Source organism: Salinarimonas soli, from assembly GCF_008386575.1.
Taxonomy (GTDB): Bacteria; Pseudomonadota; Alphaproteobacteria; order Rhizobiales; family Beijerinckiaceae; genus Salinarimonas_A; species Salinarimonas_A soli.
Window position 1 is genome coordinate 1 of sequence record NZ_VUOA01000045.1, and the last position, 55318, is coordinate 55318.

General features: G+C 71.1%; 57 protein-coding genes (1 of these 57 cut by a window edge). 30 read left to right on the top strand and 27 right to left on the bottom strand.

Features of this window, described 5'->3' with window-relative positions:
- The 5 genes from F0L46_RS23090 to F0L46_RS23110 form a co-directional block, all read right to left on the bottom strand.
- On the bottom strand, positions 1-988 hold a 988-nt coding region (locus tag F0L46_RS23090; RefSeq protein WP_276315620.1), incomplete at its 3' end, for a DNA translocase FtsK.
- A 130-nt stretch (positions 989-1118) separates the two neighbouring features.
- Positions 1119-2186 (bottom strand): ABC transporter ATP-binding protein, encoded by a 1068-nt coding sequence (locus F0L46_RS23095; protein ID WP_149821976.1) that lies wholly within the window; start codon positions 2184-2186, stop codon positions 1119-1121.
- A 20-nt stretch (positions 2187-2206) separates the two neighbouring features.
- Entirely contained in the window at positions 2207-4375 is a 2169-nt protein-coding gene (locus F0L46_RS23100) for an ABC transporter permease (RefSeq protein WP_149821977.1), read from the bottom strand.
- A 33-nt stretch (positions 4376-4408) separates the two neighbouring features.
- On the bottom strand, positions 4409-5455 hold the full coding sequence (locus tag F0L46_RS23105; RefSeq protein WP_240540124.1) for an ABC transporter substrate-binding protein: 1047 nt from the start codon (positions 5453-5455) through the stop codon (positions 4409-4411).
- Between the two features lie 87 nt (positions 5456-5542).
- A complete protein-coding gene (locus F0L46_RS23110; RefSeq protein WP_149821978.1) occupies positions 5543-6376 on the bottom strand; it encodes an inositol monophosphatase family protein in 834 nt (277 codons plus the stop codon).
- A 74-nt stretch (positions 6377-6450) separates the two neighbouring features.
- Here F0L46_RS23110 and F0L46_RS23115 point away from each other — a divergent pair, with 74 nt between their 5' ends.
- Positions 6451-7350 carry a MurR/RpiR family transcriptional regulator gene (locus F0L46_RS23115; protein WP_149821979.1) on the top strand — a complete coding sequence of 300 codons (900 nt, stop codon included), beginning with the start codon at positions 6451-6453 and terminating at the stop codon, positions 7348-7350.
- Here F0L46_RS23115 and iolG read toward each other — a convergent pair.
- Entirely contained in the window at positions 7347-8342 is a 996-nt protein-coding gene (gene iolG / locus F0L46_RS23120; RefSeq protein ID WP_149821980.1) for an inositol 2-dehydrogenase, read from the bottom strand. The genes F0L46_RS23115 and iolG overlap by 4 nt on opposite strands.
- Before the next feature lie 130 nt (positions 8343-8472).
- Here iolG and F0L46_RS23125 point away from each other — a divergent pair, with 130 nt between their 5' ends.
- From F0L46_RS23125 to F0L46_RS23155, 7 genes are all read left to right on the top strand, one after another.
- Positions 8473-9309, top strand: coding sequence for an SDR family oxidoreductase (locus F0L46_RS23125; protein ID WP_149821981.1), 837 nt, complete (start codon positions 8473-8475; stop codon positions 9307-9309).
- Positions 9306-11222, top strand: a complete 1917-nt coding sequence (locus F0L46_RS23130; RefSeq protein WP_149821982.1) for a bifunctional 5-dehydro-2-deoxygluconokinase/5-dehydro-2-deoxyphosphogluconate aldolase — start codon at positions 9306-9308, stop codon at positions 11220-11222. The genes F0L46_RS23125 and F0L46_RS23130 overlap by 4 nt, the downstream gene beginning before the upstream one ends.
- Before the next feature lie 22 nt (positions 11223-11244).
- Positions 11245-13092 carry a 3D-(3,5/4)-trihydroxycyclohexane-1,2-dione acylhydrolase (decyclizing) gene (gene iolD, locus F0L46_RS23135; RefSeq protein ID WP_149821983.1) on the top strand — a complete coding sequence of 616 codons (1848 nt, stop codon included), beginning with the start codon at positions 11245-11247 and terminating at the stop codon, positions 13090-13092.
- A gap of 4 nt (positions 13093-13096) precedes the next feature.
- Complete coding sequence (gene iolE / locus F0L46_RS23140) at positions 13097-13996, top strand: myo-inosose-2 dehydratase (RefSeq protein WP_149821984.1); 900 nt, start codon at positions 13097-13099, stop codon at positions 13994-13996.
- Positions 13993-14793, top strand: coding sequence for a 5-deoxy-glucuronate isomerase (iolB, locus tag F0L46_RS23145; RefSeq protein WP_149821985.1), 801 nt, complete (start codon positions 13993-13995; stop codon positions 14791-14793). Before iolE ends, iolB begins: the two co-directional genes overlap by 4 nt.
- Positions 14794-14981: 188 nt before the next feature.
- On the top strand, positions 14982-16286 hold the full coding sequence (locus F0L46_RS23150) for an efflux RND transporter periplasmic adaptor subunit (protein ID WP_240540125.1): 1305 nt from the start codon (positions 14982-14984) through the stop codon (positions 16284-16286).
- A complete protein-coding gene (locus tag F0L46_RS23155) occupies positions 16286-19423 on the top strand; it encodes an efflux RND transporter permease subunit (RefSeq protein ID WP_149822047.1) in 3138 nt (1045 codons plus the stop codon). Before F0L46_RS23150 ends, F0L46_RS23155 begins: the two co-directional genes overlap by 1 nt.
- A 199-nt stretch (positions 19424-19622) precedes the next feature.
- On the opposite strand, the gene F0L46_RS23160 is transcribed toward F0L46_RS23155, so the two are convergent.
- Genes F0L46_RS23160 through F0L46_RS23170 form a run of 3 tightly spaced genes read right to left on the bottom strand, consistent with a single transcriptional unit; the run spans position 19623 to position 21852 of the window.
- The gene (locus F0L46_RS23160; protein ID WP_149821987.1) at positions 19623-20456 is read right to left on the bottom strand and encodes an ABC transporter substrate-binding protein; all 834 of its coding nucleotides are present in this window, start codon (positions 20454-20456) and stop codon (positions 19623-19625) included.
- Positions 20429-21160: an ATP-binding cassette domain-containing protein gene (locus tag F0L46_RS23165; protein WP_149821988.1), complete on the bottom strand. Its 732-nt coding sequence runs from the start codon at positions 21158-21160 to the stop codon at positions 20429-20431. The genes F0L46_RS23160 and F0L46_RS23165 overlap by 28 nt, the downstream gene beginning before the upstream one ends.
- Positions 21157-21852: an ABC transporter permease gene (locus F0L46_RS23170; protein ID WP_149821989.1), complete on the bottom strand. Its 696-nt coding sequence runs from the start codon at positions 21850-21852 to the stop codon at positions 21157-21159. The genes F0L46_RS23165 and F0L46_RS23170 overlap by 4 nt, the downstream gene beginning before the upstream one ends.
- A 54-nt stretch (positions 21853-21906) precedes the next feature.
- On the opposite strand from F0L46_RS23170, the gene F0L46_RS23175 reads away from it, so the two are divergent.
- Positions 21907-22962, top strand: a complete 1056-nt coding sequence (locus F0L46_RS23175) for a substrate-binding domain-containing protein (RefSeq protein ID WP_188312108.1) — start codon at positions 21907-21909, stop codon at positions 22960-22962.
- Here the strand turns inward: F0L46_RS23175 and F0L46_RS23180 are convergent.
- The 13 genes from F0L46_RS23180 to F0L46_RS23240 all read right to left on the bottom strand — a co-directional run bounded on the left by F0L46_RS23180 (position 22943) and on the right by F0L46_RS23240 (position 33156).
- Positions 22943-23398 carry a PRC-barrel domain-containing protein gene (locus F0L46_RS23180; protein WP_149821991.1) on the bottom strand — a complete coding sequence of 152 codons (456 nt, stop codon included), beginning with the start codon at positions 23396-23398 and terminating at the stop codon, positions 22943-22945. The genes F0L46_RS23175 and F0L46_RS23180 overlap by 20 nt on opposite strands.
- Positions 23399-23505: 107 nt before the next feature.
- The gene (locus F0L46_RS23185; RefSeq protein WP_149821992.1) at positions 23506-23760 is read right to left on the bottom strand and encodes a hypothetical protein; all 255 of its coding nucleotides are present in this window, start codon (positions 23758-23760) and stop codon (positions 23506-23508) included.
- 129 nt (positions 23761-23889) lie between these two features.
- Positions 23890-24954 carry a fatty acid desaturase gene (locus tag F0L46_RS23190; protein WP_149821993.1) on the bottom strand — a complete coding sequence of 355 codons (1065 nt, stop codon included), beginning with the start codon at positions 24952-24954 and terminating at the stop codon, positions 23890-23892.
- A gap of 10 nt (positions 24955-24964) precedes the next feature.
- The gene (locus F0L46_RS23195) at positions 24965-25321 is read right to left on the bottom strand and encodes a DUF6481 family protein (RefSeq protein ID WP_149821994.1); all 357 of its coding nucleotides are present in this window, start codon (positions 25319-25321) and stop codon (positions 24965-24967) included.
- A gap of 44 nt (positions 25322-25365) precedes the next feature.
- Positions 25366-25557: a hypothetical protein gene (locus tag F0L46_RS23200; protein WP_149821995.1), complete on the bottom strand. Its 192-nt coding sequence runs from the start codon at positions 25555-25557 to the stop codon at positions 25366-25368.
- 148 nt (positions 25558-25705) lie between these two features.
- Complete coding sequence (locus tag F0L46_RS23205) at positions 25706-25915, bottom strand: cold-shock protein (RefSeq protein ID WP_149821996.1); 210 nt, start codon at positions 25913-25915, stop codon at positions 25706-25708.
- A gap of 343 nt (positions 25916-26258) precedes the next feature.
- On the bottom strand, positions 26259-26588 hold the full coding sequence (locus tag F0L46_RS23210) for a hypothetical protein (RefSeq protein ID WP_149821997.1): 330 nt from the start codon (positions 26586-26588) through the stop codon (positions 26259-26261).
- A gap of 79 nt (positions 26589-26667) precedes the next feature.
- Positions 26668-26970: a hypothetical protein gene (locus F0L46_RS23215; RefSeq protein ID WP_149821998.1), complete on the bottom strand. Its 303-nt coding sequence runs from the start codon at positions 26968-26970 to the stop codon at positions 26668-26670.
- Between the two features lie 107 nt (positions 26971-27077).
- Positions 27078-28271: an extracellular catalytic domain type 1 short-chain-length polyhydroxyalkanoate depolymerase gene (locus F0L46_RS23220; RefSeq protein WP_149821999.1), complete on the bottom strand. Its 1194-nt coding sequence runs from the start codon at positions 28269-28271 to the stop codon at positions 27078-27080.
- Positions 28272-28381: 110 nt separating this feature from the next.
- The gene (locus F0L46_RS23225) at positions 28382-29209 is read right to left on the bottom strand and encodes a BLUF domain-containing protein (RefSeq protein ID WP_149822000.1); all 828 of its coding nucleotides are present in this window, start codon (positions 29207-29209) and stop codon (positions 28382-28384) included.
- Between the two features lie 225 nt (positions 29210-29434).
- Entirely contained in the window at positions 29435-30592 is a 1158-nt protein-coding gene (locus tag F0L46_RS23230) for a YbfB/YjiJ family MFS transporter (RefSeq protein ID WP_149822001.1), read from the bottom strand.
- Positions 30593-30636: 44 nt separating this feature from the next.
- Complete coding sequence (murJ, locus tag F0L46_RS23235; protein ID WP_149822002.1) at positions 30637-32160, bottom strand: murein biosynthesis integral membrane protein MurJ; 1524 nt, start codon at positions 32158-32160, stop codon at positions 30637-30639.
- Between the two features lie 3 nt (positions 32161-32163).
- The gene (locus F0L46_RS23240; RefSeq protein ID WP_149822003.1) at positions 32164-33156 is read right to left on the bottom strand and encodes a glycosyltransferase family 2 protein; all 993 of its coding nucleotides are present in this window, start codon (positions 33154-33156) and stop codon (positions 32164-32166) included.
- 90 nt (positions 33157-33246) lie between these two features.
- Between F0L46_RS23240 and F0L46_RS23245 the strand changes: the two genes are divergently transcribed.
- A complete protein-coding gene (locus F0L46_RS23245) occupies positions 33247-34101 on the top strand; it encodes a ChbG/HpnK family deacetylase (protein WP_149822004.1) in 855 nt (284 codons plus the stop codon).
- 34 nt (positions 34102-34135) lie between these two features.
- Here the strand turns inward: F0L46_RS23245 and F0L46_RS23250 are convergent, their stop codons facing one another.
- Both F0L46_RS23250 and F0L46_RS23255 read right to left on the bottom strand, forming a co-directional pair.
- Positions 34136-35287, bottom strand: coding sequence for an acyl-CoA desaturase (locus F0L46_RS23250; RefSeq protein ID WP_438646705.1), 1152 nt, complete (start codon positions 35285-35287; stop codon positions 34136-34138).
- Positions 35288-35483: 196 nt separating this feature from the next.
- The gene (locus F0L46_RS23255; RefSeq protein WP_149822006.1) at positions 35484-36083 is read right to left on the bottom strand and encodes a superoxide dismutase; all 600 of its coding nucleotides are present in this window, start codon (positions 36081-36083) and stop codon (positions 35484-35486) included.
- A gap of 254 nt (positions 36084-36337) precedes the next feature.
- On the opposite strand from F0L46_RS23255, the gene F0L46_RS23260 reads away from it, so the two are divergent.
- Entirely contained in the window at positions 36338-37273 is a 936-nt protein-coding gene (locus F0L46_RS23260) for a hypothetical protein (protein ID WP_149822007.1), read from the top strand.
- 8 nt (positions 37274-37281) lie between these two features.
- On the opposite strand, the gene F0L46_RS23265 is transcribed toward F0L46_RS23260, so the two are convergent.
- Entirely contained in the window at positions 37282-37842 is a 561-nt protein-coding gene (locus F0L46_RS23265; RefSeq protein WP_149822008.1) for an isochorismatase family protein, read from the bottom strand.
- A 127-nt stretch (positions 37843-37969) separates the two neighbouring features.
- Here F0L46_RS23265 and F0L46_RS23270 point away from each other — a divergent pair, with 127 nt between their 5' ends.
- The gene (locus F0L46_RS23270) at positions 37970-39577 is read left to right on the top strand and encodes a sensor histidine kinase (protein ID WP_188312109.1); all 1608 of its coding nucleotides are present in this window, start codon (positions 37970-37972) and stop codon (positions 39575-39577) included.
- A 355-nt stretch (positions 39578-39932) separates the two neighbouring features.
- Here the strand turns inward: F0L46_RS23270 and F0L46_RS23275 are convergent, their stop codons facing one another.
- A complete protein-coding gene (locus F0L46_RS23275) occupies positions 39933-40805 on the bottom strand; it encodes a branched-chain amino acid aminotransferase (protein ID WP_240540126.1) in 873 nt (290 codons plus the stop codon).
- A gap of 337 nt (positions 40806-41142) precedes the next feature.
- Here F0L46_RS23275 and F0L46_RS23280 point away from each other — a divergent pair, with 337 nt between their 5' ends.
- The gene (locus tag F0L46_RS23280; protein ID WP_149822011.1) at positions 41143-41817 is read left to right on the top strand and encodes a haloacid dehalogenase type II; all 675 of its coding nucleotides are present in this window, start codon (positions 41143-41145) and stop codon (positions 41815-41817) included.
- 240 nt (positions 41818-42057) lie between these two features.
- Here the strand turns inward: F0L46_RS23280 and F0L46_RS23285 are convergent, their stop codons facing one another.
- Positions 42058-43443, bottom strand: coding sequence for a M20/M25/M40 family metallo-hydrolase (locus F0L46_RS23285; RefSeq protein ID WP_149822012.1), 1386 nt, complete (start codon positions 43441-43443; stop codon positions 42058-42060).
- A 151-nt stretch (positions 43444-43594) separates the two neighbouring features.
- On the opposite strand from F0L46_RS23285, the gene motA reads away from it, so the two are divergent.
- The 17 genes from motA to F0L46_RS23370 form a co-directional block, all read left to right on the top strand.
- Complete coding sequence (gene motA, locus F0L46_RS23290) at positions 43595-44488, top strand: flagellar motor stator protein MotA (RefSeq protein ID WP_149822013.1); 894 nt, start codon at positions 43595-43597, stop codon at positions 44486-44488.
- A 4-nt stretch (positions 44489-44492) separates the two neighbouring features.
- Positions 44493-45506 (top strand): flagellar motor switch protein FliM, encoded by a 1014-nt coding sequence (locus tag F0L46_RS23295; RefSeq protein WP_149822014.1) that lies wholly within the window; start codon positions 44493-44495, stop codon positions 45504-45506.
- Complete coding sequence (locus tag F0L46_RS23300) at positions 45487-46041, top strand: hypothetical protein (protein WP_149822015.1); 555 nt, start codon at positions 45487-45489, stop codon at positions 46039-46041. Before F0L46_RS23295 ends, F0L46_RS23300 begins: the two co-directional genes overlap by 20 nt.
- A gap of 31 nt (positions 46042-46072) precedes the next feature.
- Entirely contained in the window at positions 46073-46435 is a 363-nt protein-coding gene (gene fliN, locus F0L46_RS23305) for a flagellar motor switch protein FliN (protein WP_240540127.1), read from the top strand.
- Positions 46436-46459: 24 nt separating this feature from the next.
- Positions 46460-47497 (top strand): flagellar motor switch protein FliG, encoded by a 1038-nt coding sequence (locus F0L46_RS23310; protein WP_149822016.1) that lies wholly within the window; start codon positions 46460-46462, stop codon positions 47495-47497.
- A gap of 45 nt (positions 47498-47542) precedes the next feature.
- Positions 47543-48625, top strand: a complete 1083-nt coding sequence (locus F0L46_RS23315) for an EscU/YscU/HrcU family type III secretion system export apparatus switch protein (protein ID WP_149822017.1) — start codon at positions 47543-47545, stop codon at positions 48623-48625.
- A 19-nt stretch (positions 48626-48644) separates the two neighbouring features.
- On the top strand, positions 48645-49082 hold the full coding sequence (locus F0L46_RS23320) for a BspJ family T4SS effector nucleomodulin (protein ID WP_149822018.1): 438 nt from the start codon (positions 48645-48647) through the stop codon (positions 49080-49082).
- Between the two features lie 324 nt (positions 49083-49406).
- Positions 49407-49817 (top strand): hypothetical protein, encoded by a 411-nt coding sequence (locus F0L46_RS23325; protein WP_149822019.1) that lies wholly within the window; start codon positions 49407-49409, stop codon positions 49815-49817.
- 13 nt (positions 49818-49830) lie between these two features.
- Positions 49831-50175 (top strand): hypothetical protein, encoded by a 345-nt coding sequence (locus F0L46_RS23330; protein ID WP_149822020.1) that lies wholly within the window; start codon positions 49831-49833, stop codon positions 50173-50175.
- Positions 50169-50909 (top strand): hypothetical protein, encoded by a 741-nt coding sequence (locus F0L46_RS23335; RefSeq protein WP_149822021.1) that lies wholly within the window; start codon positions 50169-50171, stop codon positions 50907-50909. Before F0L46_RS23330 ends, F0L46_RS23335 begins: the two co-directional genes overlap by 7 nt.
- A 202-nt stretch (positions 50910-51111) precedes the next feature.
- Positions 51112-51489, top strand: coding sequence for a flagellar basal body rod protein FlgB (gene flgB, locus F0L46_RS23340; RefSeq protein ID WP_149822022.1), 378 nt, complete (start codon positions 51112-51114; stop codon positions 51487-51489).
- A gap of 3 nt (positions 51490-51492) precedes the next feature.
- The gene (flgC, locus tag F0L46_RS23345; protein WP_149822023.1) at positions 51493-51912 is read left to right on the top strand and encodes a flagellar basal body rod protein FlgC; all 420 of its coding nucleotides are present in this window, start codon (positions 51493-51495) and stop codon (positions 51910-51912) included.
- Positions 51912-52244: a flagellar hook-basal body complex protein FliE gene (gene fliE, locus F0L46_RS23350; RefSeq protein WP_149822024.1), complete on the top strand. Its 333-nt coding sequence runs from the start codon at positions 51912-51914 to the stop codon at positions 52242-52244. Before flgC ends, fliE begins: the two co-directional genes overlap by 1 nt.
- A gap of 10 nt (positions 52245-52254) precedes the next feature.
- Positions 52255-53043: a flagellar basal-body rod protein FlgG gene (gene flgG, locus F0L46_RS23355; RefSeq protein ID WP_149822025.1), complete on the top strand. Its 789-nt coding sequence runs from the start codon at positions 52255-52257 to the stop codon at positions 53041-53043.
- Between the two features lie 9 nt (positions 53044-53052).
- Positions 53053-53517: a flagellar basal body P-ring formation chaperone FlgA gene (flgA, locus tag F0L46_RS23360; RefSeq protein ID WP_240540128.1), complete on the top strand. Its 465-nt coding sequence runs from the start codon at positions 53053-53055 to the stop codon at positions 53515-53517.
- Positions 53517-54650: a flagellar basal body P-ring protein FlgI gene (gene flgI, locus F0L46_RS23365; protein ID WP_149822027.1), complete on the top strand. Its 1134-nt coding sequence runs from the start codon at positions 53517-53519 to the stop codon at positions 54648-54650. Before flgA ends, flgI begins: the two co-directional genes overlap by 1 nt.
- Positions 54651-54899: 249 nt before the next feature.
- Positions 54900-55318: the beginning of a flagellar hook protein FlgE gene (locus F0L46_RS23370; protein WP_149822028.1), read on the top strand. It continues 787 nt past the right edge of the window; the window shows 419 of its 1206 coding nt (coding positions 1-419); its start codon is at positions 54900-54902; its stop codon lies off the right edge, out of view.

The window sequence follows — 55318 nt, forward strand, 5'->3', positions numbered from 1 at the left end:
CAAGCTCGTACAAGGTCACCACAGGACCAGGGCGGACATGGACCACCTCGCCCTTGACCCCGAAATCGCGCACCACCTTCTCCAGGCGCCCGGCGCCCTCCTCCAGGACGTCGTCGCTCGGCAGCGGTCCGTTCTGCTCGGCGGGCTCGGCGAGATAGTCGAGGCTCGGGAATTCGTAGCCGCCGGGCACCACGGCTCTCGGCGGCCGCGGGGCGGCCCGCACCAGGGCGGGCGCGCGAACCTGGGGAGCGCTGCGCGGCGGCTCCTGCGCTGGGGGCGGGAGCACCGCGACGGGCTCCTCGGGCGTCGCCTCGGCCTCGGCACGGACCTCGGCCCGGGGAGCGTCGAGGTCGGCGTAGAGCGCCAGATAGGCGAGATCCGGCTCGATCGCGGCCTGCGGCTCGGGGGCCGCCGCGGGCACCTCGTCGCTCCAGGCGTCGACGGGCCCGTCGAGCTCACGAATCTCGTCCTCGGCGAGCGGGCTCTCGATCCGGTAGAGCTGCGGGCGCGGCAGGAGGGCGTGGTGGACGCCCATCGGCGCGTGGCGGACCGCGCGGAGCGCCGCGGAGAGGGACGCGGCGATGGGGGCGGGAGCCTCCGCGATCGTCACTTCGTCCATCACGGGCGCCGTCGCCGGCTCGTCGGCGGCCTCCGCCTCGCGCGGGGGCGCCTCGATGGCGCGGCCCCGCCGGTCGCGCCGGACGACGCGGTCGGGAGTGCGCGTGAAGCGCGCGCCGTCGGGGGTCACGAAGGCCTGTTGCCAGCTCGGCTCGGGGATCGATGCCCGCACGGACGGAAACGGCTCACCCGCGGGAGCGGCCGCGCCTGGCGCCGCGAGCGCGCCGGCGAGGTCGGTCTCGGCGCGTGTCCCGAGATCCTTCAGGGTCTGGAGCGCACGCTGGATCGGCGCGACGCGACGATCGTCGTGCGCCTCCGGGCGTGGGTCCTTGAGGGGGGCCGGCGCTTTGAGGGCTTTGTTCATTGTCATGGGGGCTGTGATCGGGACGAGTCTCGGGCTGCTGACCCCCTGCAACGTCGTTCCGAATGGTAAAGACCCCGTTAGCCAGGCGCCTTGCAGCGGCGCAAGATAGGTGAACAGTCCTAGTAGATCGGTCGCGTCACCGCGGCACGACGGTGACGTCCCGGTCGGCGAAGCTGATCCAGACGGGCGCCCCCACGGGCATGGGGGTCCTGTCGGTGCGGTCGACGGCGAACAGCTCGCCCAATGCGCTTCCCACCGTGTACTCGACGTGCCCGCCGAGATACGCGGCCTTGGCGACCTGGGCCTGGATGGCGGGCGAGGACGGCTGCGTGCCGTGGAGGCGGATCGCGTCGGGCCGCACCGCCACCGTCACGGGACCGCGGGAGGCGCCACGGCGCGGCAGGTCGATGGTGAGGGCGCCCACCTGGATCACGGCCCGGTCGCCCTCCTCCCGCAGCAGGTCGCCGGGCAGGAGGTTGGCGTTGCCGATGAAATCGGCCACGAAGACGCTCGCGGGCTCCTCGTAGAGCTCGCGCGGGGTGCCGCTCTGGGCGATGCGGGCGTTCGACATGACGATGATCCGGTCGGAGACGGCGAGCGCCTCCTCCTGGTCGTGGGTCACGTAGGCGACCGTGAGGTTGAGGCGCTGCTGCAGGTCGCGGATGTCGTCGCGCACCCGGCGGCGCAGCTTGGCGTCGAGGTTGGAGAGCGGCTCGTCGAACAGGAGCACCTCCGGCTCGAGGACGAGGGCGCGCGCGACCGCCACGCGCTGCTGCTGGCCGCCCGAGAGCTCGGAGGGCGAGCGGTTGCCCAGCCCGCTCAGGCCCACGAGCTCGAGCTTCTCCAGCGCTAGCGCATGGGCCCGCGCCCGGCCGAGCCCCTGGACCTTGGGTCCGTAGGCGACGTTGTCGAGGACGCTCATGTGCGGGAAGAGCGCATAGGACTGAAAGACCATCGAAACGTTGCGGTCGGCGGCCGCCTGGGTCGTCACGTCGCGTCCGCCGATGAGGATCTCGCCGGCGCTCGCGATCTCAAGGCCGGCGATGAGGCGCAAGGTCGTTGTCTTGCCGCAGCCGGAGGGCCCGAGCAGGGTCACGAGCGTGCCGGGCTCGATCGTGAAGGAGACGTCGTCGACGGCCGTCACGGTGCCGTAGCGCTTGGTGACGGACCGGAACTCGATGGAGGCGGGCGCATGGCGGGGCACGGGCGAACTCGCGGATGGGGTCAGCTGGAGGCCAAAGCCGGGGCGGGCGCGGCGGCGAGGGCGGTCCTTCGCCCGAGGCGCCGCTCGCCGACGAGGAGCTGGATCAGGAGGATGCCGACGAGCATGACGGCGACGAGGGCGGTCGAATAGGCGATGGCGAGGCCGAACTCCCCGGCCTCGACCCGGCCGACGATGTAGGTGGTCGCCATGTTGTACTCGGCCGAGACGAGGAAGATCACGGCGCTCACCGCCGTCATGGCCCGCACGAAGGAATAGACGAGGGCCGCCACGAGGGCCGGCCGCAGCAGCGGCACGATCACCCGCCACACGGTGGTGAAGGACCGCGCGCCGAGCGTGTGGGAGGCCTCGTCGAGGCTCTTGTCGATCTGGCTCAGGCTGGCGATGCCGGAGCGCACCGCCACGGGCATGTTCCGGAACACGAAGCAGATGATCAGGATGAGGCCCGTGCCGGTGATCTCGACCGGCGGCACGTTGAAGGCGAGGATGTAGCTGATGCCCACCACCGTGCCGGGCACCGCGAAGCTGACCATGGTGCCGAACTCGAAGGCGCGCCGGCCCGCGAAGGTCTGGCGGGTCAGGAGATAGGCTGTGAGCAGCCCGATCGCGGCCGTGAACGGTGCCGAGAGCACGGCGACCTTGAGGGTCACGAAGAGCGAGTTCCAGGCGCTGCCGGAGAAGAACAGCCCCTGCGGGGTCTGCTCGATGCGAAAGCCCGTGAGATAGTGCTCGAAGGTGGGGGTGTAGTCGCGGCCCATGGCCTTGACGAAGCTGCCGACCAGGATGATCGCGTAGACGGCGAAGGTGAACAGCGCCCACGGGATCGCCGTCGCGTAGCACAGCCACGCGACCCGGCGGGGGAGCGGCGGGGCGAGGCCGGAATCGCCCTTGCCGGTGACGGTCGTGTAGCTGCGCTTGCCGAGCCAGGCGTGCTGGACCCAGAAGGCGCCGAGCGTGAAGGCGAGCAGGATGGTGGCGAGCACCGCCGCCCTCCCCTGGTCCTGCGAGGCGCCGACGATGGCGAAGAAGATCTTCGTCGATAGCACCTCGTAATTGCCGCCGAGCACCAGCGGGTTGCCGAAATCCGCCATGCTCTCCACGAAGCCGAGGAGGAAGGCGTTGGCGAGGCCGGGCCGCAGCAGGGGGAAGGTGATGGTGGCGAAGGTGACCCAGCCCCGCGCCCGCAGGGTCTGCGACGCCTCCTCGAGGGAGGGGCTGATGCCCTGCACCACCCCGATGAGCACCAGGAAGGCGATGGGCGTGAAGGCGAGGAGCTGCGCGATCAGGATGCCGGGCAGCCCGTAGATCCAGCGGCTGCGCGGCACGCCGAAGACGTCGAACAGGAGCGCCGATACGGCGCCCGAGCGCCCGAACAGGAGGATGAGGGCGAGCCCGATGACGAAGGGCGGGGTGATGATCGGCAGAAGGGAGAGGAGCCGCAGGGCCTTCTTATAGCGGAAGGCCGTACGGGTCGCGATGAGCGCGAAGGCGAGGCCGAGGAGCGTGGTGCCGAGGCCGACCAGGATGGCGAGGAACAGCGTGTTCCAGGCAACCCCGCAGGTCCCGTTGCCCGCGAGGCAGCCCAGCCCCCAGATCGACGGGTCGGCGAGACGCGACACGAAGAGGGCGGGCGACGCGCCCCCGCCGGGCGTCCCCGCCGCGCTCCCGAGGATCGTGAGCACGGGAAAGAGCACGAAGAGCCCGACGAGGGCGACGACGAGGCCGATCGAGGACGTCACGAAGGCGTCGCCGCGGCACCAGCCCAGGCCCGCGAGCCCGGCGCAGAACAGCATGAGAAGCGAGGTCGCGGTCATCGCCGCGCCGAGGCCCATGCCGCCCTGGGCGGGTCCCGGCGCTCCGAGGAGCGACGCGAGCCCCAGGCCCCAGCCGCTCAGCCCGACGGCGAAGCCCTGCAGCCAGAGGACCGCGAGGCCGCCCATGCCCGCCGCGACGAGCCAGCGCGCGGCCCGGGTCCGGTCGAGCCCGCGGGCCAGGGGCCAGGTTGCCGCCACGAGCGCGAGGCCCACCGGCAGGAGCCATGGCGCTCGGGTGAGGCCGAGCCATAGCCCCCCGCCGGAGCCGAGCGCGGAAAGCGGATCGGCGAGATACCAGGGCGCCAGCACGTAGCCGGCCCAGGCCGCGACGAGCCACGCTTTTGCGGCTGGCGCCATGGATGCCTCCCGTCGGATTGTCGGAGCCTCGGCCTATTTCGACAGCGGCTTGACCTCGCGGTCCCACTTGGCGAGGAGGCGCCGGCGCTCGTCCGAGGAGCCGTATTTCGCGAAGTCGTAAGGGATCAACTTGATCTCGGCGAGCTTGGGCGCCTCCGGCGGCGTCGGCGCGGCCTTGTTGGAGGGCACCTGGAAGTTCTTCGTCTTGGCGCCGAACTCCTGGGCCGCCGGGGTCAGGGCCCAGTCGTACCAGCGCTTGGCGCTGTCGAGGTTGCGGGCGCCCTTCACGATCGACATGGAGCCGATCTCGTAGCCCGTGCCCTCGCAGGGCGCGACGGTCTTCACGTCGGGATTGTCCACGGCCACCGAGATCATGTCGTGCATGAAGGTGATGCCGACGGCGGTCTCGCCGAGGCTCACGGCCTTGGCCGGGGCCGACCCCGACTTGGTGTACTGGTTCACGTTCTTGTGCAGGGCCTTCATGTACTCGAAGCCCTTGTCCTCGCCCATGAGCTGGACCACCGTGGCGAGCAGCGTGTAGGCCGTGCCCGACGAGTTCGGGTCCGCGACCTGGACCTCGTCCTTGAACTTCGGATCGAGCAGGTCGGCCCAGCATTTGGGCTCGGGGATCCCGCGGGATTTCAGCACCTTCGCGTTGTAGCCGAAGCCCAGCGCCCCGGAATAGATGCCAACGGTCCGACCCTTGGTCTGCTCCCAGGGGCGCACCGCCCAATCCTGGAGCTCGCCGACCTTGGGCGACTTGTAGTCGGTGGTCAGCCCCTCCTCGGCGGCCTGGAGGTGCGGATCGCCCGTGCCGCCCCACCAGACGTCGGCGCGGGGGTTGGAGGACTCGGCCTTGACCTGGGCGAGGATCTCGCCCGAGCTCTTGCGGGTCATGGCGACCTTGATCCCCGTCTCGCGCTCGAAGGCGGTCGAGGCGGCGCGGCACCAATCCTCGTTCACGCCGCAATAGAGCACGAGGGAGCCCTGGGCCTGCGCGGCCATCGGCAGGAGGCCTGCCGCGGCAAGGGTCAGGGCGCCCAGGGCGGGCATCAGGCGTTGGGCGAACGTGGCGTTCATCGGGGTCCTCCGTGCGTTTCCTCTTGATGGGCGCCCTTCGTTGCGAGGTCTCGCCGGTCCGGCTCGGCACCGGAGGGCGGCCTCGGGTCACCCGTGTCGGTCGTCCGAGCCGATTCCCGTCAGGGCGCAGAGCGCCGCGCGGATCTCCGGCGTGCAGCCCAGCACGGGCGCGCCCTCCGTCAGGCCCGATCCCGCCAGGAAGTCGTTGGTCCAGCCGCCGGCCTCCTCGATGAGGAGGAGGCCCGCGACGGCGTCCCACGAATTGATGTGCAGCTCGCAATAGGCGTCGATCCGCCCGGCCGCCACATAGGCGAGCCCGAGGGCGCCCGAGCCCGCGCGGCGGATGCCGGCGCCCGCCTCTGTGAGGCGCCCCAGCAGCGCGACGTAGCGGGACAGGGGCAGGCGCGTCGACCACCCGGCCTCCACGGTCGCCCGGTCGAGGTCGCCCACGCCGCTCACCCGGATCGGGCGCCCGTCGAGGGTGGCGCCGCCGCCGCGCCGGGCCGCGAAGAGCTCGTCCATGAGCGGGTCGTAGAGGGCGCCGACCTGGACCGCGCCGTCACGGACATAGCCGATGGAGATGCAGAAGCCGGGGAGCCCGCGCACGAAGTTGCCGGTGCCGTCGATCGGGTCCACGACCCAGACCGGCCCCTCGAAGCTGCCGCCGCCCTCCTCGCCGAAGAAGCCGTCCTCGGGGAAGCTCCGCAGCAGGCGGTCGCGGACCAGGAGCTCCACCTCGCGGTCGACCGCCGAGAGGTAGTCCTGGTGCCCCTTGAACACCGCCACCTCGTCGACCGGCCGGTTGCGGAAGCGCAGCCGCGCCAGGGCGCCGGCCTCCCGCACGGCCGCGCAGGCGACCTGGAGGCGCAGGTCCAGGGCCTCGGCCGAGAGGGGCGCGGCGGCTGGCGAGGGGTTGGGCATGAAAAAATCCGACCTTTACAGATCCGGATGAAACATCCATTCCATTTGGGACCGAGTCAAGCCGAGGTTGGCACGTGCCGGAGGCGCCGGACCCCACCCTGCCCAAGCCCCGTAGCTACGACGATCTGTGCGCCCGCATCCGCGAGCGCCGCGAGCGCCTGCCCGCGCGCCTGGCGCAGGTGGCGAACCACATGCTGATGCATCCCGACGAGGTCGCCTTCGGCACCGTCGCGACCGTGGCCGGGGCGGCCGGGGTGCAGCCCTCGGCCCTCGTCCGGTTCGCCAAGGCCCTCGATTTCGACGGATTCTCCGACCTCCAGGCGGTGTTCCGCGACCGCCTGCGCGGGCGCCTGCCGGAGCATCGCGAGCGGCTGCGGCGCATCCAGGAAGCCGAGGGCGAGCACGGGCCGCTTCGCCTGCTGGAGCGCTTCGAGGAGGCGGCGCAGCTCTCCCTCGACCGGCTCGGGGGGAGCGTGGACGAGGCGACGCTCGCCCATGCGGTGGCGCTGCTCGCGCGGGCCGACACGATCTATATCCTCGGCCTGCGGCGCGCCTTCCCGATCGCGGCCTATCTCGCCTACGCCCTGGCGAAGCTCGATCTGCGCAGCGTGCTCGTGGACCATGTCGGCGCCTCGGGGCCCGAGCAGATCGTGGGCGCGCGGGCCGGCGACGTGCTGCTCGCCGTGAGCTTCACGCCCTACACCCCGGCCACGGTCGAGCTCGCCAACGCCTTCGCGCAGGGCGGGCGGCCGGTGGTGGCGATCACCGACTCGCCCTTCTCGCCCCTCGCCCAGGCCGCCGCGGCGCGCTTCGACGTGGCCGAGGCGGACGTGGCGGGCTTCCGCTCGCTCTCGGCCACCTTCTGCCTTGCCGCGGCGCTTGCAGTGGCGACCGCGGAGCGCCGCGCGCGGGACGGGTCGGACCGGCCGGCCGAGGCCTGGGCCCCGGTCCAGGGGCCCGCCGCGCGCGCCTAGCCGAGCCGGATCGTCTGGCCGCTGCGGGCCGATTCCGTCGCCGCGTCCGCGAGCACCTGAGCCCGCAGCCCGTCCTCGCCGGAGGGCGACAGGGACCCGCCGTCGAGGACGCCGCGCACGAAGGTGTCGATCTCGGCCCGGTAGGCGTCGGCGTAGCGCTCGAGGAAGAACGGCAGGGCCGGGTCCTCGGCGTAACCCCGACCGTCGGCGAAGACCACCGTCGTGGCGCGTCGGTTGCCGGCGGCGAGCAGCCCGGCGGACCCGTGCGCCTCGACCCGCTGGTCATAGCCGTAGGTGGCGCGGCGCGAGTTCGAGATCTGCGCGATCCTGCCGGAAGCCGTGGTGAGGAGGACCGCGGCCGTGTCCACGTCGCCGGCCTCGCCGATGCCCGGATCGACGAGGCACGAGCCCACCGCGCTCACCATCACGGGCTCCTCGCCCAGCAGGAAGCGCGCCATGTCGAAGTCGTGGATCATCATGTCGCGAAAGAGCCCGCCCGAGCGGGCGATGTAGTCGAGGGGCGGCGGGCCGGGATCGCGCGACAGGATCGTCACGAGCTCGACCCTGCCGATCTCCCCCGCCTCGATCCGCCGGCGGACATCCGCGAAGCTCGGGTCGAAGCGGCGGTTGAAGCCCACCATGAGCCGCGCGCCCGTGTCGCGGACCACGTCGAGGCAGGCGCGGGTGCGCGCCGCGTCGAGGCTCACGGGCTTCTCGCAGAAGATCGCCTTGCCGGCCCGGGCCGCGCGCTCGATCAGCTCCGCGTGGGTGTCGGTGGGGGTCGCGATCACCACGGCGTCGATATCGGGCGATCCGATGATCGCGTCGGGGTCGCGGACCTCGGCGCCCTGCGCGCCCGCGAGATCCTCCGCCGCCGCGCGGCTCGCATCCGCCACGGCGACGAGGCGCGCCCGGGGATGGGCCGCGACGTTGCCGCCGTGGATCCGGCCGATGCGCCCGGCCCCGAGAAGCCCGAATCTCAAGTCCCCCATCCTGTCCTCCCTGCGTGCAAGGGCCCGAGGGTTACGGGAAGCCCGGGCCCGTGACAAGAACCGACGTTCCATATTGACGCCGGGATAGAACTTGCATTTCATCGGCCGCTCATCGCGACGGGAGGGCGGCGTGGGCCGAGAGGGGAATCGGGCGGATCTGGCCGGCAAGGTCGCCGTGGTGACCGGGGGCACGCAGGGCCTCGGCGAGGCCGTCGCGCGCCTCTTCGCGGCCCGGGGCGCCGCCGGCCTGGTGATCTGCGGGCGCAACGCCGAGCGGGGCGAGCGGGTCGCGGCGGAGATCGGCCGGGAGGGCTGCCGGACGATCTATGTCCGCGCCGATCTCGCCGAGATGGCGGACGTGCGGCGCATCTGCGCCGCGGCCGACGCGCAATTCGGCCGGGTCGACGCCCTCGTGAACGCCGCCGGGATCACCGATCGCGGAACGCTGTTCGACACCTCGCCCGAATTGTTCGACCGCATGTTCGCCGTCAACGTGCGCGCGCCCTTCTTCCTGATGCAGGACGCGGCCGCGATCATGCGGCGCGAGGGGATCGCGGGCGCCATGGTCAACATCCTGTCGATGTCCGCCCATGGCGGGCAGCCCTTCATCACGGCCTATTGCGGGTCGAAGGGCGCGCTCGCGACCCTGACCCGCAACGCGGCCTTCTCCCTGATGCCCTGGCGCATCCGCGTGAACGGGCTCAACATCGGCTGGACGGCGACGCCGGGCGAGGACCGCATCATGCGCCTCAACCACGGCGCCACCGACGGCTGGCTGGAGCGCGCTGCCGCCCACCAGCCCTTCGGCCGCCTCATCGACCCGGACGAGGTGGCGCGCGCCTGCGCCTATCTGTGCAGCGAGGAATCGGGGCTCATGACGGGCGCGCTGATCGACTTCGACCAGTCCGTGCTCGGCTGCTACGAATCCACGCCCCACCCGTCCGCGCCGGCGGAGGGCGCCGCGTGAGACCGGAGCCCACGCTCGACGTCATCGCCATCGGCCGCTCCTCGGTTGATCTCTACGGGCAGCAGATCGGCGGCCGGCTTGAGGACATGGGCACCTTCGCCAAGTCGGTGGGCGGGAGCCCCACCAACACGGCGATCGGCGCGGCGCGGCTGGGCCTGCGGGCGGGTCTGATCACGGCGGTGGGCGACGAGCCCATGGGCCGGTTCATCCGCGAGCAGCTGGAGCGCGAGGGCCTCGATGTGCGCGGCGTGCGCACCGATCCCCGCCGCCTCACCGCCCTCGTGCTCCTCGGCGTCCGCGACGAGCGCAGCTTCCCCCTCGTGTTCTACCGCGAGAACTGCGCCGACATGGGCCTCACCGAGGCCGACATCGACGAGGCCCATATCGCCTCGGCCCGCGCCGTATGCATCTCGGGCACGCACCTCTCTACCGCCTCCACCTACGCCATGACCATGAAGGCCGCCCGCGCGGCGCGCGCCGCCGGCCGGCGGGTCGCCTGGGACATCGACTACCGGCCCAACCTCTGGGGCCTCGCCGGCCATGGGGCGGGCGACGAGCGCTATATCGGCTCGGGCACCGTCACGGCCCATCTCCAGACGGTGGCGCCCCATTGCGACCTCGTCGTCGGCACGGAGGAGGAGTTCCACATCCTGGGCGGCACGCAGGACACGCTCGACGCCCTGCGCGCCGTACGCGCGATCTCGGGCGCGCTCCTGGTGTGCAAGCGCGGGCCGATGGGCTGCGTCGCCTTTCCCGCGGCCATTCCCGACAGCCTCGACGAGGGCGTGGCGGGGCCGGGCTTTCCGGTCGAGGTCTACAACGTGCTCGGCGCGGGCGACGCCTTCATGGCGGGCTTCCTGCGCGGCTGGCTGCGCGACGAGCCGCTGGAGACCGCCTGCACCTACGCTAATGCCTGCGGCGCCTTCGCGGTCTCGCGCCTGCTCTGCTCGCCCGAATACCCGACCTGGCCCGAGCTGCGCCATTTCCTCGATCACGGCGCCGCCGGCCGCGCGCTGCGCCGCGATCCCGCTCTCGCCCATCTCCACCACGCCACCACCCGGCGGCCCGCCCCCTCGAGCCTGCGCGCCTTCGCCATCGACCACCGCCTCCAATTGGAGGCGATCGCGGACGAGATCGGCGTGCCGCGCGAGCGGATCGAGCGCTTCAAGCGGCTCGCGGTCCAGGCGGCGGCGAGTGTCGCCGGCGGGCGCGAGGGCTTCGGCATGCTCCTCGATTCGGATTACGGCCGCCCGGCCATGGCGGACGCCCTGGGGCAGGGCTTGTGGCTCGCGCGCCCCGTGGAGCGGCCCGGCTCGCGCCCGCTCGCCCTCGTGGCGCACGATCTCGGCTCGCACCTCGTCGAATGGCCCGTCACGCAGGTCGTGAAGGTCCTGTGCTTCTACCGGCCCGACGATCCGGCGGAGCTGCGCGAGCGCCAGGACGAGACCCTGCTCGCGGTGCACGAGGCCTGCCGCGCCACGGGACGCGAGCTCCTTCTCGAGATCATCGCGGGCAAGCACGGCCCCCTGCACGACACGACCGTGGCGGACGTCGTGACCCATCTCTACGATCTCGGCATCAAGCCCGATTGGTGGAAGCTGGAGCCGCAGACGAGCCCCGCCGCCTGGCAGGCCATCGCGGCGGCGATCACGGACCGGGATCCCCACTGCCGGGGCATCGTCATGCTGGGGCTGGAGGCGCCCGAGGCGCAGCTGCGGGAAGCCTTCACGGCGGCGGCCGAGGTGCCCCTCGTACGCGGCTTCGCCGTGGGCCGGACGCTGTTCGCCGAGGCCGCGAAGGCATGGCTCTCGGGCCGCATGAGCGACGAGGAGGCGGTGGCCGACATGACGGAGCGCTTCGCCCGCCTCTCGGCCGCCTGGGACGACACCGTCGGCCGGCGCCGCGCCGCATGAACCGCCCCGGGAGGACAGGCCCATGACCACGATCCGCCTCACCATGGCCCAGGCCCTGGTCCGGTATCTCGCGGCGCAGCGCACGGTCGTCGGCGGGCGCGAGGAGGCGCTCTTCGCCGGCTGCTGGGCGATCTTCGGCCACGGCAACGTGGCGGGCATGGGCGAGGCCCTGCACGCGGCGGGGGATTCCCTGCCGACCTGGCGCGCCCACAACGAGCAGGCCATGGCCCATGCGGCCATCGCTTTCGCCAAGGCCTCGGGCCGCCGCCGCATGATGGCCTGCACCACCTCCATCGGTCCTGGCGCCACCAACATGGTGACGGCTGCCGCGGTGGCGCACGTGAACCGCCTGCCGGTGCTGCTCCTCCCCGGCGACGTCTTCGCCAACCGCCTGCCCGACCCGGTCCTCCAGCAAATCGAGGCGTTCCACGACGCCACGATTTCGGCGAACGACTGCTTCCGGCCCGTCTCGCGCTTCTTCGACCGGATCACCCGGCCCGAGCAGCTTCTCGCGAGCCTGCCCCGCGCCCTCCAGGTGCTCACCGACCCGGCCGAGTGCGGCCCCGTCACCCTCGCCCTGTGCCAGGACGTGCAGGCGGAAGCCCACGACTACCCGGAAGGCTTCTTCGCGCCCCGGGTCTGGCGCCACCGCCGCATCCGCCCCGACGAGGACGAGCTGCGCGAGGCCGCCGCCCGCCTCCGCGCCGCCCGCGCGCCCGTCATCGTCGCCGGCGGCGGCGTGCACTATGCCGACGCCACGGATGCGCTGCGGGCCTTCGCCGAGCGCCACGGCATCCCCGTCGCCGAGACGCAAGCCGGCAAGAGCGCCCTGCCCGGCGACCATCCCCTCAACCTGGGCTCCATCGGCGTCACAGGCACCTCGGCCGCCAACGCGCTCGCGGGGGAAGCCGACGTGGTGCTCGCGGTGGGGACGCGGCTCCAGGACTTCACCACGGGCTCCTGGGCGTTGCTTGGGCGGCCGGGGCAGAGCCTCGTCGGCCTCAACGTCCAGCCCTTCGACGCGGCCAAGCATGACGCGCTGCCCCTCGTGGCCGACGCCCAGGCGGGGCTGGAGGCGCTCTCGGCGGCGCTGGGCGATCACCGGACGCAGGCGCCCTTCGCCGCGCGGATCGAGGCCGAGCGGGCGCGCTGGGAGGAGGCCGCCCGCGCGGCCCTGAGCCCCACCAACGCGTCCCTGCCCTCGGACGCCGGGGTGATCGGCGCCGTGCGCCGCGCCACGGGGCCTGATGCGATCGTGGTCTGCGCCGCGGGCGGGCTTCCGGGCGAGCTCCACAAGCTCTGGACCGCCACCGATCCCGGCAGCTACCACCTGGAATACGGCTTCTCCTGCATGGGCTACGAGATCGCGGGCGGGCTCGGGGTCAAGATGGCGCGGCCGGACCGGGAGGTCGTCGTCATGGTCGGCGACGGCTCCTACCTGATGATGAACTCGGAGATCGCCACCTCCGTGATGCTGGGCCTGCGGCTCACGATCGTGGTGCTCGACAACCGGGGCTTCGGCTGCATCAACCGCCTCCAGCGCGCGACAGGGGGCGAAAGCTTCAACAACCTCCTGGAGCACGCCCGCCACGCGACGTTGCCGGCCATCGACTTCGCGGCCCATGCGGCAAGCCTCGGCGCGCGCTCGGAAGCCGTGACGGGCCTTGGCGCCCTGGAGGACGCGGTGCGCCGGGCGCGGGACGCGGACCGCACCACGGTGCTCGTCGTCGACACCGACCCCCTCGCCTCGACGGACGCGGGCGGCCATTGGTGGGACGTGGCGGTGCCGGAGGTCTCGGAGCGTGAAGCCGTGCGCCGGGCGCGCGGGGATTACGACGCGGCGCTGGAGCGCCGGCGTGGGGGAGAATGAGGGCATGAGCGTGAGAATCGGGGCGAACCCTATCGGCTGGTCGAACGACGACCTGCGCGAGCTCGGTGGCGCGACGCCGCTCGAGACCTGCCTGGCCGAGGCCAGGGAGGCGGGCTTCGAGGGCATGGAGCTCGGCCACAAGTTTCCCCGCGGGGCCGGCGCGTTGCGCGCGGTCCTCGACCGCTTCGGCCTCGGCCTCGTCTCGGGCTGGTATTCGATGGCGCTCCTGGAGCGCTCGGCCAGGGACGAGCTCGTCGCCATGCGGCCTCATCTCGATCTCCTGAAAGAGATGGGCTGCGCCGTCATGATCGTCGCCGAGACCTCGAACGCGATCCACGGCGACCGCTCGGTCCCGCTGGCGAACCGCCCCGTCCTCCCCTCCGACGCCTGGGGGCGCTTCGGCGAGCGCCTGACGGAGCTGGCCGAGGCGACGCTCCGGGAGGGCGTGCGCCTCGTCTACCATCACCACATGGGCACCATCGTCGAGAGCGAGGCGGACATCGACGCCATGATGGCCGCGTCGGGCGAGGCGGCGCATCTCCTCCTCGACACGGGCCATGCCACTTTTGCCGGCGCCGATCCCGTGGCCCTCGCCCGCCGGTACCGCGCCCGCATCAGCCATTTCCACGCCAAGGACGTGCGCCGCGACGTGATGGAGCGGGCGCGGGCGGAGCGCCTCTCCTTCCTCGACGCGGTGATCGCGGGGGTCTTCACCGTGCCGGGCGACGGCTGCGTCGATTATCCGGCGGTGCTCGCCGAGCTGAAAGGCTACCGGGGCTGGGCGGTGGTCGAGGCCGAGCAGGACCCCGACAAGGCCCATCCCCTCACCTATGCCCGCCTGGGCGCGCGAAACCTCACCCGCTACCTGCGCGAGGCGGGCCTCGCGGAAGGCGGTACGCCATGAGCGACCTTCTTCTCAAGCCCTCCGCCCGCGAGGGCCGGATCCATCACGTCACGCCGGGGAGCGCCGGCTGGACCTATGTGGGGTTCGACCTCCACGGCCTGCGGCCCGGTGAGGGCATAGAGGGCGAGACGGGCGACCGGGAGGTCTGCCTCGTGCTCGTGACCGGCCGCGCCCGGATCCTTGCGGGCCGCCGCGACTTCGGCGTGATCGGCGAGCGCATGACCCCCTTCTCGGGCAAGCCCTGGTCGGTCTATGTCCCGGCGGGCCACCCCTGGCGGGTCGAGGCGGAGACGGGGGTGGAGCTCGCGGTCTGCTCGGCGCCCGGCGGCGGCACGTTCGAGCCCCGCTTGATCGGCCCCGACGCGGTGGGCGCCGAGACCCGGGGCACCGGCACCAACACGCGCCACGTCGCCAACATCCTGCCCGAGTCCGCGCCCGCCCACAGCCTTCTCGTCGTCGAGGTCGTGACCCCGGGCGGGCACTGGTCGAGCTACCCGCCCCACAAGCACGACCGCGACGCGCTTCCCCACGAATCGCTTCTCGAGGAGGTCTATTACCATCGTATCGAGCCGCCCCAGGGCTACGCGCTCCAGCGGATCTACACGGACGACCGCTCCCTCGACGAGGCCCTCGTGCTTACGGACGGGAGCGTGTCCCTGGTGCCCCGGGGCTATCACCCGGTCGGCGCGGCGCATGGCTACGATCTCTACTACCTCAACGTCATGGCGGGCCCCAAGCGCACCTGGCGCTTCCACAACGATCCCGATCACGAGTGGCTGACGCTCAAAGCCCGCTGACGGCGCCTTGCGGGCCCGTCGCGCCCCGCGCGAACGTGATCCCCCCATGCGCCGCGCGGGGTTGCACCTGCCGCGCTTGGCGCCCATCATCCCTCACCTAACGTCAGGGCGATCCGCGGGGATCGCCCTGACGCGTTCATGCGGTGCGCCGGGCGCCGCGTTCCGATCGGGTGCGAAGGGATCACGTGATGAGGCGCATGCTCCTCTCGCTGATGGCGTTGGCCGCTCTGGCGGCCGGGGCCTACGTCTACCTGTACGGCGCGCCTGCGTCGCCCGCCTGGCTTGCCGGCCTCACCGGACAGCGCGCGCCCGCGGCCACGCCCGCCGCCCCGCCGATGCCGCCCCCGGAGGTCGGCGTCGTGGAGGTGCGGGCCGGCGAGGTGCCGGTCGCCCTCGAATATGCGGGCCGGGTGATCGGCTTTCGCGACGTCGAGGTCCGGCCCCGGGTCGGCGGCCTGCTGCTGCGCCGCGCCTTCGAGGAGGGGACGCGGGTCAAGGAGGGGCAGGACCTCTTCCTCATCGACCCCGCCACCTACCAGGTCGCCCAGACGAGGGCCGAGGCGCAGGTGAGCCAGGCCCAGGCCACCGTGCGCCAGACGGAGGAGAACTTCCGCCGCGCCGACGAGCTCGTGCGCCGGGGCGCCGGCACGGAGCGCCAGCGCGACGACGCGGAGGCCGCCCGCGACCAGGCCCGCGCCACCTTGAGCGTGGCCGAGGCAGAGCTGCAGAACGCCCGCCTCAACCTGAGCTACACGACGGTGAAGGCGCCCGTGAGCGGCATCACGGCCCTCCAGTCGCCTACGATCGGCTCCCTGATCCAGCCGCAGGCGACGCTCCTCACCACCATCACCCAGCTCGACCCGGCCTATGTGAGCTTTTCCTTCACCGACGAGGAGGGCCAGGCCTTCCGCGAGCTGAACCAGCGCCGCGCTAAGCCGATCTCCGAGAAGGACCTCTCCGTCGAGCTCCATTACGGCAGCGGCACGGTCTATCCCCAGATGGGCCGCATCGACAGCGCCGCGCAGCGGGTGGATCCCCAAACCGGCACCATCCAGGCCCGCGCCGTGTTCCCCAATCCCGACGGGGCGCTCCTGCCGGGCCAGTTCGTGCGCATCATGGTGCGCGGCTTCTCGCTACCGGACGCGATCGTCATTCCCGAGCAGGCGGTGAGCCAAGGCCCGCAGGGGCCCTCGGTCTTCGTGGTGGGCGAGAACGGGACGGCCCAGGCCAGGCCCGTGCGGCTCGGCCGCCAGGTGCCGGCGGGCTGGGTCGCGCAGGAGGGGTTGAAGCCGGGCGAGCGGGTGGTGGTGGAAGGGGTGATCCGCGTCCGCCCGGGCGCGCCCGTCCGCCCCGTCCCGGTCGCGTCGCCGCCCCAGCAGGCCGGCCGCCCCGGGGAGCCCCCGGCCGCCCAGCGCGCCGACGCCACCGAGCGCGGGCCGGCGCCCTCGGGCGCGGCGCGCCCCGACGCTCCCGGACGGGAGGCCCGCCCGTGATCTCGCGCTTCTTCATCGACCGCCCGATCTTCGCGACCGTCCTGTCCCTGGTGATCCTGCTTGTCGGGTTCATCGCCATGCGGGCGCTGCCCGTCGAGCAGTACCCGCAGATCGTCCCGCCCGAGGTGGTGATCAACGCCACCTATCCCGGCGCCAACGCCCAGACCATCGCCGAGACGGTCGCGGCGCCCCTAGAGCAGCAGATCAACGGCGTCGAGAACATGATCTACATGCGCTCGACCTCCACCGCGACGGGCGCCCTCAACCTGTCGGTCTATTTCCAGATCGGCACCGACCCGGACCAGGCGACGATCAACGTCAACAACCGGGTCCAGCGCGCCACCGCCACCCTGCCCGAGGAGGTGCGCCGCCAGGGCGTCACCGTGTCGAAGCGGTCGAGCTCGATCCTGCAGGTGCTCACCATGTCGTCGCCCGACCGGCGGTTCGACACGATCTACATCTCGAACTACGCGCTCATCAACGTCATCGACGAATTGCGCCGCACGCCGGGCGTGGGCGACGCCTCGCTGTTCGGCGCCTCCGACTATTCCATGCGCATCTGGCTCAGGCCCGACAAGGTCGCGCAGTACAACCTCACCCCCTCCGACATCGCCGCCTCGATCCGCGAGCAGAACGCCCAGTTCGCCGCCGGCCGCTTCGGCGAGGAGCCCATGAGCGGAGCGCAGGCCTTCACCTATTCGGTCACCACGCCCGGGCGCCTCGCGGATCCGAAGGAGTTCGAGGACATCATCCTGCGCTCGGACCCGAACGGGGCGGCGCTGCGCCTCAAGGACGTAGCGCGCGTCGAGCTCGGCTCGCAGAACTATTCCACGGTCGCCACCCTCAACGGCGCGCCCGCCGTACCCATAGGCGTCTATCTCCAACCCGGCGCCAACGCGCTCGAGGTCGCGTCCAACGTGCGGGCCACCATGGACCGGCTGGCCCAGCGCTTCCCCGACGGCCTGCGCTACGACGTGCCCTTCAACACCACCCGCTTCATCGAGGTCTCCGTCGAGGAGGTGATCAAGACCTTCCTGGAAGCCGTGGTCCTCGTGGTGCTCGTGGTCTTCTTCTTCCTGCAGAACGTGCGGGCGACGATCATCCCCGTCCTCGCCGTGCCGGTCTCGATCGTCGGCACCTTCGCGGGGATGTACCTGCTCGGCTTCTCGATCAACCTCTTCACCCTGTTCGGGCTCATCCTCGCCATCGGCATCGTGGTCGACGACGCCATCGTGGTGCTGGAGAACGTGGAGCGGATCATGGCGAGCGAGGGCAAGAGTCCTCGCGACGCGGCGATCCAGGCCATGGAGGAGGTGAGCGGCCCCGTCATCGCCATCGTCCTCGTGCTCTGCGCCGTGTTCCTGCCCGTCTCCTTCCTCGGCGGGCTCGCGGGCGAGCTCTACCGGCAGTTCGCCGTCACCATCGCGGTGTCGGTGGTGATCTCCGGCATCGTGGCGCTGACCCTCACGCCCGCGCTCTGCGCCATCCTCCTGAAACCCGGGCACCGCGAGCCCTGGCTCCCCTTCCGCCTCTTCAACCGCGCCTTCGAGGCGATCACCCGGGGCTATGTGGGAGGCGTCGGCTTCTTCATGCGCCACGTCGTGGTGAGCCTCATCCTCATCGGCGCCATGCTCGGCGCGACCTGGTGGCTCTACCAGCGGGTGCCGGGCGGGCTCGTGCCCCAGGAGGACCAGGGCTACGTCTTCCTCGTCACGGCCCTTCCCCCCGCCGCCGCCCTCGACCGAACCCTCGACATCACGGCGAAGGTGACGCAGGGCGCGCTCAAGAACCCCGCCGTGGCGAGCGTCGTGACGCTTGCGGGCTTCGACTTCCTGTCCGGCGCCCAGAAGACGAACTCGGGCGTCTCCTTCGTCTCGCTGAAGGACTGGGCCGAGCGCACCGACCCGCGCCAGGACGCCCGCCAGCTCGCCCCGGCCTTCGCGGCGCTGAACGCGGGCTTTCGCGACGGGATCGCCATCGGCTTCAACCCGCCCCCGATCCAAGGCATCTCGACCACGGGCGGCTTCGAGTTCTACCTCCAGGACCGCTCGGGCGGCTCCCTCGACAGCCTGTCCCAAGCGACCCAGCGCGTGATCCAGGCCGCGAACCAGCGCCCGGAGCTGCGCGGCGTCTCCACCACGTTCTCGACGGGCGTGCCGCAATACCGCATCCAGGTCGACCGCGAGAAGGCGAAGGCCATCGGCGTGCCTATCGCGACGATCTTCGAGACGATGCAGAGCACGTTCGGCAACCTCTACGTCAACGACTTCACCCTGTTCGGCCGTACCTACCGGGTGAGCCTGTCCTCGGAGGGCGAGTTCCGCCAGACGCCGGACGACCTGCGCCACGTCTTCGTGCGCTCGACGAGCGGGACCATGGTGCCCCTCAACACCCTTGTCTCGGTGTCTCGCGTCACGGGTCCCGACGTGGTCGACCGCTTCAACGTCTTCCCGGCGGCCCGCGTCCAGGGCAACCCGGCGCCGGGCTATTCCTCGGGCCAGGCGATCGCGGCCATGCAGCAGGTCGTGGCCCAGACCCTGTCCTCCGACTACACGATCGGCTGGACGGGCTCGGCCTACCAGGAGATCCAGACGGCGGGCTCGGGCAACCAGGGCTTCGTGCTCGCCCTCGTCATGGTCTTCCTCATCCTCGCGGCGCAGTACGAGCGCTGGTCGCTGCCGCTCGCCGTCATCACAGCCGTCCCCTTCGCGGTGTTCGGGGCGATCCTCGCGATCTGGCTGAGAGGCATCGAGAACGACGTTTACTTCCAGGTCGGCCTCGTGACCCTGATCGGCCTCGCCGCGAAGAACGCCATCCTCATCGTCGAGTTCGCGGCCGAGCGGCACCGGCATGGGGTGCCGGTCTTCGACGCCGCGCTGGAGGCGGCGCGGCTGCGCTTCCGGCCGATCGTTATGACCTCGCTCGCCTTCATCCTCGGCGTGGTGCCCCTCGCCATCGCGTCCGGCGCGGGCTCCGCGAGCCGCCATTCGGTGGGCACGGGCGTGATCGGCGGCATGCTCGCCGCCACCTTCCTCGCCGTGTTCTTCGTGCCGATGTTCTTCCGCCTCGCCACCCGCACGCGCCCGAAGGCCCCGGCCGCCGAGCCGGCCCCGGAGACCCCGCCCCGGCCCGCGTGAGCGCCAGGGGTCGGGGCTGTCCAAAGGTGAGCCCCCACCCTCCCACCTCGTCCCGAGGTGCCCTGCGGAGCAGGGCCTTGAAGGGCGGTCCAGGGATGTCCCTCCGGCTCACGCGCGTGCTGCGTGCTTCGAGACGCCCGCTGACGCGGGCTCCTCAGCATGAGGGGGTTTAGACGGCGAGCCGTTCCGGGTCAGGCTCTCAGGAGCGTTCGGCCCGGGCATTCGGGAAGAAGAGCTGCTGCCCCTCGATCGTGTAGCCCGCGACGGTGCCCTGCCCCGCGGGCGAGACGAGCCAGTCGATGAAGGCCTGGCCCTCCGCCGCCTTCACGTGCGGGTGCCGCGCCGGGCTCACGAGCATGATGCCGTACTGGTTGAACAGGCGCCGGTCGCCCTCGACCAGGATCGCGAGCTCGCCCCGGTTCTTGAAGGACAGCCAGGTGCCGCGGTCGGCGAGCAGGTAGGCGTTCTGGACGGAGGCCGTGTTCAGCGCGGGCCCCATACCCTGCCCGATCTCGCGATACCACGCGCCCTGCCCCGAGGCCGGGTCGACGCCGGCGTCCCGCCAATAGCGCAGCTCCGCCGCGTGCGTGCCCGACTTGTCGCCCCGCGACACGAACAGCGCCCGGGCGGCCGCGATCCGACGCAGAGCCTCCCGGATATCGGCGCCCGCCGCCCCCGCCGGATCGCCTTTCGGGCCGACGATGACGAAATCGTTGTACATCACGTCCTGCCGCCGTGCCGCGAAGCCCTCCGTGACGAAGCGCTCCTCGGCAGCCTTGTCGTGCACGAGGACCACGTCGGCGTCGCCGCGCCGGCCTATGTCGAGGGCCTGCCCCGTCCCCACCGCCACCACGCGCACGGCGATCCCGGTCGCCTTGGTGAAGGCGGGCAGGAGCCGGCCGAACAGGCCCGACTGCTCCGTCGATGTCGTCGAGGCGACGGTGATGGAGCGCTCCTGCGCACGGGCGGCGCCCGGGATCGCCACGAGCACGGCGGCCGCGAGCGCTAGGAGGCGGCGGCGAAACGGGTCCATGGGAGCTCTCCGTTGAGATAAGCCCGCGCCTCGGGCGTGCGCGGCGAGGTGAGAACCGACCGGGCCGGGCCGTGCTCGACCGCCCGTCCGCCCGCGAGCACGAGCACGTCGCCGGCAAGGCGCGCCACCTGCCCGAGATTGTGCGAGACGAGGATCACCTTCACGCCGGCCTGCGCGAGCCCCGCGACGATTCCCTCGATGACGTCGGTCGCGCCGGGGTCGAGGTTCGCGGTCGGCTCGTCGAGGAGGATGAGCTCGGGCTCGGTCACCAGCGCCCGGGCGAGCGCGAGGCGCTGCTGCTCGCCGCCAGACAGCCGACGGGCGGCCTCGCGGCTGCGGCGCGCGAGCCCCACCCGCTCCAGGGCCGCCCCGACCCGCGCCGCCGCCTCGCGGCGCGCCAGCCCCTCGGCTGCCAGCGCGAGCGCCACGTTGTCGTGCACGCTCGCTCGGATGAGGGCCGGACGCTGGAACACCATGGCCCGGCGCACATCCGCCGCCTGCCGCGTCCCGAACCGGATCGAGCCCCCGTCGGGCACCAGCAGCCCGTCGAGGAGGCGCAGGGTCACGCTCTTGCCGGCCCCGTTCGGCCCGACGATCGCCGTGATCCCCGGGGTCGCGATGGTGGCGGACAGGCCGTCGATCACGGCGGCTCCGCAGGGGCGGAACGCGAGGGCCTCGATGACGATCGGAAGGAGCGCGCTCATCCGTAGGCCCGCATGGCGTGCCCCCGCACGAGACCGGCGGCGAGGTTGACCGCGAGCACGAGGGTCATGAGGACGAGGCCGAGGGCGAGCGCGAGGGGCAGGTCGCCCTTCTGGGTCTCCAGCGAGATCGCGGTGGTCATGGTGCGGGTGGAGCCCGCGATGTTGCCGCCCACGACGAGGACCGCGCCCACCTCCGACACCGCCCGCCCGAAGGCGGCGAGCACCGCGACGACGAGGGAGAAGCGCGCGTCGAAGAGCAGCGTCCGGGCCCGGTGCCAGGGGGAGAGGCGCAGCGAGCGCAGCTGCTCGCCGAGCTCGCGCTCCGAATCCTCCAGGATCCCGCGGGCGAGCGCCGCGATGAGAGGCGTCACGAGCACCGTCTGGGCGAGGATCATCGCGGCGGGCGTGAACAGGAGGCCGAGCGGCCCGAGGATCCCCGACCGCGACAGCAGCAGGTAGATCACGAGCCCCACCACGACCGGCGGCAGGCCCATCAGGGCGTTGAGCGCCGCCACGACGGCATCCCGGCCGGGAAAGCGGGCGATGGCGAGGAGCGCGCCGGCGGGCAGGCCGACGAGGCAGCCGAGCGCCACGGCCGCGAGGCTGACGCGCAGCGACAGGCCGACGATCGAGAGCACGTCCCGGTCGAGGGCGCCGATCATGGCGAACGCGTCGGCGAGAGCCTGCAGCATGCGCATCGATATGGTATGAAGCGACGGTTCGGATCAATAGGAAGCGCGGTTCATATGCGGGTGATGCTACGCCTCGACGGCACGATCACGGTCGGGGAGCGCGGCATGTCCCTGACGCGCATCTTCGCCCTTCTCGACGGGATCGCGCGGGAGGGCTCGGTGAGCGGCGCGGCGCAGGGATTGGGCGTGTCCTATCGCTCGGCCTGGCAGGGCCTGCGCGATCTGGAGGCGGCGCTCGGGCGCCCTATCGCCGTCAAGACCAAGGGGCACGGGACGGCGCTGACGGCCTTCGGCGCCGGCTTGCGCGACGCCCTCGCCGACGCCACGACGGCGATGGAGGGCGTCTTGGCCGAGACCCGGGACAGCCTCGAGCGGCGCCTCGACCGCCTTCTCGATGAACCGGCGCCGACCTTGCGCGTCGCCCTGAGCCACGACCCGCTGCTTCTCGACATCCTGGGCGCGATCCCGGGCGTGAGCCCCCGCGTCCTGGGCAGCGACGACGCGGTCGCGCTGCTCCTCAAGGGGGAGATCGATGCGGCGGGGTTCCACGCGCACGACGCGCCCAGAGCAGAGGCGGGTCCTCTCGGGCAAGCGTTGGCGGGGGGCGATGTGACCGTCCTGGCTCTGTTCCGGCGCGAGCAGGGCTTCATCGTCGCGCCAGGCAACCCCCTCGGCATCCGCGGCGCTGCCGATATCTCCCGTACGCGGGCGCGCTACGTGAACCGTCAACGGGGTTCGGGCACCCGCCGGTGGTTCGATCGGCTGCTCGGCGAGGCCGGCCTGGCGCCCGCCGCCATCGAGGGCTACGGCACGGAGGAATTCACCCACCAGGCCGTGGCCGCCCTCATCGCCGCGGGCGCGGCCCAGGCCGGGATGGGCCTGGCCTGGGTGGCGGAGCGCTTCGGCCTGGGCTTCGTGCCGGTGGGCTGGGAGACGTTTCACCTCGCCGGGACGCCGGAGGCCATGGCCCGGCTCGCGGGCCCGATCCTGCGCGAAGTGGAGCGGCGCCTCCCGAATAGCGCCGGCTATGCGCCCCCGGCCGGAGCCGCGTCCCCGGCAGCCGGCTCCGGCCGCCGGGGCGGCGCGCCCGCTATTGCTGCGGGACGTTGATCTGCTGCTCGTCGTCGAGCTCGCGATAGGCCTTGTTCTCGTTCTTGTAGGTGGGCATCGCGTCGAGCGCCGCGAGGTCCATGTTGCGCAGCATCACACGGTCGCCCTGCACGACGAGGTTCTCGAGGGGGATCGCGATGGTCTTGGCGCCGAAGCCGAGCACGCCGCCGCGCTCGACGAGGGCGAAGCGGGCGCCGCCGTTGGCGCTCTCCACAACGCCCTCGATCTCGCCGATCTCCTTCCCGTCGAGGCCGACGAGGTCCATGTCGGTGAGGGTGTCGATCGTCATCTGGCGCAGGTTCGCGGCAGCGCCCGCGCCGGCGGTCACGGTTCCGGTGGTGATATCGGCCGGGGGGCTGGCGGGGGCGGGCGTCTGGGCGGCGGCGGCGGTCGCGACGGCGAGGCCGGCCGCGAGCACGAGGGCTGTAGCCTTCATGGGGCTCTCCATTGGGGGTGTCGGATCCCCGGTCAACGCATCAGCGGGCGCGTCGTTTCCAAAGGAGCACGAAGGAGAGCGCACCGAACCCGGCGCCGGGGTGCCGGCTAGGCGCTGCGCCGGAGCATGGAGACCACGGAGGGCCCGAGCACCTTCATGGTTGCGACGAGGCGGTCCTCGGCGGCCTTGGCGCGGGCCTCGGCGGCGCGCACGGCGGTGTCGAGGGCAGAGTACCGGGCCTGGAGGGCGTCGTAGCGCTCCTCCAGCTCCCGCGCCCGGGTGTCGGCGGCCAGGATCTGGTCGTCGGCCTTGCGCAGGAGATCGCGCGCCACCGGATCGCTTACGCCGCTCGCCTGCGTCATGGATGGGCACTCCGGGTCCGTCGCGGCGCCCCCTGCGCGAGGGCGCGGGCGGGGCGTGGACGGAACGTAAGGAGGCAACCGTTTCGATATGGTGAGCGGAGTCCCGGAATTACGCGCGCAAAGCGCGTTTCATTTAGCGATCTGCGGGCGAGCATCGAATTCCGCGAAGCTCACGAGGCGCCGCTCGTCCTCGTCCCAGAGCGCCAGCCCGATGCAGCTCATGCTCTCGCGCCAGGTCAGCCGGGAGATCGTGGCGAGCACGGGGTCGGCGTCGAGGCACTCCTGCAGCCGGTAGTTGGGGATGCGGCTGTTCAGGTGATGGATATGGTGCAGGCCGATATTGCCCGTAAACCATTGCAGGAGCGGTGGCAGGACGTAATGCGAGCTCCCCTCCAGGGCCGAGGCCTGCATGTTCCAGCTCTCGGCGTGGTCCCAGTGGGTGTGCTCGAACTGGTGCTGCACGAAGAACAGCCAGGCGCCGGCCCACGAGGTGAGGCAGGCCACGGGCAGGAGGGCTAACGCGACGGTGCCGGCGCCTAGGGCCCAGATCAGGCCGCCATAGAAGACGAGGAGCGCGAGGTTCAGCCCCATGATGCTGGCCCAGGCCTCGCGGGCCGGCAGGGCCTGGCCCCAGGGCGAGCGCTGGAGAAGGATGAAATAGATCGGCGGGCCGATGAGATGCAGGATCAGGGGGTTGCGATAAGCCCGGTAGACCAGGCGCTCGCGGCGGGAGAGGGCCTCGTATTCGCGCACCGTCAGGGTGTCCACGTCCCCCACGCCGCGCCGGCTGAGGTCGCCCGCGCTCGAATGATGCAGGGCGTGCGTGCGGCGCCAATAGCCGTAGGGCGTCAGCGTCAGGATGCTGAGGCTCACGCCGACGGCGTTGTTGGCCAGCCGCGAGCTGAAGAACGAGCCGTGACCGCAATCGTGCTGGATCGTGAAGATCCGCACGAGCAGCCCGCCGGCCGGGATCGCGAGCAGGAGCAGGAGATATTGGCCCGTCGCGGCGCCCCAGAGCAGGAGGCCGCACAGCACCAGGAAGGGGGGCAGCGTGGTGGCGACCTGCCACAGGGCGCGCCCGTTGCGGGCGTCGCGGAACGCCAGGCAATGGCGGGTGAGCCGGCGCAAGGTGTCGCGGTCGAGCGGCGTGCCGGGGGGAGCCGCCACAGGCGGGGTGCTGGCGTGGAAGGTCATCCGGAACCTGCTACTTGCGAGCCTTGCGCGCGGCGTAGCGCGCATCGCGGGCGGCCTTCTGCTCGAGCGCCAGACGGGCCTCGCGCTCCACGCGCTCGACCTCGTCCTGGGCGGCCTGCGCCGCCTGCGACGCGGCCTGCGCCTCCTGGTCGGCGGCCGCGCGCTCGGCTTCGGCCTGCTTGAGCGCCTTGCGCTCGGCGAGGCGGGCGTCGCGGGCGTCGCTCAGGGCCTTGCGCTCGGCCCGGCGCTCCGCGGCGGCAGGGTCGTCGACGGACTGGCGCGCCTTGAACCGATCGAGCATCGCCTGCTTGGCGCTCGCCGCCTTCTGCAGGCGCTCCCCGAAACCCTTCCGCTCGTCGCTCGCCATATCGCCTTCCGTTCCGTATGCGTGATTCGGGCCTGCGCTGGAGATCAGCGCACGCGCTTGATGCCACAGATCGTGCCGTCCGGCAGGACCCCTTGCTGCTGGCGTTCGCGCGCGATGGTCCCGACGCGGTGGTCGTCGCCCTTGCCGTGGTCGTCGAGCCACATATAGGCCGTGCGCCCGTCGTCGTAGGTCACCACGAACATGACCGAACGTGCCGACCCGGATTTCCTGAACATGACCATCGACTGACCTTTCGGTTCCTGCTTGTTGGATCTCAGGGCCGCCCTGAAGGGGAAACCGGTCCTGAAACGAGAAGGGCCGCCCGGTGGGAGCGGCCCTGGAGATCGCGACCGGCCGAACGCAGGGCGCTCGACGACGGGGCCGTCACGCGGCCTGGATGTTGTTCACGGCGACCTTGCCGGTACGGCGGTCCTCGGCCGTGTCGAACGAGACCTTCTGGCCTTCCACGAGGCCGCGCATGCCGGCGCGCTCGAGAGCGGTCGCGTGGACGAACACGTCCTTGCCGCCGTCGTCCGGCTGGATGAAGCCGTAGCCCTTGGTCTCGTTGTAGAACTTCACGGTGCCCGTGTTCATGCGGGGTATCCTTACGTCAAGATCGTCATAGATGAACGCGACGGCGCGGGGCACCGTTCGACGCTCGGTTTCTCGAAACCTGGAGAGAGAGTCCGAAACGCGCGCCCGGCCCTTGGCCCTGGCGGAACGGCCCGATTGTCCGGCCAAATATCGATGTCCCCAAGGTGGCCCCAGACGATGGCTTTTACAAGGCCCTGGCGTGTGATTCCGCAACGGAACCCCGGGGCGGGCCGGAATGCCGCGCCTCCCGCCCCCGTCCTCCGCCTTCGCGAGGGCAGGCGCCGAGGCGCCCGGCTCACCGAGCGCCCGGGTGCGACGCGAACCCGCCCGGCAGGCCGCCTCGTCACGAGGGCGCCCGCGATCCCGGCAGGCGCTGCTTCACCGCCACCCACCGGTTCATCGCCCACAGGGTGAAGCGGGCCATGGGCATGCGCAGGACCGGCACGTCGGAGGCAATCAGGAGGAGGCCCAGGGGCAGCATCCAGATCCCGAGCACCGGCAGGAACGAGAAGATCCCGCCGAGGACGAGGAGCAGGGCCACGGGGATGCGGATCCAGATCGCCCGGGGATGGCGCAGGTTGCGGATCCAGTAGCCCGCGCGCTCGGGCACCTCCTGCTCGAGGCGCTTGAAGGCCTTCCTGAGTGTCGCCTTGCCGTCGTTCGTGGCTTGCATGCTAGGGGAAGCCTCTCGTCGGGGGCAGGTTCCCTGGCGCGCCCGGCGGGGCACGCCGCCGCGCCCGCCGCCCGGATCCTCAACTCTGGAGCCGCTCGACGCGCAGGAGCGCGATGTCGGCCTTGTCCTCCAGGCTCGCGCGATAGCCGTGGCGGCGGAACGCCTCGATCGCGAGCGCCGGCGGCTCCAGCGCCGTGGCGCGCGCGAGCGCGTCGATGGTCCCGTGGACGGCGGCCATGAGCTCGCGCGGCAGGGCGCCATGGGGGGCGAAGGCCTCGCCCGCCATCATCTTGGCGATCCACGCCGCCCTCTCCTCGGGGGGCATGTCGTCCATCATGCGCCTGAACTGCGCCTTCGCCTCGGCCAGGAACTTGTCGCTCATGCTGCTCGCTCCAGACGATGGGAGGGAGATAGAGCCCGCTCGGCCGAGGAACATGGCCGCGAGGGCGCGAGGCGCGATTTTCTCGCGCCCCTCGCCAAGCGCCCGGGTCACGGCTTGATGAGCCCCGCGGCCCTGAGCGCCTTGTTGATCACCGCCTCGACGTCGATGGGCAGGGTCCGCCCGCCGGGGCCGGGGCCGGGCCGCGGCTCCTCGCGGCGGGGAGCCGTGAAGGCCGCCAGCTCGCGCTGAGGGGGCACGGGCCGCTCCGGCGCCGCGCGCGGGGCAGGCGGGATGATCACGGCCTCGGCGGGCCGCGTCTCGGCGCGGCCGTCGAGGAGCCCGAAGAAGCGGGCGATGTGGTGGGTCGACGAGATGCCGGCCTCCAGGAGGAAGGGGCCCGCCCGGCCGCAGCATGCCTCGCCCGGCCCCGTGTCGAGGGGGGTGCCATGGGCGAGCCCCGGGATGCTGAACGACTCGACCGCGACCGCGCCCGACCGGTCGCGCCAGACGGCGCGCTCGGCCGTCCCCTCGCGCGTCCTCTCGGCCGCCCCGGGGTTCAGGCCGTGCACGTCGGTCCATTGCTTCACGATCTCGTCGGCATTGGCCGGCACCACGGTGGTGTCGGCGCTCCCGTGCCAGACCGAGACCCGGGGCCAGGGCCCGCGATGGGGCGAGGCCTCGCGCACGAGGTCGCCCCAGGCCCGCGCCGCGCGGGGGCGCGCCGTGAACATGCCCTCGAAGGCCTCCTGCATGGTCTGCGCCGAGCCGTAGGGCAGACCCGCCACGATCGCGCCGGCGGCGAAGACCTCCGGGTAGGTGGCCAGCATGACGGCGGTCATGGCCCCGCCCGCCGAAAGCCCCGTGACGAAGATCCGCTCCTCGTCGACGCCGTGCTCCCGCACCATCCAGGCCACCATGGCGCGGATCGACGCCGCCTCGCCGGCGCCGCGCCGGGTGTCGCCGGGCTCGAACCAGGAGAAGCAATTGTTCGGGTTGTTGGCGGGGCGCTGCTCGGGGACAAGCAGGAGGAAGCCATGGCGATCGGCGAGATCCGACCAGCCCGTGCCCTGATCGTAGCCGCCCGCGTTCTGCTTGCAGCCATGGAGCACCACCACGAGGCCCGGTCGCGGCCCGACCTGCGCCGGAACATGGGCGAGCATGCGCAGGTTGCCGGGATTGGCCCCGAAATCGCTCACCTCGACGAGCCGGCCGGGCTCCGCCGCCCCGGCCGTCGCTGCCATCGATTCCATGGCCTTCGCGTAGCGCGCCAGGTTCGCGATCGTCCGTCCGAGCTTCGCCATGGCGAGCCCCCTCTCATGTGATGTCTCGTCACCAACAGATGGGGACCCGTTTCATTGCTGCAATGCACAATTTTCCGGACCGGGTCCGCCGACGGCCCGGAACGCCGGGTTCAGGCGGCCTTGCGCACCGACTGCGTCAGGGCCTCGATGAGGAGCTCGGCCGCCCGCGGTCCCGGGTGGCGGAAGCCCTCCACGCAGCGCCAGAGCAGCTCCGGCTCCACGGCCTCGACCCGGCCGACATGCATGGCCCACCCCCCGAACATCCGCCCGCTCGCGGGGGTGAGCTCGAAGATGCGCAGGTCCTCGTGCCGGGCATCGCGGTTGATGCGGTCGAGGGCGCCGAGCACGGCGGTGCTCTCGCCTTCCAGCACCTGGATGAACCATTCCTCGCCGACGAGCAGCGCCCCGGTGAGGCCCGAGAGCCGGTTGAGCGCCTGGCATTGCTGCGCGAGCCGGGTCATGGCCTGGACGGCGCTCGGCTCGCGGCCGCTTGCGGTCGGGCGGCTCATATAGGTGAGCCGCATGAGCGGAACGCCGGTCTCGGGCGCGGCCGGCTGCGGCGCGGGCTCCCTGAGACCCGCACCCAGCACCAGGCGGAGCGCTCCGCTGATCTGGGAGGGGCGATAGGGCTTGGGGAAGAACAGGCTGTTGCTGAGGCGGCGATGCTCGCCTGGGGCGTAGCCGCTGGCATAGATCACCGGGCGCTCGGGGTGGCTGGCGCGGAAGGCCGCCGCGACGTCCCAGCCGTCGGGCCCGTGGCCGAGGCGGATGTCCGTGAAAAGGGCGTCGAGCCCGTCGTCGGCGTGCAGGAGGCGGAGCGCCTCGTGCCCCGACGAGGCCTCGACCACCTCGAAACCGGCGTCCACCAGCTCCTGCGCCGCCACGTTGCGGACCAGATCCTCGTCCTCGACGAGGAAGATGCGGAAGAGGCGCTGCATCGGGATGTCCTCCAATGCGGACCGGGCGGCTGCGGTCCGTGCCGGGCTCGTTCCACCGACTAGATCGACCTTCACCGCCGCAAGTCAAGCGTTCATAGTCGGCTCTATGCACTTCCCGAACGTCAGTCGCGGGTGACCGAACGTCAGCAGACGGCCGCATTGCCGAAAGATGAGGCAGAACAACCCGGCCCTGCGAAAGCTTGACGATATCTTGACGATTCGTGCTCACCCCCGCGACGGCGGGCGTGCGGCAAGCGAAAGGGCGGCCGCGGCGACGAGCGCGCCGGCCGCCAGGAGGGTCGGCGGCGTGAAGCTGCCGCTGCGGTCGACCATGATCCCTGCCAGGACGGGCCCGACGATCTGCCCCGCGCCGAAGGCGGCGGTCATGAGCGCGATCACCTGGCGCGGATCGGAGGGGGAGAGCGCCCGCGCGCCCACGAAGCCCAGCGCCGTGATCGCCATGAAGGTGCCCCCGAGGAACGCCGCCGCGAGGAGCGCTCCCGCGGCGCCGGTCGCGAGCACGCTCAATGCGACGCCGAGCGCCTCCACGAGGCAGGCGAGCGCGAAGGCGGGCACCACCCCGACCCGCCGGGCCGCAAGGTTCCACGCCGCGACGGACGGCGCGGCCGCGAGCCCCACGGCGAGCCAGATCACGGGCTCGATGGGCCGCAAGCCCGGCGCGTCGCGCACGATGGCGACGAGGAAGGTCGCGGTGACGACATAGCCGAAGCCGAACAGACCATAGGCCGCGATGAGGGCGAGCAGCGGGCGGCCCATGGCCAGGGGCGCCGTGGCGGCGGCCGAGCGGGCGGAGCCTTTGTCCGGCGGGACGAAGCGCGCGACGATCGGCACGGCCGCGAGGCCGACGGCGCCGGAGGCGAGCCACAGCCACCGCCAGTCCGCGCCGGCAAGCGCCCCGACGATGAGCGCCGAGGCCGCGATGCCGGCCCCTACCCCCGCGAAATGCACCGCCCCGAGCCCCGGGCGCCCTGCTTGGGCAAGCCGCTCCAGGACGAGGCTGGAGGCAAACACCATGACGAAGGCGCTGGCGACGCCGCCGGCGAAACGGATGACGAGGAAAGCCGGGAGGGCGCTCACGGCGCCCATCAGGCCCGTCGTGAGGGCGCTCGCGGCAAGGCCGCCGACGAGCCAGGACCGCCGCGAGCCCGGCAGGCGCGGGGTCGAGGCGGCTAGCGCGCCCAAGAGGTATCCCAGGAAGTTCGCCGACGCGATCAGGCCGGCCTGCGCGGTCGACAGCTTGAGGCCCGCCGCCATGACGGGGAGGATCGGCGTGTAGACGAAACGCCCGATCCCCATGGCGACGGCGAGGGCGAGAAGCCCCCCGACGGCGAGCCGCCAGGGCTGAGGCGATTCGGGCTGCATGGCGTCAGACTAGACGGTTTTCGCCCGGCATGGGCGAGGCCCGCTCAGCGCCTCGCGAGCCGCACCCCGAGCAGCCGCGCGCCGGCCGCGAGGGCACCCCCGTAAGTCAGGGCGCCTAGCGCCGCGAGGGCCGCGAGCAGGATCTCGTCGCGCCAGCGCGGCAGCGCCTCCAGGAGCCCCGTCAGCGGGCCGCGGGCCCCCAGCGTCACCAGGGCGAGGACCAAGGAGGCGAGCACGACGGCGAGCGCCGTGCGGGCGAGCGTCGGGCCGGGCGCGGTCCAGCCGCGCCGGTAGGCGAGACCCGCCAGGAGAAGGATGTTGACCCATGCGCCCGCCGAGGTCGCGAAGGCGAGCCCTGCCGCCCCGAAGGGCCCCATGAGGGCGATCTTCAGGAGGACGTTGACGCCCACCGCCGTGAGCGAGGCATAGAGCGGGGTCGCGGTGTCGGCGCGCGCATGGAAGCTCGCCAGCATCGAGCGGATCAGCACCACCGCGGGCAGGCCGATCGCATAGGCCGCGAGCACGGCGCCCGCGGCGCGGGCGTCCGCCTCCGTGAAGGCGCCGCGGGCGAACAGCGCCTTCATGATGAGATCGGGCACCGCCACGAAGGCGACCGCGCAGGGCAGCGCGAGGGCGAGGGTGAACCCCACCGCCCGGTTTTGCGCCGCGTGCGCGCCCGCCGGGTCGCCCGCCGCGATCCGCCGCGCCATCTCGGGCAGGAGCACCGTGCCGGCCGCGATGCCGACGACGCCCACAGGCAATTGGTTGAGCCGGTCGGCGTAATAGAGCGCGGAGACCGCGCCCCGGGGCAGGAACGAGGCGATGATCGTGTCGGCGAAGAGCGCGATCTGCACCCCCGCCGAGCCGATCACGGCGGGACCCAAGGTGCGGAAGAAGCCCCGCATCGCCGGATCGAGCCGCGGGCGCGCCAGGGCCGGCATGATCCCGGCGCGCCGGGCGGCGATCCACACCAGGGCGAGTTCGAGCACGCCTGCCGCGAACACGCCCCACGCGGCCGCGTGGCCCGCTCCCGGAAAGAGGAAGCCAACCGCGAGGGCCGCGATGATGGCGAGGTTGAGGAGCACCGGGGCGGCCGCGGCCGCCGCGAAGCGGTCATGGGCGTTGAGGAGCGCCGAGAGGATCGTGACGAGGGTGATGAAGAACAGGTAGGGGAAGGTGATCCGGGTCAGCGTCACCGCGAGGTCGAACCGCGCCGGATCCTCCGCGAAGCCCGGCGCGAGCGCCCGTACGATCGCCGGCATGAAGACGAGGGCCGCAGCGAGGAGCGCGACCTGGATCACCACCATGAGGGTCCAGATCCGCGACGCGAACAGCCCCGCGCCGCCCTCGTCCCGGGCCCGCGTGCGGGTATAGGTGGGCACGAAGGCGGCGTTGAACGCCCCCTCGCCGAAGATCGCCCGAAAGTGGTTCGGCAGCCGTTGCGCCACCGCGAAGGCGTCCATGATCGGCCCCGCGCCGATCACGGCGGCGAGCACCACGTCGCGGACGAAGCCGCTGACCCGGGAGAGGAGCGTCCAGCCCCCGACGGAGAGGATCTTGCGCAGCATCGGTCAGAGATGCGCCACGCGGGGCGCGTCGCGGGTGAGCGTGTCGCCCGTCTGCGCGGCCCCGCCGATGCGCTCGGCCACCACGTAGAGGGGCCGGCGCTTCACCTCGGCGAAGATGCGGCCGATATATTCGCCGATCACCCCGAGCGAGATGAGCTGGATGCCTGAGAAGAACATGATCGACACGATGAGGGAGGGGTAGCCCGGCACGTCCGAGCCGAAGGCGACGGTGCGGATGGCGAAGAACAGGGCCGCCGCGAAGGCCATCAGCGAGACGACGCCGCCCACATAGGTCCAGACACGCAACGGAATCGTCGAGAACGAGGTGATGCCGTCGAAGGCGAAGCGGAACAGCTTGCGGAAGCTGAACTTCGTGGTGCCGTGCTCGCGCTTGGCCACGGCATAGGGCACGCCCAATTGCCGGAAGCCGACCCAGGCATAGAGGCCCTTGGAGAAGCGGGCCCGCTCGCCCAGCACCCGCAGCACCTCCACGCCTTTCCGGTCGATGAGCCGGAAGTCGCCCGCGCCCTCGGGCAGGCTCGTCTCGCCGAAGCGCTCGAACAGGCGGTAGAAGATCTGGGCGAAGCCGCGCTTCACCGCGCTCTCGCCCTCCCGGTCCGTGCGCTGGCCGTAGACCATCACGTAGCCCTCGCGCCAGTGCCGCACGAAGGTCTCGATCAGCTCCGGCGGATGCTGGAGGTCGGCGTCCATGATCACCACGGCGCGGCCCCGGGCATGGTCGAGGCCCGCCGCGATGGCGATCTCCTTGCCGAAGTTGCGGCTGAAGGAGACGGCGCCGATGCGGGGCTCCTCGGCATGGACGGCCGCGATCGCGGCGAGCGTGCCGTCGGCGCTGCCGTCGTCGACGAACACGATCTCCCAGGCCCCCGTGATCCGGTCCAGGATCGGGCGCACCCGCTCGCAGAGCGGCCCGATGTTCGGGCCCTCGTTGAACACGGGGATGACGACGCTGAGCTCGATGTCGGAGGGATGCACGCGGGTGACCTTTTCGTCGTGGGCATCTCAAGCCGAGTTTTCACCCGGGCTCAAGAGCGTTAATCCTGCGATCCTCGGGGAGGAGCTTTCGTGGCGGCGGCTTTTGGGCACCGTGTGGTGCTGTGTGCGGACGATTTCGGGCTGACGGAGGGCGTCAGCCTCGGCATTGTGGACCTTCTCGACATGGGGCGCCTGTCGGCCACGAGCGCCATGACCACGCACCGCTGGTGGCCCCGGCTCGGCCCCATCCTGCGGGAGGCGGGCCCCGAGATCGGGGTGGGGCTCCACCTCAACTTCACCTCCGGCGCGCCGCTCGGCCCCCTGCCCTGCCTCGCGCCGGACGGACGGCTGCCCTCGCTCGGCCGGCTCATCGGGCTCTCGCTGCGGGGCGGCCTCGACGAGGCGGAGGTGGGGCCCGAGATCGAGCGCCAGCTCGACGCCTTCATGGCGGTGCTCGACCGGCCGCCGGACTTCGTCGACGGGCACCAGCACGTCCACGTGCTGCCGGGGATCAGGCGGGAGCTGCTGCGAGCCTTGAGCCGGCGGGGGCTGCAGGGCCGGCTGTGGCTGCGCGACCCCTCCGACGACCTGCGGCCCATCGTGCGCCGCCGCGGCGCCATGGCGAAGGCCGCGACCCTGAAGGCCTTCGCCCTGGGCTTTCGCCGGGCGGCCCGGGCGGCGGGCTTCGAGACCAACGAGGGTTTTTCCGGCTTCTCCGCCTTCGATCCCGCCCGGTCCTTCGAGCGCGAGATGCACCGCTTCGTGGTGCGGCTCGGCCGCAAGCCCGTGGTGATGTGCCATCCGGGCTACGTGGACGACGAGCTGCGCGCCATCGATCCCGTGGTGGAGACCCGCTCGCAGGAGCTCATGTACCTGTCGTCCCGGCGCTTCGAGGAGCTCCTGGAAGCGCTGGGCCTGGACCTCGTGCCCTGGCCCTCGGCCTGAGCCCGCCGCCCGGGAGCGGCGGGCCTCACGGCCGTCACGCCGTGGCGAGCCGGGCCCCGATGGTCTCCAGCACCATGCGGTGGGCGCGGTCGACGATGTCGTCCATGTTGCGGTTCTTCACGAACATCTCGGCCGCCCGCGCCCGGATCTCGTCGCGGCTCGGCAGATGCGGCAGGTGGATGTCGGCGAGCACGTCGGCCGCGCGATGCTGGGCCTGGGAGAGCCGCTCGCGCACCTCGGCGAGGCCGGGGGAGGTCGCGATCGCCTGGCGCAGGGACGCCGCGAGGCGGTCGGGGTTGAAGCTCGCCGCGAGGTCGGCGGCCGCGCGCTCGATGACCCGCGAGCCCAGCCGCTGCTCGCCCTTGAGCACGGCCTCGGGCGGCGACTTCAGGTCCCACACGATCCCGAGCCAGGAGAGGACCTTGAGGATGTAGAAGGTCGGGTCGACCTCCCACCAGCGGAAGCCCTGGCGCACGCTCGCCTGGTAGGCGTGGTGGTTGTTGTGCCAGCCCTCGCCCATGGTGGCGAGCGCGAGCAGCCAGTTGTTGCGGGAGTCGTCACCCGTCACGTAGCGCTTGCGCCCGTGCACGTGGGCGAGCGAGTTGATGCAGAACGTGCCGTGGTACACCGCCACCGTCGACCAGAAGAAACCGACGACGAGGCCCGGCCAGCCGCCCAGCATGAGGCAGATCAGCGCCAGCACGACGGCCGGCACGAGCTCGTACTTGTGCAGCCACATCAGCTCGGGGTAGCGCGCGAAATCGTCGATCTTCACGAGATCGGTGTCGCCGTGCTTGGAATCGAAGATCCAGCCAACATGCGAGTAGAAGAAGCCCTTCTGGCGCGGCGAGTGCACGTCGTGGGGCGTGTCCGAGTGGAGGTGGTGGTGGCGGTGCTTGGCGGCCCACCACAGCACGCTTTTTTGCGCCGTCGACTGCGCCAGCACGGCGAGGATGAACTGGAACACCCGGCCGGTCGAATAGGCACGGTGCGAGAAGTAGCGGTGATAGCCCGCCCCGATCGCGAACATCCGCAGCCAGTAGAGCGACACCGCGATGGCCACCGCCTGCCAGGTCACGCCGGTCCAGATCGCGGCGAAGCACGCCACGTGGGCGAGCAGGAACGGGATGGCGGAGGGATAGATGATGTCGTCGTGATCGTCGTGGTGGGGGGCAGTCGTCATCAGGTCCATCGAGTCCAGAGGGTGGGACGCGGCGCGCCGCGGCGACGCATCGTCTCCGCTATAGGCCGCATTCGCCATCCCGTGTGAACCCGTAATGTGGCCATATCGTCTCGCCTTGGCCGTGGGATTCGTCGCCCGCGCCCTGCGGCATGAGGGCTCCTCGAACGAAAACGGGGCCCGAAGGCCCCGTCCGCAGGCGTCACGCGCCGGCCTTCTGGAACATCTCGTCGACGTGGTCCCAGTTGACGAGGTTCTCCAGGAAGGCCTTGAGGTAGTCGGGCCGGCGGTTGCGGTAGTCGATGTAGTAGGAGTGCTCCCACACGTCGCAGCCGAGGATCGGCTGGGCGCCGTGGACGAGCGGGTTCTCGCCGTTCGGCGTCTTCATGATCGCGAGCTTGCCGTCCTTGACCGCGAGCCAGCACCAACCCGAGCCGAACTGGGTCACGCCCGCCTGGACGAAGTCCTCCTTGAACTTGTCGACGGACCCTAGGTCCTCGACGATCTTCTTCTCGAGCCGGCCCGGGATCGCGCCGCCGCCGTTGGGCTTCATCCACATCCAGAAATGGATGTGGTTGTAGTGCTGGCCGGCATTGTTGAAGAGCGGCTGGTTGACGCCGTAGGAGCCCTTCACGACCTCCTCGACGCCCTTGCCCTCGAGCTCGGAGCCCTTGAGGAGGTTGTTGCCCGCCGTCACGTAGGCCTGGTGATGCTTGTCGTGGTGAAACTCCAGGGTCTCCCGCGACATGTAGGGCTGCAGGGCATCGTGCGGATAGGGAAGGTCAGGAAGCTCGAATGCCATCGTCGTCTCCTCGGGTCCTGCTGGAGGTGAGCGGGCGCCCGCCGGGAGGAGAGGCGCCGCCCGTTCCACTTAAGCCCCAGCTTTCCGAACGGCAACCGGCCCGGCGGACGAGCGCGGGGCGGCGATCGGGCCCGGGGCTCCGCCGCGATAACCTTGACGGGACGTTTAAGTCGTCGCCCGCCCGGCGGAGTTGTTGCAAAACAGAATCTTAGCCTTAGTGTGCGCCGCTGACGCAGGGTTCGAGGCGCGGGATCATGGTGTTTGCGTTGTACGCCCTCTCGGCGGCGATGGTCGCGGGGGGCGGTTATCTGGTCGTTCAAGGCTTCGAGCTCGTGGTGCTCGAGCGCGGCTGGACCATGGTGATCGGCGGGTCCGTGCTCGGCACGGGCGGCGTCCTCCTGTTCGGCATCGCCCGCGCCATCGCGGCCCTGCACCGCATCGAGGCGGCGGTCCAGCGCGGCATCGAGCGGCTGGCGCGCGCCAACCCGCCCGACGCCCCGCCCCCGCGCCCGAACCTCTCCGGGCTCGCCGGCATCCCCGAGCTCGCGGCGGGTCCCTCGGCCGGGTTCGGCGCGCCGGGGCTCGGCGCCGTGCCCGCCCTCCAGGCGTCGCCGGGCGAGGACGCCGCCGGGACGGAGCCGCACCGGGCCCGGATCGCCACCCCGCCGCTGCCCGAGCCCCCGGTCGTGGCGCCCCCGGTGGTCGCTCCTCCGGTGATCGCGCCCTCGATGGCCGCGCCCTCGGCGCCTCCTCCCGTCGAGCTGTCCGGCACCGACACGCGGGGCGACAAGCCGGCGGGCGCCGACGAGTTCGGCTTCGGCGGCCTCCTGCGGGGCACGCAGGGAGCCGAGCCGTCTCCCGCGGAAGCCCCCTCCGCCGCCGAGAAGCCGCCGGCCGCCTCCGGCGACGAGCCCGCCTCGCCTGCGGACGAGTCGAAGGACGGCGGGGAACCCGCGGCCGAGGGCGCCGACCGGGGCGCGCCTGGAGACGCCGAGGGGGAGGCGAAGGCCGACGAGGAACTCGTGGTGATCGGCACCTACAGCTCGGGCGGCAACAATTACGTGATGTATGCCGACGGCTCGATCCAGGCCGACACGCCCACGGGGCGCTACAAGTTCGCCTCCCTGGAGGAGCTCAAGGAGTTCATCGCGGCGGGCGGCGAGGACCAGATCGGCGGCGGCCGCGCCTGAGCGCCCGCTCAGTCCCCCTTGATCAGGGGCAGCAGGGCGCGGAAATCCTCCGTGCCCGCCCGCTCAAGCCATTCGAAGAGCACCATCTCCGTGGTCACCCATTGGCATCCGGCGTGGAGGAGCCGCGCGGTCGCCGCGGAGAGGCTGTGGGCCGCGCGGCTCGACACCGCGTCGGCCACCACCGCCACCTCGTATCCCAGCGCGCGAAAGCCGAGCGCGGTCTGGAGCACGCAGACATGGGCCTCGATGCCCGCCACCACGAGCTGGTCGCGTCCGCCCGCGCGCAAGGCCTCCGCCGCCTGCGCGACGGCGGGCTCGCGCGCGCCCGAGAAAGCGAGCTTCTCCACCACGCGCGCGCCCTCCGGCAGCGCCTCGCGCAGGGGCCCGACGGTGTGGCCGATGCCGCGCGGATATTGCTCCGTCACGAGGACCGGAACCTGCAGCCGCCCCGCGCCGGCGAGCAGCATCGCCGTCGAGCGCACCACCCGCTCGGGTTCCTGCATCACGGGCAGGAGCCGCTCCTGGATGTCCACCACCACGAGGATGGAGCGTCGGGCGTCGAGGAGCATGATCTCGTCCTTGTCGGGCGTCGGCTCCCCCGATATGGCGGCATCCCGACGCGATGCAGGCTATATCAGAACGCGAATCGCCGGAATGCGTTGACCCATGAGACCTGGAGCCGATCACGGACACGCCATGACCATGAGCGCGCAGCCCCAGGGCGGTGACGGGGCTGAGCCCCTGGCGGAACGCCTCGCGCGGCTCGAGCGCGAGAACGCGGACCTGCGCCGCCGTCTCGGGGCCGCCGAGGCGCGGGGAAGCCACGAGAGCGACCGGGCCATAGCGGCCGAGGAATCCTTCGCGGCGCTCCACCGCGTCAATGCCGACCAGGCCGGCCAGTCCGAGACCCTGCGGGCGAACGGCGAGCAGCTGCGGCTCCTCGCGGACGCGATCCCGCTCTTCGTCGCCTTCGTGGACCTGGAGCAGCGCTACGGCCTCGTGAACCGCGCCTACGAGGCGTTCTTCGGCCGCCCGCGCGAGGCGATCCAGGGCCGGACGGTGCGCCAGGTGCTGGGCGACGCGCTCTACGAGCAGCGACGCCCGCACATCGAGCGCGCGTTACGCGGCGAGGCGGTGCGCTACGAGGCTCCGATGGTCGCCGCCGACGGCTCGGTGCGCGAGACGGAGATCGAGTACAGCCCTCGCCGCGACGCCTCCGGCCGGGTGGACGGGTTCTATGCGGTGGTGGCCGACGTCACGGAGCGGCGCAGGGCCGAGCGGACCCTGCGGCAGTCGGAGGCGCGTCTGCGCCTGTCGATCGATGCCGGGCGCATGGCGATCTGGGAGGTCGACATCGCCCAGGACCGCCTCACCGTCACGCCGGAGCTCAACCGGCTCCTCGGCTTTCCCGAGGACGCCACGCCCACGGTGGAGGACGTGCGGGCCCGCTATGCGCCGGGCGAGCGCGAGCGGCTGCGCAGGACCTTCATGCAGACCGTCGAAGCGGGGCAGCGCTACGGCGAGATCGAGCTGCGCTATCTGTGGCCCGACGGCTCGACCCGATGGCTCATGATGCGGGCCGAGATCGTTCCGGGGCCCGACGGCGAGCCGAAGCGCGTGCTCGGCGTGCTCATGGACGTCACCGAGCGCAAGCGCGGCGAGGAGCGCCAGCATCTCCTCCTGCACGAGATCGCGCACCGCGTGAAGAACACCCTCGCGACCGTCCTGGCGCTCGCGACCCTCACGGCCCGCACCACCACCGACGTGGCGAGCTACCGCGACAAGCTCATCGACCGCGTCCAGGGCATGGCGAAGACCCACGACATCCTGACGGCGAACAACTGGGAGGGCGCGTCCCTGCGCGACGTGATCGCCAACGAGGTGGAGCTCTACGACGACGAGAGCCACCGCCGGGTGACGATCGAGGGGCCCGTGGTCGACCTCTCGCCCCGGGCGGCCGTGGCGGTGGGCATGATGGCGCACGAGCTCACGACGAACGCCGCCAAGTACGGCTCCCTGTCGACGAGCACGGGCCGCCTCGACGTCCGCTGGTCGATCGACGAGACGGGCGCGGTGCCCCGCGTCGAGCTGGCCTGGACCGAGCGCGGCGGTCCCGCCGTGGTGCGCCCGACGGCCTCGGGCTTCGGCTCGACCCTGATCCAGCGGGGGCTCGCCCGCGAGCTCGAGGCGGAGGTCGCGTTCGTTTACGCTCCCGAGGGCCTGGTCTTCAGCCTGTCCATGCCGCTGCCGCCGCGCGAGGCGGGGCTCGGCCTCGATCCATGGTCGCCGCGCACGCGCGGCTGACGGGTCTCGGCGCCCGCCTCATGCGCGAAGGGCGGCGCGCCCGCTGGCGCACCGCCCCCATCGCTAGAAACCCAATCGCCAGAGCGGCGCCGCAATCACGGCCATGATGGCCGCGAAGGACAAGGACGCCACGGCCACGTTCATGTAGAAATCGCTTCCGCTTCGCTGTCTCATCGCCCTCATCCGCGCATCGTTGCGGGATGCACGTCAACGCGAGGCCCACGGCGAAAGTTCATTTCTGCAATCGTCGCGCGATTACGAGCGCCTCTTCTGTCGAGGTTGGCAATCCGTCTTGCACCGCGGCGACGGCAACGCTGAGTTAACTGCCACGCCGCGGCTCAAGCCTTGCCGTTCCTCACGCCGCGCGGGCGGCCTTGTCGTGCGCGAAGGCCCAGTAGAGCTCGCGGGCCTTGCGGTAGAACGGCCCCGCCTGGAGGTCGCGGCTGTCGATGCGCAGGACCGGCATGACCTTCGAGTAATTGCCCGAGATGAAGATCTCGTCGGCGGCGGCGAAGTCCTCGTAGGTGAGGGTCGACTCGGCGACGGTCACCCCGGCGTCGCGCAGGAGCGAGACCACGCGCTGGCGGGTGATCCCGTTGAGGAAGGTGCCGTTGGCGGCCGGCGTGTGGACGACGCCGTCGCGGGCCATGAACACGTTGGACGTGCCCGTCTCGGCGACGTTGCCGAGCGCGTCGCAGACCAGCGCGTTGTCGAAGCCCCGCGCCTTGGCCTCCCGCATGACCCGGGCGTTGTTCGGGTAGAGGCAGCCCGCCTTGGTGTCGGTGGGCATCGATTCCAGGGTTGGGCGGCGGAACGGGGACTTGCTGATGGACAGCCCGCCCGGCACCGGCATCGGCGCCTCGAACAGGCACAGGGCGAAGCGGGTGGAATCCGGATCGGCCGTGATGGTGGCGATGCCGTCCGCCTCGGCCCAGTACATCGGCTTTACGTAGAGCGCCGCGTCGGGGGAGAAGCGCTTCGCGCCCTCCAGGGCGAGCGCCACGATCTGCTCCGGCGCCATGGTGGGCTTGAGGCCCAGGCCCAGGGCCGAGCGGTTCACCCGGGCCGCGTGCCGGTCGAGGTCCGGGGCGACGCCCTCGAAAATCCGCGCGCCGTCGAACACGGTGGAGCCGAGCCAGGAGGCATGGGTACGCGGGCCCATGAGAGGCGGGTTGCCCTCATGCCAAGCGCCGTCGACCCAGGTCCATGTTTGCGAATACCAAGCCAAAGCATCCTCCGTCGGATCAGCGTTTCGCCCACAAGAGCGCGCCGGCCGCCCCCGCGTCAATGGCGGGCTCATGACAAGCTGTGATCGATCGCCTCACGGGCCGTGATGCGTGGCGTCCGGCGGCGGCGGGCTGCGCAAGGTCGACCCCGGACAGGTCACGTCCGCGCGTGCGCTGCGCGAGGCGGCCTGAAAGGGAAGGGTGCGCCGCCGATGTGGACGACGATCTCGGCAGGCGGCGACGTCGTCACCATGGCTCCCCCGGAGGCCTAGGTCTCATGGCTTGCGCGCGCCTTGGCGAACTCCTTGCGCCGGGGCCGCGAGGGCGCCAGCATGGCCCATGATCGCAGCCCTGCCCCGCCCGCCCCGTGCCGCCGTCTTCGACGCCTACGGCACCCTGTTCGACGTCCACTCGGCCGTGTCGCGCCATGCCGCGCAGGTCGGCCCGGACGCGGCGCGGCTGTCGGAGCTGTGGCGGGGCAAGCAGCTCGAATATTCCTGGGTGCTCTCGCTCGCGGGCCGCTACGAGCCGTTCTGGACCCTGACCGAGCGGGCGCTCGATCATGCCCTCGCCCGCTGCCCCGGGGTCGACCGCGCCGTCCGCCCCCTCCTGCTCGAGGCCTATCGGGCGCTCGACGCCTACCCGGAGGTTCCTGACGCTCTGGCGGGGCTCAGGTCGCGGGGCCTCGCCACGGGCATCCTCTCCAACGGCGACCCCGGGATGCTCGGCGCGGCGACGGCCTCGGCGGGGCTCACGGGATCCTTGGATCATGTGATCTCGGTGGAGGCCGCGGGCGTGTTCAAGACCGACCCGCGCGCCTATGCCCTGGTGCCCGCAGCCCTCGGCGTCGCCCCCGAGGATACACTCTTCGTCTCCTCGAACCGCTGGGACATCGCGGGCGCCGCGGCCTTCGGGTTCATGCCCGTCTGGGTGAACCGGGCGGGCCTGCCGGACGAGTATCCGGGGCTGGAGCCGGTGGCGACGGTGGCGGATCTGCGAGCGCTGATCGGGTGAGCCCGCCGCCGGCCTGCCGGCGCAGGCATGAGGCTCCGCTTCGCGGCATCTGACCCCTGGGTCCCAGATCGGCGCTGCGCTTCGCGCAGCTTGTCCGGGAAAGTGAGCGTGGAGGTTCTGGAGACATCTGGACCATTCTCCACCACTTTCCCGGACAGATCCCGCGCCAGCGGGACGCAGATCCGGGATCCGGCGCAAGAAGCCGCGCCGAAAGCACTTACCTAGTGGGGTTGTCCGCCCTCACCCCGCCAGCGCCGCGAGGATCCGCGCCCAGGAGCGGGTGCCCTTGTGGAAGCTCGTGAGGTCGTACTTCTCGTTGGGCGAGTGGACCCGGTCGTCGTCGAGGCCGAAGCCCACGAGGAGGGTGTCGAGGTTCAAGGTGCGCTTGAAGTCGCCGACGATGGGGATCGAGCCGCCCGAGCCGATCACCACGGGCGCCGTCTCCCATTCCTGGCCGAGGGCGTCGCGGGCCGCGGTGAGCTGGGGCATGTCGAAGGGCAGCGCGATCGCGCGCGAGCCCTTGTAGCGGATGATCTCGTAGGAGCAGTCCGCCGGGATGCGGGCCTTGACGTGCGCCTCGATCGCCCGGGAGACCGCCTCCGGGTCCTGCTCGCCGACGAGGCGGCACGAGACCTTGCACCGCGCCTCCGCCGCGATGACGGTCTTCGTGCCCTCGCCCGTATAGCCGCCGATGATGCCGTTCGCGTCGCAGGTCGGGCGGGACTGGATCTGCTCGATGAGCATGCGACCGCGCTCGCCCGCGCTCTCCTTCAGGCCCACCTGGCCCAGGAAGTCCTCCGGCGTGAGGTTGAGCTGGCGCCAGCGCGCCTTCACCTCCTCCGGCGGCTCGGAGACCCCGTCGTAGAAGCCCTCCAGCGCCACCCGGCCGTCCGCGTCGTGCAGGTCGGCGACGATGCGCGACAGCACGTGGATGGGGTTGCGCGCCGCGCCCCCGAACAGGCCCGAATGCAGGTCCCGGTCGGCGCAGCGCACCACGATCTCCTCGTAGACGAGGCCGCGAAGCGAGGCCGTGATGGCGGGGGTGCGGGGATCCCACATCCCTGTGTCGCATACGAGCGCCACGTCGGCCTTGAGCTCGTCCCGGATGCTCGCCACGAACTCCGGGAGCCCCCGCGAGCCGTTCTCCTCCTCGCCCTCGATGAGGAAGGTGATGCCCACCGGCAGCGAGCCCGTGACCGCGTTCCAGGCCCGGCAGGCCTCGACGAAGGTCATCACCTGGCCCTTGTCGTCGCAGGCACCGCGCGCCACGATCACCTTGCGCCCGTCGGGCAGGGTCGCGATCCGGGGCTCGAAGGGCGGCGTCTCCCACAGGTTCAGCGGGTCGACGGGCTGGACGTCGTAGTGCCCGTAGAACAGCACGTGGGGACCGGACGGGCCTTCGACGCGGCCCATGACCGCCGGGTGGGCGCCGGGCACCTCCCGCACCTCGGCCCGCACCCCGAGACCCTCCAGATCCCGCCTGAGCCAGTCTGCTGCCCGCCGGCACTCCGCCGCATAGGCTGGGTCGGTGGAGATCGAGGGGATGGCGAGCCAGGCGAACAGACGCTCCAGCGAGGCGTCGAGGTTGCGGTCGATATGGTCGAGGACGGCGGGAAGGGGAGACATGGGTTGGCCTTGTGTCGTGCGGCGCTTGCGGTCGGAAGGGTCCACAAGCCTGCCGCCGGGTCAAGGCCCCGCGAGCGGCCCCCCTCACAGCCTCGCGCAAGCTTTCACGCCTAATCCTGATCTCCCGGAAGACTGAGAGGGAGCGCGGGCCTTGGCTATCATCATCGGCCTGATCATCACGATCGGGTCGCTGCTCGGCGGCTTCGTCGCCATGGGCGGCCACGTCATGGTCATCTGGCAGCCCTGGGAGTACCTCATCATCGGGGGCTCGGCGCTGGGCACCTTCATCATCGCCAACCCGCTCAAGGTCGTGCGCGACACGGGCAAGGCGTCGCTGGAGGCGGTGTTCGGGCGCGTTCCCAAGCAGCGCGATTACCTCGACCTGCTGGGCCTGCTCTACAACCTCATGCGCGAGCTGCGCAGCAAGGGCCGCAACGAGGTCGAGCCGCATATCGACAACCCGAACGGCTCGGAGATCTTCGCCCGCTTCCCCAGCGTGCTGGCCCAGCCCGAGCTCACCCAGTTCGTCTGCGACTATGTCCGCCTCATGCTCATCGGCAACGCCCGGCCGCACGAGATCGAGAGCCTCATGGACGAGGAGCTCATGACCATGAAGCGGGAGAAGCTGAAGCCCTATATCGCCCTCACCAGCGTGGCCGAGGCCCTGCCGGCGCTCGGCATCGTGGCCGCCGTGCTCGGCGTCATCAAGGCGATGGGGGCCCTCGACCAGTCGCCGGCGCTGCTCGGCGGCCTCATCGGCGCCGCGCTGGTGGGCACCTTCGCGGGCATCTTCCTCTCCTACGGCGTGATCGGGCCGCTCGGCCAGAAGATCAAGGCGGTCCGCGAGCAGCAGATGCGCCTCTACGTGATCGCGAAGCAGACCCTGCTCGCCTATATGGGCGGCGCCCTCCCCCAGATCGCCCTCGAGCACGGCCGCAAGACGATCGCGCTCGCCGAGCGCCCGAGCATCGACGACGTCGAGGCCGAGACCGTGTCGGGCGGCCGCGCCGCCAACGACCGCATCGCCGTGCAGGGAGCCGCGTGATCCCATGAAGGACATCGACATCGACGCCCTGTTCGCCGACGACGCCCCCGAGGCCGTCGAGGCCGAGATCCCCGCAGCCGTCGCGGCCGCCGCGGCGTCCGCGGTCCCCGGCGGGATCTCCGACCGCCTCCTCGACGCCGCCGGGATCACCATCGATCGGCTGCCGATGCTCCACGTGGTCTTCGACCGCGTGGCCACCTACTGCGCCGACGGCCTGCGCCGCCTCTCGGCCTCGCCCTCCTACTTCTCGGTGAGCAACATCGAGGGCGGGCGCATGGGCGACGTGCTGGAGGCCTACGAGTCCAACGCCGTCGCCGGCATGTACCATGCGGTCGACTGGGACACGCGCATCCTGGTGGGCTTCGACCGCGACTTCATCTTCACCATGGTGGAGGTCCTGTTCGGCTCCGACGGCTCCGAGCCGCCGGTGAACGAGGAGCGGGCCTTCTCCAACATCGAGATGCGGGTGGCCCAGAGCCTGTTCGAGGAGGCCGGCAAGGCGCTCCAGGCCGCCTTCGCCCCCGTCTCGCGCACGAGCCTGAAGCTGGAGCGGGTCGAGACCCGCATGGACTTCGCCATCATCGGCCGGCGCAACAACCAGGCCGTGGTCGCCAAGATCCTCATCATGGCGCTCGGCCGCGGCGGCGAGATGTTCGTGATCATCCCGCAATCGGCGCTGAGCCCCATGCGCCGCAGCCTCGCCCACGTGGTGTCGAGCGACGTCGGCCCGACCGATCCGCGCTGGTCGAAGCAGATGCAGAGCGAGGTGCAGCGCACCAGCGTCACGCTCCGCGCCGTTCTGGAGGAGCAGCTCATCGATCTGGGCGAGGTGGCGGATTTTCATGTCGGCCAGGTGATCGAGCTCCAGGCGACGCCGATGACGCCCGTGCGCCTGGAGTGCAACGGGCAGCCCCTCTTCCAGTGCCAGCTCGGCCAGAGCGCCGGCGCCTATACGCTCCGCGTCGACGATGTCGTCGACCCCGACCAGGAGTTCATCAATGATCTACACGGCGCTTGACGTCGGCCTCGTCGCGATGCTGGCCCTGGTGACGGTCTATGCCGCGGTCCTCCACCGCGAGCTGCGCCGGTTCCGCGGGGCCAACGCGGAATATATCGCGGTGCTGGCCCAGACGAGCCGCGCCGTGGAGAGCGTCGAGGGCGCCGTGCGGGGCATCCAGGACGACGCGGGCTCCGTGCTCGTGGCCCTGGGCGAGCAGATCGACCGGGCCAACATGCTGCTCGGCGCCCTGAAGGACGAGCACCGCGCTCGCGCCGCGGCGCCCGCTCCCGAGGCCCGGACGGACACCCGGAGCGCGCCGAGGCCCGAGCCGAAACCCGAGGTCAAGGCCGCCGCCCGCGTCGCGGCCGCGCTCCCGAAGGCCGCCCCCCTGCCCGAGCCGGCTCCGGCCCGCAAGGTCACCGCCTGGACGCCTGAGCGGGCCGCCCCCGCGGCAGCCCGCGAGCCCGAGCCCGCGCCGGCCGCTCCGGTCCGGGCCGCCAAAGCCCATCAATGGCCGACCGTACGCCTTGCGTCCGGCGCCACCCCCGCCTGATCCGCCCTACCGTCGATAGGAAGCCGACCCCATGAAGAAGAGCACCGCCCGCCCCGCCCCCGAGGCCGCCGAGATCCCCGCTGAGCCCGTCGCGTTCTCGGCCGACGAGGGCGGCGAGGGCCGCGGGCCGCGCAACCTCGACGCCATCATGCGCATCCCCGTGTCCCTCCAGGTGGTGCTGGGCTCGGCCACGATGCCCGTCGCCAACCTCATGAAGCTCGGCCGCGGCGCCGTCGTCCCCCTCGATCACCGGGTCGGCGAGCCCGTGGACGTGGTCGTGAACGGCCGGGTCGTGGCCCGCGGCGAGGTGGTGGTGGTCGAGGACGACAGCTCCCGCTTCGGCGTCTCCCTCACCGAGATCGTTGGCGCCCCCGCGCCCGGCCCCGCCCTCTAAGCACACGATCCAGGAGAGGAGCCCATGGGCATGTCCGCCCCCGTCAAGCTCGAAGGCCCGCCGCCCCGCGTCCTGCAGGGGCCCGACAAGGTCGCGGCCCTGCTTCTCGCGGTGGGCAAGGACCTCGCGGGCCGGCTGCTCGGCCGGTTCGAGCCCGAGGAGCTCAAGCGCATCTCGCGCTCGGCCGCGGATCTCGGCCCCATCTCGGCTCCCGAGCTGGAACGGATCGTGGAGGAGTTCACCCACGAGTTCTCCCACGGCACGAGCCTCTACGGCACGGCCAAGGAGCTGGAGCGCCTGCTGACGGGCGTCCTGCCCGGCGACCAGGTCGCCGAGATCATGTCGGACGTGCTCGGCAACACCAACCGCTCCATCTGGGAGCGGATCTCCGGCGTCTCCGAGAGCATCCTCGCGGCCTACCTCATGAAGGAGCACCCGCAGACCGCGGCCCTGATCCTGTCCAAGGTGAAGCCCGCCTGCGCCGCGAAGGTCATGGGCCTCCTGCCCCAGGCGCTGCGCAACGACCTCATGCGGCGCATGCTGAGCTTCAAGCCCGTGGTCGAGGAGACCATGCGCATCGTCGAGAAGACGCTGCACGAGGACTTCATGCTCAACTTCGCCCGCAACATGGGCGTCGACACCCACGCCCGCATGGCCGACATCATCAACAAGATGGAGCGCGACCAGATGGAGGACGTGCTGGAGAGCCTCGCCCAGGCCCGGCCGAAGACGGCCGAGGTGCTGAAGGGCCTGCTCTTCACCTTCGAGGACCTCATCAAGCTCGCGCCACGCGCCCGCATGACGATCCTCGACCTCGTCCCCAACGAGCGCATCGTCGTCGCCCTGAAAGGCACCGACCCGGCCTTCCGCGACGCCCTGCTCTCGGCCATGGGCTCGCGGGCCCGGCGCATGGTGGAGGCCGAGCTCGAAACCGGCGAGCCCGTGCCCCAGCGCGACGTCGCCGAGGCCCGCCGCTTCATCACGGATCTCGCCCTCGAGATGGCGGGGCGCGGCGAGATCGAGCTCAATCCCGACGGCGAGGAGGCCCCGGTCTACCGCTAGGCATCGTCGCGCCCGCCGCGGCGCTCATAAGGGCAGGACACGGGCATGTCCGAGGGCGCCGACAAGGAGAGCCAAACCGAGGACGCAACGGAGAAGAAGATCTCCGATGCGATCGAGAAGGGCAACGTGCCCGCGTCCAAGGAGGCCGGCACCTTCGCGGCGATGCTCGCGACCCTACTCTACTTCTCGTTTCTCGTCGGCGACTCCCTGCATGGCATCATCGGCCTGCTCGGCCGGTTCCTGGACGACCCGGGAGGATTCACGCTTCGCGATGGCACAGATGCGACCAAGCTCCTCGAAGTCCTCTCCCTTGAGACGGGTCGCGCGCTCGCTCCCTTCCTCGGCATGCTCGCGGTCTTCGGGATCGCCGCGTCGTTCTTCCAGAACTCTCCCCGCTTCGTGGCCGACCGCATCGAGCCGAAGCTCTCGCGGCTCTCGATCCTGTCGGGCTGGGGCCGCATCATGGGCGCGAAGGGCTGGGCCGAGTTCGGCAAGGCCGTCTTCAAGATCAGCATGGTCACCGGCGTCGTGGCGGGCCTCGCCCGCACCGATTCCTGGCGGCTGGTGAACGCCATGTTCACCGATCCCGTCCAGCTGCCCGAGCTCACCCTCGCCCTCACCGTGCGCCTGCTCACCGCCGTGTGCATCGTCACCGTGATCCTCGTGGTGGCCGACCTGATGCTCGTGCGCTTCCAGTGGCGCAAGGACCTCAGGATGTCGAAGCAGGAGATCAAGGACGAGCACAAGCAGGCGGAGGGCGATCCCCTCGTGAAGAGCCGCATGCGCTCGCTCGCCCGCGACCGGGCCCGCCGTCGCATGATCGCCGACGTGCCCCGCGCCACGATCGTGCTCGCCAACCCGACCCACTACGCCATCGCGCTGCGCTACGTGCGCGAGGAGGGTGGCGCGCCGGTCGTCGTGGCCAAGGGGCAGGACCTCATCGCGTTGAAGATTCGCGAGATCGCCGAATCCCATGGGATTCCGGTGGTCGAGGACAAACCTTTGGTAAGGTCGATGTACGACAGCGTCGAAATCGACCAACAAATACCCCCAGAATTTTACAGGGTTGTTGCGGAGCTTTTGTACGTCTTCTATAGTGACAATAGAAAAATGGCCGGGAAGGTTTGATTAACCAATGGGCGACGTCATGGATGCCACGATCGGCGAACGCGAGAAGCTCCTGGCGGAGGCGGTCCAGCACGTCGCGGCGGAGCTGCGCCTGGTCGACGTCTCGATCCTGGCCCGCTACATCGCCCAGGAGAAGCACGGCAACATCGACGATCTCGTGGCCTCCTCGGCCGAGCTCTTCTTCAAGCCCGGCACCCTGCGCTACGGCCTGCGCGCCGAGATCGACCTGCGCTGGGGCGGCTCGCCCGCCGTCGCCTTCGATCTCGAGTTCTGCCACGAGGATGTGACGGTGTTCTTCTGCCTCACGCTTGCGGCCCTCAAGGCGAGCGTCGCCATCCACGCGGTCACGATCGCCTCACCCGCCGCTAGCCCGCCGGAGAACACCGAGCGCCTGCGCCACGCCCTCCAGGACGCCCGCCTGCTCAAGCACCGCGCCGGCGGCGCCGACGTCGGGTAGCGCTGGGCTCCTCCGCATCGTCTGACGGGCGCCTCTCGACACCCGGCGCCACGACCCGCCGCTCCGCCGTATCTGGCGGGCCGCGCGCGGACCCACCTGGCGTGCCCGCTGACGAGGCGGGGCAGGACGGCCCACCCGCGAAAGCCGAGCAGGAGTTGCGTCCGCCGATCCGCAAGGCTCTCCATGCGCGCGAACCACGCCACGATGGAAGCTTGACCGTAATGCAACGGCACGTTTACGATAAAACCCAAAGTTGGGTGTCGTTGTCCGTTTCTCAACAACCCTCATGCCAAAATTCCTAGGTCAAGAGAGAAGGGTTGTGGAATGAAGTCCGGACTTTGCATCATCGCCGCTGCGGCGATCTTCGTCAGCTCCACCACCGCCGGCCACGCGCAGGATTTCGGCGCGATGCTGGGCGGCGCGATCGGAGCGGCCGCTGGCAGTCGCGGCGGCGCCGGCGGGGCCATGGTGGGCGGCATCATCGGCGTCGCGATGGGCACCATCCTCCAGCAGCTGAGCCAGGCTGAGCAGCAGAAGCGGCAGAGCGCCCTCCAGAGCGCAGCTCGCGGCAAGTCCGCGAACTGGTCCTCGGGAAAGCAAGGGGCGAAGGCCACCTACAAGAACAAGGGCAAGGTCGCCAGCGCCGACGGCCGGAAGTGCTCGAAGGTCGAGGAGACGATCACGCTTCCGGACGGCAAGCGCGGTACGTCCGTCGAGACCGTCTGCTTCAGCTGAAGGACATCCTCCGATGGGCGGCTTCGTGAAATGGGCCGCCGTGCTGGGCACGGCGGCGGTGGTGACGGCGGCGGATGCGACGGCGCAGCAGTTCGTGCTCGAGGGCTTTTATGACTGCGCGCGCGCCACGAACAATCGCACCTATTGCCGCCAGCGGGGGAAGCAGAGCTTCGTCCCCGTGTCGGAGGAGTTCTTCGCCCGCTTCCAGGCGATCCGCAGCGGCGCTCCCGTCGGGGGTGACACGGTGGTGAACCAGGAGGTCGTGGTGCAGCAGCAGGTCAGCAACACGACCGTCAACGTGGTGGTCCAGGGTCTGGGCACGGAATATGCGACCTGGACGGCCAGATCGTCGTGCTGAGCAGCCTGATCGAGGAGCAGCGGCTCCTGCGGGGCTCCGGCAAGGAGCCAGTCCAAGCCATCGATCAGACGATCGTGGCCATTGAAGCGCGGCTGGGCGAGTTGCGCAAGTCAAAGGGCGACAAGCTGCGGGAAGCCTCGAAATACCAGACGTCCATCCGCCCGAACGACTTCGACCAGTACATCTCGGCCCGCAAGCTGTCCGAGATCTACCCTAAGGTTCCTTACTACATACCGGGTACCAAGGAATCCGGCGAGTTCTGGATCGAGCCGGACGTGAAGGAGGACGGACGTCTCGTCTTCCGCTTTCGCTTCATCGATCCGGAGGCCCGCAACGACCGGACCCGAGCCGTGATCGAGATGCGCCCCGAAGAACTCGACCGTACCCGTCGGGCTCTGCTTAAGCTGCACGATTGGTCCGTCACGGCTCACGAGCGCAAGCTTCGGCGGCGCTACGAGAAGCGCGTGGACTGCTTGCCCACCGAGAACTGCCCTCCGGAGGGGCAGAAGGTCGACGGCAAGGCCTCGACCGAGGTCGTCTTCACCGTCAATGACGATGGGGCGACGGGGGGTAAGTTCCAGCGCAACAAGGGCCGGTTCGAGGAGAACTACGGTATCTCGGTGGAGAGCGGCCTGCTGCTCCAGGCGTATATGCGGCACGTCCTTCGCGAGGGAAGACGCGAGTACGAGGCCGGAACGCAGACCAAGGAAGATCTCGACAAGATGTTCGAGTAGCGGGCATCCCGCGAGGGGACGAGCCTCGCGCGCAACCGCCCAAGATCGACCCCGCCACGGCCGCGCCGTCGGCGGGGTCGAGCGCATTCAGGCCGACCCGAACCCTCCCGGCCAGGGAGCCGGCCAGATCGCCTCTCGCTCCACAAGCCTGACGCAAGCCGCGCCATTTAGGGTGCATCGTCCGGTTCGTCGGGAGCTCGCCTTGGAAGCCGTCCACCTGTTCGATCTCGCCTCGCGGAAGACGAAGTGGCTGTCCGTGCGCCAGTCGGCGATCGCGGAGAACATCGCCAACGTCGACACGCCCCGCTACCGGGCGCGCGACGTCCAGCCGTTCTCCGACGTGATGGACAAGACCCGCCTCACCATGACGGCGACCCAGTCCGGCCATCTCGACAGCGCGCGCCAGCCCAAGGCCGACGCGCTCAAGCCCTCCGACAGCTGGAAGACCACGGTGTCCGGCAACTCCGTCAGCACCGAGCAGGAGCTGATGAAGGCCGGCGATGTCAGCCGCGACTACGCGCTGACCACCTCCATCGTGAAGTCCTTCCACCGCATGATCCTCCAGAGCATCAAGGGATAAGCGATGATCGATCCGTTGACCGCGTCCCTCACCATCGCGGGATCGGGCCTCAAGGCCCAGTCCTCGCGCATGCAGGTGATCTCCGAGAACCTCGCCAACGCGAACTCCACGGGCAACGCGCCGGGCGCCGACCCGTATCGGCGCAAGACCCTCACCTTCACGGGCGAGTTCGACCGGATGGTGGGCGCCAAGCTCGTCGACGTGAAGTCGGTGGGCGTCGACCGGGCGCCGTTCCGGGTCGAGCACGATCCGTCCCATCCGGCAGCCGACGAGCGCGGCTACGTGAAGCTGCCCAACGTCAACATGCTCATCGAGATGGCCGACATGCGGGAGACCTCGCGCTCCTACGAGGCCAACCTCCAGGTCGTGAAGCAGGCCCGCTCCATGATCTCGATGACCATCGACCTCCTGAGGAACTCGTGATGATCGACGCCGTGTCCTCCCTCGCATCGAGCGTCGGCCCCGCCGGCGCGTCAACGGCTGCGACCAAGACCGCCGCGATCGCCTTCGCGCCGCCCGGTGGCGGCGCGGTCAACCCCGCGACCTTCGGCGACGTGATGTCGGAGATCGCCGCCAAGGGCGTCCAGAGCCTGAAGTCCGCCGAGGCGACGTCGATCATGGGCATGCAGGGCAAGGCGTCCGTGCAGCAGGTGGTCGAGGCCGTGATGAATGCCGAGCAGTCGCTCCAGACCGCCATGGCGGTCCGCGACAAGGTGGTCTCGGCCTACCAAGAAATCAGCCGTATGGCGATTTGAGGAGATTCCGATGCGTGCTCTCGCCATCGCGGCCACCGGCATGAACGCTCAGCAGCTCAATGTCGAAGTGATCGCCAACAACATCGCCAACATCAACACCACCGCCTTCAAGCGCGCCCGCGCCGAGTTCACGGACCTGCTCTACCAGACCGAGCGGCTCCACGGCGTGCCGACGCGGGCCGGCGAGGCGGCCGTGCCCGAGGGCGCCAATCTGGGCCTCGGCGTGCGCACCACCGCGATCCGCAACCTGCATTCGCAGGGCGCGCTCACCCAGACCACGAACAAGCTCGACCTCGCCCTCGACGGGCGCGGCTGGTTCCAGGTGCAGGGCCCCGAGAACGAGACGCTCTACACCCGGGCCGGCGCGTTCAACACCAATGCCGAGGGCCAGATCGTCACGGCCGAAGGCTACGTGGTGCAGCCCGTCATGACGGTGCCGCAGAACACGGTGGAGATCGTGGTCAACCAGTCGGGCCAGGTCTATGCCCGCATCGACGGGCAGGCGCAGCTGCGCGAGCTCGGCCAGCTCCAGATCTCGAACTTCGCCAACGAGGCGGGCCTGACCCCGCTCGGCGGCAACCTCTACCGCGAGAGCACGGCCTCGGGCGCCGCGGTGACGGGCGTGGCCGGGGAGCCCGGCTTCGGCAAGGTCCACCAGGGCTATCTCGAGTCCGCCAACGTCGACCCCGTGAAGGAGATCACGCAGCTCATCTCGGCGCAGCGCGCCTACGAGATGAACTCGAAGATCATCCAGGCCGCGGACGAGATGGCCGCGACGGTCTCGAAGGGCATGCGCTGAGCGATGTCGATGCCCGCACGCGTTCTGCGTTCCCTCGCCACGCTCGCGGCGCTCCTCGCGGGCCCGGCCTTGCCGGCGCTCGCCGACGGGCGGCCGTGGCCCGTGCCCACGGTCACGATCTATCCCGGCGAGACCATCCGGGACTCGATCATCGAGGACCGCGAGTTCCCGGGCATGGCCGACCGGCCGCAGGCCGTCGACAGCCGGCGCGTGCTCGTGGGCAAGGTCGCCCGCCGCACCCTCGCGCCGGGCCAGCTGATCCCCATCAACGCGGTGGAGGACCCCAAGCTCGTGGTGCGCGGCACCCCGGTCCAGGTGGTATTCGCCCAGGACGGCCTCGTCATCAGCGCGCTCGCCTCGCCCCTCCAGTCGGGCAGCGTCGGCGAGATGGTGCGGGCCCGCAACATCGACAGCGGCCTCGTCGTGGTCGGCACGGTGCAGGCGGACGGCACCCTCAGGGTCGGGAGCCGGTGATGCGCCTGCGCGCCGGGCTCGCCCTCGCCCTCCTCCTCGCCCTCCTCCCCCTCTCGGCGCCGCGCGCGGACGACGGCGGCCGGGGCGAGGGCATCACCCGGATCAAGGACATCACGAAGCTCAAAGGAGCTCGCGAGAACCAGCTCGTGGGCTACGGCCTCGTGATCGGCCTACCGAATTCCGGCGACAGCATGCGCAACTCGCCCTTCACGGAGCAGTCCCTGCGCTCGATGCTCGACCGGATGGGCGTCAACGTGCAGCGCTCGACGCTGCGCGCCCGCAACGTCGCGGCCGTGGTCGTCACCGCCGAGCTCCCGCCCTTCGCCGGTCGCGGCTCGCGCATCGACGTCACGGTCTCGGCGCTCGGCGACGCGCGCTCGCTTCTGGGCGGCACCCTCGTCATCACGCCGCTCGTGGGCGCCGACGGGGAGGTCTACGCCGTGGCGCAGGGACCCGTCGCGGTCACGGGCTTCAACGCCGCGGGCGACGCCGAAAGCCTGACGCGCGGCGTGCCCACCGCCGGCCGCGTGCCCAACGGCGCCCTCGTCGAGCGCGAGCTGCCCGACAATTTCGGCACCCTGCGCTCCCTCGTGCTGGAGCTGCGCAACCCCGACTACCGCACCGCTGTGCGCGTGGCGGACGCGATCAACCAGCATATGACCCGCCGCTTCGGCGCGCGGGGCGCCTACGAGCGCGACTATCGCTCGATCCTCCTCGTCAACCCGGCCGGGGTGAACCCGGTGCGCTTCCTCGCCGAGGTGGGCGATCTCGTGGTCCAGCCCGACGCCCCCGCCCGCGTCGTCATCGACGAGCGCACGGGCACGGTGGTGATCGGCAAGGACGTGCAGGTCTCCACCGTGGCGGTCACCCACGGCAACCTCACGGTCCGGATCACCGAGACCCCCGTCGCCTCGCAGCCCAACATGCTCTCGAACGGCGACACGGTCGTTTTGCCCACCACCCGCGTCGAGGCCGAGGAGAAGCCGGGCCAGCTCGCGATCCTCAACGGATCGAGCCTCCAGACCCTGGTGGGCGGCCTCAACCAGATCGGCCTCAAGCCCACGGGCATCATCGCCATCCTCCAGGCGATCAAGACGGCGGGCGCCCTCCAGGCCGACCTCGTGGTGCAGTAGAGATCCACGACACGACCGATGCGGCCGGCCATGCGCGAGCGTGGTCGGCTTTTTTTCGTTCGCCCACCAAAGCAAAGCGAATGATTTGCATTCGTTAACAAAACGTATTCGCGTCGAGTTTTCCTCTTTTTTCTTGATCAATTTCCTGCCAATGTGTAAAAGCGATCCGCGAAAGTCAGCGGCGCGTCAGCCACGCGCAAGATTGTTGGCGTTCAATCCGTCCCAGCACGATCCGACAGGAGAGTTGGGATGAGCCTTTATGGGGTGATGCGGACCGGCGTGTCCGGCATGTCGGCACAGTCGACGAAGCTCGCGACCGTCGCGGACAACATCGCGAACGCCAATACGAACGGCTACAAGCGCGCGGAGACGCAGTTCTCCTCGATGATCCTGGACTCGGAAGCCGGGAGCTACACCTCGGGCGGCGTGACGCCCAACGTGCGCTACGCCATCAGCCAGCAGGGCGCCCTGCAGTTCACCACCTCCTCCACGGACCTCGCCGTTCAGGGCAACGGCTTCTTCGTGGTGAGCGACGGGACCGGCACCCCCTTCCTGACCCGCGCCGGCTCCTTCGTGAAGAACTCCGACGGCGAGCTCGTCAACGCGGGCGGCTTCAAGCTCATGGGCGCGCCGATCACCGACGGCGTCATGGCCCCGCTGCCCGCCAA

Coding starts and splice junctions, on each gene's coding strand:
- F0L46_RS23100 (WP_149821977.1), bottom strand. CDS start 4,375: ATGGCGCCAGCCGCAAAAGCGTGGCTCGTCGCGGCCTGGGCCGGCTAC.
- iolD (WP_149821983.1), top strand. CDS start 11,245: ATGACCACGATCCGCCTCACCATGGCCCAGGCCCTGGTCCGGTATCTC.
- F0L46_RS23160 (WP_149821987.1), bottom strand. CDS start 20,456: ATGGACCCGTTTCGCCGCCGCCTCCTAGCGCTCGCGGCCGCCGTGCTC.
- F0L46_RS23320 (WP_149822018.1), top strand. CDS start 48,645: ATGGATGCCACGATCGGCGAACGCGAGAAGCTCCTGGCGGAGGCGGTC.
- F0L46_RS23105 (WP_240540124.1), bottom strand. CDS start 5,455: ATGAACGCCACGTTCGCCCAACGCCTGATGCCCGCCCTGGGCGCCCTG.
- flgI (WP_149822027.1), top strand. CDS start 53,517: ATGCGCCTGCGCGCCGGGCTCGCCCTCGCCCTCCTCCTCGCCCTCCTC.
- iolG (WP_149821980.1), bottom strand. CDS start 8,342: ATGGGGGACTTGAGATTCGGGCTTCTCGGGGCCGGGCGCATCGGCCGG.
- F0L46_RS23195 (WP_149821994.1), bottom strand. CDS start 25,321: ATGGCGAGCGACGAGCGGAAGGGTTTCGGGGAGCGCCTGCAGAAGGCG.
- F0L46_RS23225 (WP_149822000.1), bottom strand. CDS start 29,209: ATGCAGCGCCTCTTCCGCATCTTCCTCGTCGAGGACGAGGATCTGGTC.
- F0L46_RS23265 (WP_149822008.1), bottom strand. CDS start 37,842: ATGCTCCTCGACGCCCGACGCTCCATCCTCGTGGTGGTGGACATCCAG.
- F0L46_RS23175 (WP_188312108.1), top strand. CDS start 21,907: ATGCGGGTGATGCTACGCCTCGACGGCACGATCACGGTCGGGGAGCGC.
- F0L46_RS23280 (WP_149822011.1), top strand. CDS start 41,143: ATGATCGCAGCCCTGCCCCGCCCGCCCCGTGCCGCCGTCTTCGACGCC.
- F0L46_RS23220 (WP_149821999.1), bottom strand. CDS start 28,271: ATGGCGAAGCTCGGACGGACGATCGCGAACCTGGCGCGCTACGCGAAG.
- F0L46_RS23315 (WP_149822017.1), top strand. CDS start 47,543: ATGTCCGAGGGCGCCGACAAGGAGAGCCAAACCGAGGACGCAACGGAG.
- F0L46_RS23215 (WP_149821998.1), bottom strand. CDS start 26,970: ATGAGCGACAAGTTCCTGGCCGAGGCGAAGGCGCAGTTCAGGCGCATG.
- F0L46_RS23180 (WP_149821991.1), bottom strand. CDS start 23,398: ATGAAGGCTACAGCCCTCGTGCTCGCGGCCGGCCTCGCCGTCGCGACC.
- fliE (WP_149822024.1), top strand. CDS start 51,912: ATGATCGACGCCGTGTCCTCCCTCGCATCGAGCGTCGGCCCCGCCGGC.
- F0L46_RS23300 (WP_149822015.1), top strand. CDS start 45,487: ATGATCTACACGGCGCTTGACGTCGGCCTCGTCGCGATGCTGGCCCTG.
- F0L46_RS23210 (WP_149821997.1), bottom strand. CDS start 26,588: ATGCAAGCCACGAACGACGGCAAGGCGACACTCAGGAAGGCCTTCAAG.
- F0L46_RS23230 (WP_149822001.1), bottom strand. CDS start 30,592: ATGCAGCCCGAATCGCCTCAGCCCTGGCGGCTCGCCGTCGGGGGGCTT.
- fliN (WP_240540127.1), top strand. CDS start 46,073: ATGAAGAAGAGCACCGCCCGCCCCGCCCCCGAGGCCGCCGAGATCCCC.
- F0L46_RS23325 (WP_149822019.1), top strand. CDS start 49,407: ATGAAGTCCGGACTTTGCATCATCGCCGCTGCGGCGATCTTCGTCAGC.
- F0L46_RS23270 (WP_188312109.1), top strand. CDS start 37,970: ATGACCATGAGCGCGCAGCCCCAGGGCGGTGACGGGGCTGAGCCCCTG.
- F0L46_RS23260 (WP_149822007.1), top strand. CDS start 36,338: ATGGTGTTTGCGTTGTACGCCCTCTCGGCGGCGATGGTCGCGGGGGGC.
- F0L46_RS23165 (WP_149821988.1), bottom strand. CDS start 21,160: ATGAGCGCGCTCCTTCCGATCGTCATCGAGGCCCTCGCGTTCCGCCCC.
- F0L46_RS23200 (WP_149821995.1), bottom strand. CDS start 25,557: ATGTTCAGGAAATCCGGGTCGGCACGTTCGGTCATGTTCGTGGTGACC.
- iolB (WP_149821985.1), top strand. CDS start 13,993: ATGAGCGACCTTCTTCTCAAGCCCTCCGCCCGCGAGGGCCGGATCCAT.
- flgC (WP_149822023.1), top strand. CDS start 51,493: ATGATCGATCCGTTGACCGCGTCCCTCACCATCGCGGGATCGGGCCTC.
- flgA (WP_240540128.1), top strand. CDS start 53,053: ATGCCCGCACGCGTTCTGCGTTCCCTCGCCACGCTCGCGGCGCTCCTC.
- F0L46_RS23185 (WP_149821992.1), bottom strand. CDS start 23,760: ATGACGCAGGCGAGCGGCGTAAGCGATCCGGTGGCGCGCGATCTCCTG.
- flgG (WP_149822025.1), top strand. CDS start 52,255: ATGCGTGCTCTCGCCATCGCGGCCACCGGCATGAACGCTCAGCAGCTC.
- F0L46_RS23170 (WP_149821989.1), bottom strand. CDS start 21,852: ATGCTGCAGGCTCTCGCCGACGCGTTCGCCATGATCGGCGCCCTCGAC.
- F0L46_RS23150 (WP_240540125.1), top strand. CDS start 14,982: ATGAGGCGCATGCTCCTCTCGCTGATGGCGTTGGCCGCTCTGGCGGCC.
- F0L46_RS23190 (WP_149821993.1), bottom strand. CDS start 24,954: ATGACCTTCCACGCCAGCACCCCGCCTGTGGCGGCTCCCCCCGGCACG.
- F0L46_RS23285 (WP_149822012.1), bottom strand. CDS start 43,443: ATGTCTCCCCTTCCCGCCGTCCTCGACCATATCGACCGCAACCTCGAC.
- murJ (WP_149822002.1), bottom strand. CDS start 32,160: ATGCTGCGCAAGATCCTCTCCGTCGGGGGCTGGACGCTCCTCTCCCGG.
- F0L46_RS23310 (WP_149822016.1), top strand. CDS start 46,460: ATGGGCATGTCCGCCCCCGTCAAGCTCGAAGGCCCGCCGCCCCGCGTC.
- iolE (WP_149821984.1), top strand. CDS start 13,097: ATGAGCGTGAGAATCGGGGCGAACCCTATCGGCTGGTCGAACGACGAC.
- F0L46_RS23205 (WP_149821996.1), bottom strand. CDS start 25,915: ATGAACACGGGCACCGTGAAGTTCTACAACGAGACCAAGGGCTACGGC.
- F0L46_RS23110 (WP_149821978.1), bottom strand. CDS start 6,376: ATGCCCAACCCCTCGCCAGCCGCCGCGCCCCTCTCGGCCGAGGCCCTG.
- F0L46_RS23255 (WP_149822006.1), bottom strand. CDS start 36,083: ATGGCATTCGAGCTTCCTGACCTTCCCTATCCGCACGATGCCCTGCAG.
- F0L46_RS23295 (WP_149822014.1), top strand. CDS start 44,493: ATGAAGGACATCGACATCGACGCCCTGTTCGCCGACGACGCCCCCGAG.
- F0L46_RS23330 (WP_149822020.1), top strand. CDS start 49,831: ATGGGCGGCTTCGTGAAATGGGCCGCCGTGCTGGGCACGGCGGCGGTG.